This window comes from Nocardioides sp. JCM 18998 (genome assembly GCF_055391535.1).
The window spans coordinates 2207176-2264846 of the sequence record NZ_AP043886.1; the positions used below are offsets into that span (position 1 = coordinate 2207176).

Annotated in this window: 50 protein-coding genes and 1 tRNA gene (2 of these 51 only partly in view); 33 read left to right on the forward strand and 18 right to left on the reverse strand. The window is 70.5% G+C overall.

Annotation, left to right across the window (positions count from 1 at the left end; translation table 11 throughout):
* The 4 genes in view from ACZ5L9_RS10300 to ACZ5L9_RS10315 are tightly spaced (each overlapping or abutting the next) and all read left to right on the forward strand, a layout consistent with a single transcriptional unit that may run on beyond the window.
* On the forward strand, positions 1 to 570 hold the 3' portion of the coding sequence (locus ACZ5L9_RS10300; protein WP_464527329.1) for a glycosyltransferase family 2 protein. It extends 498 nt beyond the left edge of the window; 570 of the gene's 1068 nt are visible here — the last part of the coding sequence; its start codon lies off the left edge, out of view; the stop codon is at positions 568 to 570.
* Complete coding sequence (locus tag ACZ5L9_RS10305; protein WP_464527330.1) at positions 567 to 2018, forward strand: oligosaccharide flippase family protein; 1452 nt, start codon at positions 567 to 569, stop codon at positions 2016 to 2018. The genes ACZ5L9_RS10300 and ACZ5L9_RS10305 overlap by 4 nt, the downstream gene beginning before the upstream one ends.
* A complete protein-coding gene (locus ACZ5L9_RS10310) occupies positions 2015 to 3244 on the forward strand; it encodes a rhamnosyltransferase WsaF family glycosyltransferase (protein ID WP_464527332.1) in 1230 nt (409 codons plus the stop codon). Before ACZ5L9_RS10305 ends, ACZ5L9_RS10310 begins: the two co-directional genes overlap by 4 nt.
* Entirely contained in the window at positions 3241 to 4470 is a 1230-nt protein-coding gene (locus ACZ5L9_RS10315; protein WP_464527334.1) for a glycosyltransferase family 4 protein, read from the forward strand. The genes ACZ5L9_RS10310 and ACZ5L9_RS10315 overlap by 4 nt, the downstream gene beginning before the upstream one ends.
* On the opposite strand, the gene ACZ5L9_RS10320 is transcribed toward ACZ5L9_RS10315, so the two are convergent.
* Positions 4400 to 5299: a glycosyltransferase family 2 protein gene (locus tag ACZ5L9_RS10320; protein ID WP_464527335.1), complete on the reverse strand. Its 900-nt coding sequence runs from the start codon at positions 5297 to 5299 to the stop codon at positions 4400 to 4402. The genes ACZ5L9_RS10315 and ACZ5L9_RS10320 overlap by 71 nt on opposite strands.
* Before the next feature lie 67 nt (positions 5300 to 5366).
* Between ACZ5L9_RS10320 and ACZ5L9_RS10325 the strand changes: the two genes are divergently transcribed.
* Positions 5367 to 6578 carry a glycosyltransferase family 4 protein gene (locus ACZ5L9_RS10325; protein WP_464527337.1) on the forward strand — a complete coding sequence of 404 codons (1212 nt, stop codon included), beginning with the start codon at positions 5367 to 5369 and terminating at the stop codon, positions 6576 to 6578.
* Here the strand turns inward: ACZ5L9_RS10325 and ACZ5L9_RS10330 are convergent.
* From ACZ5L9_RS10330 to ACZ5L9_RS10385, 12 genes are all read right to left on the reverse strand, one after another.
* Entirely contained in the window at positions 6567 to 7304 is a 738-nt protein-coding gene (locus ACZ5L9_RS10330) for a PHP domain-containing protein (protein ID WP_464527339.1), read from the reverse strand. The genes ACZ5L9_RS10325 and ACZ5L9_RS10330 overlap by 12 nt on opposite strands.
* Positions 7301 to 8518, reverse strand: a complete 1218-nt coding sequence (locus ACZ5L9_RS10335; protein ID WP_464527340.1) for a hypothetical protein — start codon at positions 8516 to 8518, stop codon at positions 7301 to 7303. The genes ACZ5L9_RS10330 and ACZ5L9_RS10335 overlap by 4 nt, the downstream gene beginning before the upstream one ends.
* Positions 8515 to 9180: a polysaccharide deacetylase family protein gene (locus ACZ5L9_RS10340; protein ID WP_464527342.1), complete on the reverse strand. Its 666-nt coding sequence runs from the start codon at positions 9178 to 9180 to the stop codon at positions 8515 to 8517. Before ACZ5L9_RS10340 ends, ACZ5L9_RS10335 begins: the two co-directional genes overlap by 4 nt.
* 17 nt (positions 9181 to 9197) lie before the next feature.
* Positions 9198 to 9878 carry a hypothetical protein gene (locus ACZ5L9_RS10345; protein ID WP_464527345.1) on the reverse strand — a complete coding sequence of 227 codons (681 nt, stop codon included), beginning with the start codon at positions 9876 to 9878 and terminating at the stop codon, positions 9198 to 9200.
* A 60-nt stretch (positions 9879 to 9938) separates the two neighbouring features.
* Positions 9939 to 10688, reverse strand: coding sequence for a YveK family protein (locus tag ACZ5L9_RS10350; RefSeq protein WP_464527347.1), 750 nt, complete (start codon positions 10686 to 10688; stop codon positions 9939 to 9941).
* Positions 10675 to 12069 (reverse strand): O-antigen ligase family protein, encoded by a 1395-nt coding sequence (locus ACZ5L9_RS10355; RefSeq protein ID WP_464527349.1) that lies wholly within the window; start codon positions 12067 to 12069, stop codon positions 10675 to 10677. Before ACZ5L9_RS10355 ends, ACZ5L9_RS10350 begins: the two co-directional genes overlap by 14 nt.
* A 161-nt stretch (positions 12070 to 12230) precedes the next feature.
* Entirely contained in the window at positions 12231 to 13430 is a 1200-nt protein-coding gene (locus tag ACZ5L9_RS10360) for a right-handed parallel beta-helix repeat-containing protein (RefSeq protein ID WP_464527351.1), read from the reverse strand.
* 62 nt (positions 13431 to 13492) lie between these two features.
* Positions 13493 to 15142, reverse strand: a complete 1650-nt coding sequence (locus tag ACZ5L9_RS10365; protein ID WP_464527353.1) for a DUF4082 domain-containing protein — start codon at positions 15140 to 15142, stop codon at positions 13493 to 13495.
* A gap of 634 nt (positions 15143 to 15776) precedes the next feature.
* Positions 15777 to 16913: a non-hydrolyzing UDP-N-acetylglucosamine 2-epimerase gene (gene wecB, locus ACZ5L9_RS10370; RefSeq protein WP_464527355.1), complete on the reverse strand. Its 1137-nt coding sequence runs from the start codon at positions 16911 to 16913 to the stop codon at positions 15777 to 15779.
* Entirely contained in the window at positions 16910 to 18166 is a 1257-nt protein-coding gene (wecC, locus tag ACZ5L9_RS10375) for a UDP-N-acetyl-D-mannosamine dehydrogenase (protein ID WP_464527356.1), read from the reverse strand. Before wecC ends, wecB begins: the two co-directional genes overlap by 4 nt.
* Positions 18139 to 18975 (reverse strand): WecB/TagA/CpsF family glycosyltransferase, encoded by an 837-nt coding sequence (locus ACZ5L9_RS10380; RefSeq protein WP_464527358.1) that lies wholly within the window; start codon positions 18973 to 18975, stop codon positions 18139 to 18141. The genes wecC and ACZ5L9_RS10380 overlap by 28 nt, the downstream gene beginning before the upstream one ends.
* Positions 18968 to 20134 carry a hypothetical protein gene (locus ACZ5L9_RS10385; protein WP_464527360.1) on the reverse strand — a complete coding sequence of 389 codons (1167 nt, stop codon included), beginning with the start codon at positions 20132 to 20134 and terminating at the stop codon, positions 18968 to 18970. The genes ACZ5L9_RS10380 and ACZ5L9_RS10385 overlap by 8 nt, the downstream gene beginning before the upstream one ends.
* 79 nt (positions 20135 to 20213) lie before the next feature.
* Here ACZ5L9_RS10385 and ACZ5L9_RS10390 point away from each other — a divergent pair, with 79 nt between their 5' ends.
* From ACZ5L9_RS10390 to ACZ5L9_RS10475, 18 genes are all read left to right on the forward strand, one after another.
* Complete coding sequence (locus ACZ5L9_RS10390) at positions 20214 to 20912, forward strand: class E sortase (protein WP_464527361.1); 699 nt, start codon at positions 20214 to 20216, stop codon at positions 20910 to 20912.
* Between the two features lie 72 nt (positions 20913 to 20984).
* Complete coding sequence (locus tag ACZ5L9_RS10395; RefSeq protein WP_464527363.1) at positions 20985 to 21800, forward strand: 3'(2'),5'-bisphosphate nucleotidase CysQ; 816 nt, start codon at positions 20985 to 20987, stop codon at positions 21798 to 21800.
* The gene (locus ACZ5L9_RS10400) at positions 21797 to 22579 is read left to right on the forward strand and encodes a siderophore-interacting protein (protein WP_464527365.1); all 783 of its coding nucleotides are present in this window, start codon (positions 21797 to 21799) and stop codon (positions 22577 to 22579) included. Before ACZ5L9_RS10395 ends, ACZ5L9_RS10400 begins: the two co-directional genes overlap by 4 nt.
* A gap of 183 nt (positions 22580 to 22762) precedes the next feature.
* Positions 22763 to 23932, forward strand: a complete 1170-nt coding sequence (locus ACZ5L9_RS10405) for a PstC family ABC transporter permease (RefSeq protein ID WP_464527367.1) — start codon at positions 22763 to 22765, stop codon at positions 23930 to 23932.
* A 49-nt stretch (positions 23933 to 23981) separates the two neighbouring features.
* Entirely contained in the window at positions 23982 to 25244 is a 1263-nt protein-coding gene (gene pstA / locus ACZ5L9_RS10410) for a phosphate ABC transporter permease PstA (protein ID WP_464527369.1), read from the forward strand.
* On the forward strand, positions 25241 to 26929 hold the full coding sequence (locus tag ACZ5L9_RS10415; RefSeq protein ID WP_464527371.1) for a substrate-binding domain-containing protein: 1689 nt from the start codon (positions 25241 to 25243) through the stop codon (positions 26927 to 26929). The genes pstA and ACZ5L9_RS10415 overlap by 4 nt, the downstream gene beginning before the upstream one ends.
* Positions 26926 to 29649, forward strand: coding sequence for a hypothetical protein (locus tag ACZ5L9_RS10420; protein ID WP_464527373.1), 2724 nt, complete (start codon positions 26926 to 26928; stop codon positions 29647 to 29649). The genes ACZ5L9_RS10415 and ACZ5L9_RS10420 overlap by 4 nt, the downstream gene beginning before the upstream one ends.
* Entirely contained in the window at positions 29646 to 30578 is a 933-nt protein-coding gene (locus ACZ5L9_RS10425) for a class E sortase (protein WP_464527375.1), read from the forward strand. Before ACZ5L9_RS10420 ends, ACZ5L9_RS10425 begins: the two co-directional genes overlap by 4 nt.
* 43 nt (positions 30579 to 30621) lie before the next feature.
* Entirely contained in the window at positions 30622 to 32124 is a 1503-nt protein-coding gene (locus tag ACZ5L9_RS10430; RefSeq protein ID WP_464527377.1) for a substrate-binding domain-containing protein, read from the forward strand.
* 162 nt (positions 32125 to 32286) lie between these two features.
* Positions 32287 to 33159: a phosphate ABC transporter ATP-binding protein gene (locus ACZ5L9_RS10435; protein WP_464527379.1), complete on the forward strand. Its 873-nt coding sequence runs from the start codon at positions 32287 to 32289 to the stop codon at positions 33157 to 33159.
* 23 nt (positions 33160 to 33182) lie between these two features.
* A complete protein-coding gene (locus ACZ5L9_RS10440; RefSeq protein ID WP_464527381.1) occupies positions 33183 to 33872 on the forward strand; it encodes a lytic transglycosylase domain-containing protein in 690 nt (229 codons plus the stop codon).
* Positions 33873 to 34011: 139 nt separating this feature from the next.
* The gene (gene mfd / locus ACZ5L9_RS10445) at positions 34012 to 37605 is read left to right on the forward strand and encodes a transcription-repair coupling factor (RefSeq protein WP_464527383.1); all 3594 of its coding nucleotides are present in this window, start codon (positions 34012 to 34014) and stop codon (positions 37603 to 37605) included.
* 132 nt (positions 37606 to 37737) lie between these two features.
* Positions 37738 to 39201, forward strand: coding sequence for a basic amino acid/polyamine antiporter (locus ACZ5L9_RS10450; protein WP_464527385.1), 1464 nt, complete (start codon positions 37738 to 37740; stop codon positions 39199 to 39201).
* Positions 39202 to 39255: 54 nt separating this feature from the next.
* A complete protein-coding gene (locus ACZ5L9_RS10455) occupies positions 39256 to 40497 on the forward strand; it encodes an arginine deiminase (RefSeq protein WP_464536842.1) in 1242 nt (413 codons plus the stop codon).
* Between the two features lie 314 nt (positions 40498 to 40811).
* Entirely contained in the window at positions 40812 to 42257 is a 1446-nt protein-coding gene (gene nhaC, locus ACZ5L9_RS10460; protein WP_464536845.1) for a Na+/H+ antiporter NhaC, read from the forward strand.
* Positions 42258 to 42322: 65 nt separating this feature from the next.
* On the forward strand, positions 42323 to 42904 hold the full coding sequence (locus tag ACZ5L9_RS10465) for a DUF4916 domain-containing protein (protein ID WP_464527387.1): 582 nt from the start codon (positions 42323 to 42325) through the stop codon (positions 42902 to 42904).
* Entirely contained in the window at positions 42904 to 43332 is a 429-nt protein-coding gene (locus ACZ5L9_RS10470) for a MazG nucleotide pyrophosphohydrolase domain-containing protein (RefSeq protein WP_464527389.1), read from the forward strand. The genes ACZ5L9_RS10465 and ACZ5L9_RS10470 overlap by 1 nt, the downstream gene beginning before the upstream one ends.
* A gap of 170 nt (positions 43333 to 43502) precedes the next feature.
* A complete protein-coding gene (locus ACZ5L9_RS10475; RefSeq protein WP_464527391.1) occupies positions 43503 to 44450 on the forward strand; it encodes a hypothetical protein in 948 nt (315 codons plus the stop codon).
* A gap of 181 nt (positions 44451 to 44631) precedes the next feature.
* On the opposite strand, the gene ACZ5L9_RS10480 is transcribed toward ACZ5L9_RS10475, so the two are convergent.
* Entirely contained in the window at positions 44632 to 45237 is a 606-nt protein-coding gene (locus ACZ5L9_RS10480) for a malonic semialdehyde reductase (RefSeq protein ID WP_464527393.1), read from the reverse strand.
* Between the two features lie 190 nt (positions 45238 to 45427).
* On the opposite strand from ACZ5L9_RS10480, the gene eno reads away from it, so the two are divergent.
* The 6 genes from eno (at position 45428) to ACZ5L9_RS10510 (ending at position 49234) form a co-directional block, all read left to right on the forward strand.
* A complete protein-coding gene (eno, locus tag ACZ5L9_RS10485) occupies positions 45428 to 46705 on the forward strand; it encodes a phosphopyruvate hydratase (RefSeq protein WP_464527394.1) in 1278 nt (425 codons plus the stop codon).
* 121 nt (positions 46706 to 46826) lie between these two features.
* Positions 46827 to 47411 (forward strand): FtsB family cell division protein, encoded by a 585-nt coding sequence (locus ACZ5L9_RS10490; protein ID WP_464527395.1) that lies wholly within the window; start codon positions 46827 to 46829, stop codon positions 47409 to 47411.
* A 1-nt stretch (position 47412) separates the two neighbouring features.
* Positions 47413 to 47931, forward strand: coding sequence for a DUF501 domain-containing protein (locus tag ACZ5L9_RS10495; RefSeq protein ID WP_464527398.1), 519 nt, complete (start codon positions 47413 to 47415; stop codon positions 47929 to 47931).
* Positions 47932 to 47935: 4 nt separating this feature from the next.
* Positions 47936 to 48892, forward strand: coding sequence for a Ppx/GppA phosphatase family protein (locus ACZ5L9_RS10500; RefSeq protein WP_464527400.1), 957 nt, complete (start codon positions 47936 to 47938; stop codon positions 48890 to 48892).
* Between the two features lie 4 nt (positions 48893 to 48896).
* Positions 48897 to 49058, forward strand: coding sequence for a hypothetical protein (locus ACZ5L9_RS10505; protein WP_464527402.1), 162 nt, complete (start codon positions 48897 to 48899; stop codon positions 49056 to 49058).
* Positions 49059 to 49160: 102 nt separating this feature from the next.
* Positions 49161 to 49234, forward strand: a tRNA-Leu gene (locus tag ACZ5L9_RS10510).
* 7 nt (positions 49235 to 49241) lie between these two features.
* Here ACZ5L9_RS10510 and ACZ5L9_RS10515 read toward each other — a convergent pair.
* From ACZ5L9_RS10515 to ACZ5L9_RS10525, 3 genes are all read right to left on the reverse strand, one after another.
* The gene (locus ACZ5L9_RS10515) at positions 49242 to 49868 is read right to left on the reverse strand and encodes an MBL fold metallo-hydrolase (protein WP_464527404.1); all 627 of its coding nucleotides are present in this window, start codon (positions 49866 to 49868) and stop codon (positions 49242 to 49244) included.
* Between the two features lie 17 nt (positions 49869 to 49885).
* Positions 49886 to 51010: an S-(hydroxymethyl)mycothiol dehydrogenase gene (locus tag ACZ5L9_RS10520; RefSeq protein WP_464527406.1), complete on the reverse strand. Its 1125-nt coding sequence runs from the start codon at positions 51008 to 51010 to the stop codon at positions 49886 to 49888.
* An 82-nt stretch (positions 51011 to 51092) separates the two neighbouring features.
* Positions 51093 to 51938: a TIGR03619 family F420-dependent LLM class oxidoreductase gene (locus ACZ5L9_RS10525; protein ID WP_464527409.1), complete on the reverse strand. Its 846-nt coding sequence runs from the start codon at positions 51936 to 51938 to the stop codon at positions 51093 to 51095.
* A 152-nt stretch (positions 51939 to 52090) separates the two neighbouring features.
* On the opposite strand from ACZ5L9_RS10525, the gene ACZ5L9_RS10530 reads away from it, so the two are divergent.
* A complete protein-coding gene (locus tag ACZ5L9_RS10530; RefSeq protein WP_464527412.1) occupies positions 52091 to 52951 on the forward strand; it encodes a Bax inhibitor-1/YccA family protein in 861 nt (286 codons plus the stop codon).
* 11 nt (positions 52952 to 52962) lie between these two features.
* Here the strand turns inward: ACZ5L9_RS10530 and ACZ5L9_RS10535 are convergent, their stop codons facing one another.
* A complete protein-coding gene (locus ACZ5L9_RS10535) occupies positions 52963 to 53946 on the reverse strand; it encodes an SGNH/GDSL hydrolase family protein (RefSeq protein ID WP_464527415.1) in 984 nt (327 codons plus the stop codon).
* 70 nt (positions 53947 to 54016) lie between these two features.
* Here ACZ5L9_RS10535 and ACZ5L9_RS10540 point away from each other — a divergent pair, with 70 nt between their 5' ends.
* The 3 genes from ACZ5L9_RS10540 to cydB form a co-directional block, all read left to right on the forward strand.
* Entirely contained in the window at positions 54017 to 55534 is a 1518-nt protein-coding gene (locus ACZ5L9_RS10540; protein ID WP_464527418.1) for a cystathionine beta-synthase, read from the forward strand.
* A 138-nt stretch (positions 55535 to 55672) separates the two neighbouring features.
* Complete coding sequence (locus ACZ5L9_RS10545) at positions 55673 to 57163, forward strand: cytochrome ubiquinol oxidase subunit I (RefSeq protein WP_464527420.1); 1491 nt, start codon at positions 55673 to 55675, stop codon at positions 57161 to 57163.
* Positions 57164 to 57183: 20 nt separating this feature from the next.
* Positions 57184 to 57671: the 5' end (the start) of a cytochrome d ubiquinol oxidase subunit II gene (gene cydB, locus ACZ5L9_RS10550; protein WP_464527421.1), read on the forward strand. Its footprint extends 523 nt past the window's final position; the window shows 488 of its 1011 coding nt (coding positions 1–488); it begins with the start codon at positions 57184 to 57186; its stop codon lies beyond the right edge, outside the window.

Sequence of the window (57671 nt, forward strand, 5' to 3'; positions counted from 1 at the left end):
TTCCTCTCGAGCCCGGAGGCCGTGATGCGGCGCGAGGCCCTCGAGCAGACCGACGGGTACGACCCGCGGCTCCCGCACTCGGGCGACTTCGACATGTGGCTGCGCACGGCCGCGCGATGGGACATCGCTCGGGTGAACGGCCCCACGCAGGCCTTCTACCGCGTGCACGCGAGCAACATGCACCTCACGACGTACAACGGCTGGCTCACCGACCTGACCGCACGCCGACTCACCTTCGACATCCTGTTCGACGAGCGCATCCCCCCGAGCGGAGCGGCATTGCGCCGGATGCACCCGCTCGCCCGGCGTGCACTCGCCCGGGAGGCGCTCCGGCGAGGCATGCGAGCGCAGCGGGATTCCGCCGACCCGGCACACGGTCGGGAGGAGCTTGCGGCCTTCCGCGACTTCGCCCTCGAGACCGACCCGACGATCGAGCGGACCTGGTGGTGGCGCGTCGCCGCGCGACCCGCGGTCGGGGCAGCCCCGTTCGGGCGGTCCGGCGCAGGTCGTGTCACGGCGCGTGTGCGCGACCACCTCGAGTGGCGCCGTCGGCGTCGGTACGGAACGTGACCGCCACCGTGACCGAGCAGACCGTCGCTCGGGCCGCCGCCCGCGGCCTGGGTTGGTCGCTGCTCGGCAACCTCGGCGTGCGTCTGCTCAACGTCGCCAGCAGTGTGGTGATGGCCCGCCTGATCGCGCCGCAGGAGTTCGGGGTCTTCGCGGTCGCGCTCACGGTCTGGACGATCGTCGGGACCATCGCCGAGTTCGGTCTCGGCTCCGACCTGGTTCGCACGCCGGACGTCGATCGTCTGATCCCGACCGTCTCGACGCTCTCCGTCGGCTTCTGCGTGGCCCTGGCGGCGGTCATGGCGGCCACGGCGGCGCCGCTGTCCGCGGGGTTCGGCACGACCGACTCCGAGGGCACGATCCGGCTGCTCGCCGTGAGCACCGCGCTGTCCGGGTTCGCCGTGGTGCCGAACGCGCTGCTGCAGCGGGAGTTCCGTCAGCGCGCCATCACGGTGGCGATGGTCGCGTCGACGACGCTCGGCATGGTCGTGATGATCACCGCCGCCAGGGCGGGTGGAGGCGCTGCGGCGCTCGCCTGGGGCCAGATCGTCGGGCAGGTCGCGCTGGTGGGACTCCTCTCCGTCGCGGTGCGGCGCCGGCCCCTCTTCGGATGGAACCCGGCGGTGGCGCGCGGTGCCGTGGCGTTCGGTCTGCCCCTGGCCTCGGCGAACCTCGTCTCCTGGCTGCTCCTCACGGTCGACAACGTCATCGTGGCGCGCCGGCTGGGACCGGTCGAGCTGGGCTTCTACGCACTCGCCTTCAACATCTCATCGTGGCCGATGTCGGCCGTCGGCGTCGCGATCAGGTCCGTGGCGCTGCCGGCGTTCTCGAGGCTGGGAGCTCCGCGCCAGGCGTGCGGAGTCCTCGCCGGCCTGCTCGCCCCTGTCAGCTGTCTGGCCGCGCTGCTGTCCTTGGGGCTGGCCACGCTCGCCGGCCCGTTGGTGGCCCTGCTGTACGGAGCGGACTGGTCGGCGGCAGCGGCACCACTGGTCGGGCTGGCGATCTTCGGCGGTCTGCGGGTGCTCCTCGACCTCACCGCGACCTTCCTCATCGCGCTCGGGCGTACGCGCGACGTGCTCGTCGTCCAGCTCATCTGGCTGGTGGCGATGGTGCCCGCGATGCTCGTCGGTGTCGGTCGCTTCGGTCTCAGCGGCGCCGGCTGGGCGCACGTGGTCGTCGCGGCCGGGGTCGTCGGGCCGGCGTACCTGGTCTGCCTGCGCCGGCTCGGCGGTCGCCCCATCGCGCTCGTGCGCGCCGTCGCCGTGCCGGTGGCAGCGGCCATTCCCGCCATCGCGGTCTGCACGTGGATCGGTGGCCTGAGCGGCCCCCCGGTCCTGCTGATCGGCATCGGCGCCGTCCTGGGCGTCGTGCTGTACGCCGCGCCCACGGTGCCGCTGTGGTGGCGGACCGTGGCGCAGGTGCGATCCCCGGCTGTGGAGGCGGCCGCATGAGGGCCGAGGACGCCCTGCGGATCCCCACCCGTGTCCGGCAGCTCGGCGCTCGGGAGACCGCGCGCCGCGTCGTGCGCCGGCTGGCGAGTCGGATGGAGCTGGAGGAGCTCGCCTTCCCGCTGCTGCCGCAGGATGTGGCCGACTCGACGCTCGTCCGGGCCGGGCGTGACGGGGCCGTGTGGGCGCCTCGCGCCGAGGACGGTCCGCTCACGGTCGGCTGGCTGTGCACGCCGCCGAGCCGAGGCTCGGGCGGTCACACCACGATGTTCCGCATGATCGCGGCGATCGAGCGGGCCGGGCATCGCTGCGTCGTCCTGCTCTACGACCGGCACGGTGGCGATCCCGCTGGCCAGGCCGCGGTGATCCGCGCCGGCTGGCCGTGGATCGAGGCCGAGGTGCGGTCCGTCTCCGCGGGCTTCGACGGGATCGACGTCTGCGTCGCCACCGGCTGGCCGACGGCGCACGTGCTCGCGTCCCGTGCGCCGAGCACCATGTCCTGCGCGTATTTCATCCAGGACTACGAGCCGTTCTTCTACGCTCACGGATCGGAGTACGAACTGGCGGCGGACACCTACCGGTTCGGCTTCACCAACATCGCGCTGGGCGAGATGGTGCGCCGGCGGCTGATGAGCGAGCTCGGCGTCGACGCGCACATGGTCCCGTTCTCGGTCGACACCTCCGTCTACGGGCTGACGAACCGCGGACCGAGATCCGGCGTCGTCCTCTATGCCAAGCCCGACGTCCCGCGCCGCGGCTATCGCCTCGCCGCCCGGGCGCTGGAGGAGTTCCACGCACGCTGCCCGGAGCAGGAGATCCACGTCTACGGCGCCCCGGTACCGGACATCGGCGTCCCGGTGATCCGGCACGGCAGCCTGAGCCCGGCCGAGCTGAACGCGCTCTACAACCGCTGCATCGCGGGCTTCGCGCTGTCGTTCACGAACATCTCGCTCGTCGCCGAGGAGATGCTGGCCGCCGGTTGCCTGCCCGTCGTCAACGACTCGCCCGACTCCCGCGCCGATCTCGATCACCCGTCCGTCGTCTGGGCGCCGCCGACGCCGCACGCGCTGGCCACGGCGCTCGAGCGCGCTGTGAGCAGCGCAGGGCCGGACGACGCGCTGCGCGCCGCGGCCGGGGTGCGCAGCGACGACTGGGAGTCGACCGGACTCCAGGTCGTCGGGCTCCTCCTCGCCGAGCACGGTGCCCGTCTGGGTGCGAGCCCGTCGTGACCGAGCCGGGAGCGGCCCCGCCGCAGGGCCTCGGGGTGAGCCGTCGTCCCCGGGTCCTCGTCCTGAGCATGCAGGACCTCACGGCCTCGCAGGAGCGGGCCGGAGAGCGGGCCGGAGAGCAGGCAGGAGAGCAGCGTGGACCCGGCGGTCCTCTGCCGTACGGGATGGACGGCCTGCGGCGGGACTGCGATCTGGTGTGGACCGATGGCCAGCGACGCGGACTGTGGGCCGGGCCGGTGGGGCACAAGGGTGGTGCGCTCGCCCGTCGGCTGGTCCCGGGTCTGCAGGGCGCGGTCGGGGCCGCCTATGCCCTGCCACAGGCCTCTCGGGTCGACGCGGTGCTGTCGGTGTTCGAGAACGTCGGACTCGGTCTCGGTGTCCTCGGTCGCTTCCTGCCGAGGTCCGTGCGGGTCCCACACGTCCTCATGGCCTGTTGGCTCGCCGAGGACGTGACGACCATGTCGTCCCTGGAGCGCTCGTCGGTGTCGTGGGCGCTCCGCGGGGTGGACCGGGTCCTGGTGTTCTCCTCCAACCAGCGCGCCCTGCTCGCCGAGGGCTTCGGCTATCCCGTCGAGCGGATCCGCGTGGTGCCCTTCGGCGTCGACGTCGACTACTACGACGCCGCCCACGTCGAGGTGCCGGCAGGGGGTGGGGGCGTCGTGGCGGTGGGCAGCGACTCACGGCGCGACTACGCGACGCTGTTCGAGGCGGCGCGCCGTGCCGCGCTGCCGATGACGGTGGCGTGCCACCCCCGCAACGTCGCCGGGCTGAGCGTGCCGCGAGAGGTCACGATCGTCACCGGGGTGTTCGACGACGACTATCGACGACTGCTCCACGGCGCCGATGTCGTGGTCACGCCGACCACTGCTCCGGCCTACCCGAGCGGACAGAGTGTCGTCCTCGAGGCGATGGCCATGGGGCGAGCGACCGTGACCACGGACTCCGCGGCGATGCGTGAGTACGTCCGTCCCGATGTCGACGGGATCCTGGTCCCGCCCGGAGCTCCTGACCTGCTCGCGGCGGCCCTCCAGGGCCTCCTCGGCGACCGCCGTCGCGCGAGCGTGCTCGCGGCGAGCGGGGCGCAGCGTGTCCGCTCGGCGTTCACCTTCGAGCACCTGTGGAGTGCCGTCGCGGAGGCGTTGCCGGCGCCTCGGGCTAGCGCGGGATCAGGTCGGGCGGCAGGCCCAGCTCGGCCGGGCGCGCCGATCGCACCACCAGCGCCTTGATCGAGGCACGCGTGTACGGGTTGCCGCGGATCAGCCAGGAGATCTCGCTGATGATGCTCAACAGGTAGTAGACGGCCGACGGCACCACACCGTGACGACGACGGTAGAGCCGGACCCTGTTGAGGATCTGCATGGCGTGGATGCGAGGACTGCGACCGGACTGTCCGGCGAGATGAGTGGCCTCGGCCGCCGGCTCGTACCGGGTCAGGTAGCCGAGCTCACGGGCTCGGAGGCAGAAGTCGGTCTCCTCGGAGTAGAGGAAGTACGACTCGTCCCACCCGCCGACCGCGTCGTAGCAGGCCCGGGAGACGAGCAGGACCGCCCCGAGCACCCAGTCGCAGGTCTGGGGCTGCTCGTAGGCGGTGGTCTCGGTGACGTACTCGGCGAAGACGGCCAGGCCGGTGCTGCCGAGGCCCAGGTTCCGCGCGAGGGTGGGCTCGCGCCGCATCGAGGGCACCAGCGATCCGTCCTGGGCCAGGACCCGCGGCGCGACCACCCCGGTACCGGGGGTGGTGAGTGCCGCGAGGAGGACCGAGACCGACCGTGCTGCGAGGCGCACGTCGGGGTTGAGGATGAGGATCGGCCCGCGGGCGGTCGATGCCTCGACCCCGCGGTTGATCCCGGCGGCGTACCCGTCGTTCGGTGCCTGGACCAGCCGGCAGTCGGTCCGACGGGCCACGACGGACACGGTGTCGTCGGTGGAGGAGTTGTCGACGACGACGACGTCCGCGGTAGCCCCGTCCAGCGCCGCCGGGAGGGAGTCCAGCAGGTCGTCGATCACGTGCGCGCTGTTGTACGTCACGATCACGACCGCCAGATCCGCATCCACCTCGCGAGTGTATGGTCGGCGCCTCGTTCTGCCAGACGATTCGCCTGCTACGTACTACGGTTCGGGTATGGCGAAGGTGCTGCTGATCGCCCCCGGGGTCGATGGCACCGACGTCGGCGAGGCCTGGGTCGGCTACCAGTGGGCGAAGCGCCTCGGCGCCCGCCACGAGGTCACCCTCCTCACCCACCGGAAGCGTGGACGCCCCTCGGCCGTCCCGCAGCTCCCCGAGGTGGAGGTCGTCGAGTTCGCGGAGCCGGGGTGGCTCGCACGGCCCGAGCGCTTCAGCAGCCTGGTGAAGCCCTGGTACCCGCGGTTCTACCGGAAGAGCCTCGCGTGGGTGCGCGAGGCCCAGCGCGCAGGGCGCCACTTCGACGTCGCGCACCAGCCCACCCCCGTGGCCATGAGGTACCCGTCGCCCCTGGCCCGCACCGGCATCCCGTACGTCATCGGCCCGGTCGGTGGAAGCCTGACGACACCGGCGGGCTTCCGGGCCGAGGAGACGGCGCCGTGGTACGTCGGTCTGCGGCGTCTCGATGCGGTGCGGCTGCGCGCCGATCCCGTGCTGCGGCGCAGCTTCCGTGACGCGGGGCTGGTCCTCGGCATCGCGCCCTACGTCGCGGAGCTGCTCGCCCCCGCCGGGATCCGGCGGTTCGAGGCGATGAACGACACCGGGGTCGACGCGCTGCCGGCTCCTCCCGATCGCGACGACACACCCGGCGTGATCAGGCTCCTCTTCGTCGGGCGGCTGATCCGCACCAAGGGCGTACGGGACGCGATCCGCGCGATGGCGCAGCTCACCGATCTTCCGCTGGAGCTCGACGTCGTCGGGGCAGGCTTCGACGAGACCGAGTGCCGACGGCTCGCGGTCGACCTCGGCGTGGCCGGCCGGGTCACCTTCCACGGGCAGGTGCCGCGCGATGCGGTGGCCGACTTCTATCGGCGTGCCGACGTCTTCGTCTTCCCCAGCTATCGCGAGCCCGGCGGAACCGCGCCGTACGAGGCGCTCTCCTTCGGGCTGCCGGTGATCGCCGCCGACCGGGGTGGGCCGGCCGTCGCCGTCACCCCCGAGTGCGGGATCCTCGTCACGCCTCGGGACCCCGAGCAGTACGCCACCGACCTGGCCGCGGCGGTGCGCAGGCTGGCCGTCGACGACGAGCTCCGCCGGACCCTGGGGCGGGGCGCCCGCGAGCGGGCCGCTGCGGTCGCCGTCTGGGAGCCACGCATCCTGCGGATGGAGCGTCTGTACGCCGAGGTGCTCGGCGTCGACTCACTTCCCTGAGCGCAGCAGCGAGACCGAGCGCGAGGCGGCCCGCCGACCGCGATCGACGGCGGTCAGCGCGACGGCCCGCGGGCCCTGGGCCCAGTGCGACACCGGCGTCCTGAGGAAGGTCGGGGTGACGGCTCCGCTCCTGAGTGCCTCGACCAGGGACTCAGGCGACGGGGAGCCGGCGACGTGCAGGTCCGTGGCCAGGGGTGCGAGCTGGCGACGACGATGGAAGTCGAGTGAGGCGACGCCCGGTACCCGGTACGCGGTCGAGACCCTCTGTCCGGGTTCCGAGGGACGCAGGCCGTCGTACTTGCGGTTCCAGACCTCGACCCCGGAGAGCAGCGGCAGCCACGCCGGGTCGAACACCCGGTCGGCATGTCGCCGTGCCGGATGCGCCCAGATGGCCGCACCGCCGAGGTCGCGGACGGTGCCGAGGAGATCGGGCACGGTCACCGGGTCGCCGAGATGGGGCAGGTCGCCCCACGTCGGCACGTGGATGACGTTGTCCGCGTCGCGGTACTCGAGGCCGGGGACGACGATGAACTCCGGGGAGCTCAGGGTGGCGCACAACGCGCGGTACTCCGCCCACCGGCTCGGATCGAGGCTCTGTGCGTGCTCGGCCGTCAGCATGGCGCCGTAGCCGCGACGGTGCAGCGCCTCGGCGATCTGCCGCAGGGTCCAGGTGCCGTCGAACGACCAGTCGCTGTGGACGTGCAGCGCCGCGCGGACGACACTCACGATCGGGGCCTGCGGGGGACGACGGACATCAGCGTCTGCCAGACGTCGGCGACGAAGACCCGGAGGTGTCCGCGGCGGAGGTTGTAGAACCGCGTCTGCCGGGAGACGCCGAGGACGGCCCGCACGGCCTCCGACGTGGTCGGGTACGCGACCAGGTCCGGCGGGACGGGCTGCCCGAGGCGGGTCCGTCGCCGGATCTCCCGCCGGCCACGGACGACGAAGGCGAGATGGAGGAGCTCACGCCCGACGTGACGTGCCGTGAGGGGAGGAGCGTCGGAGACGTCCGTCGATGCCACGGAGGCACCCGTCGTCGCCTCGACCGCCCAGCCCGGGTAGTGCAGCCCGCGACCCGTGGCGAGCGCCATGCTGCCCCAGGCCCGGCCATTGAGCTCCATGAACCACGGCGTCCCGGCGCCGTCCTCGAGGAGCTCGACCATGAACAGACCCTCCCACGAGCAGTCCTTGAGGAGGCGGAGCACGCCGTCGGCGAGCTCGGGCGCCGGCGTCCGGGAGCGGCAGGCGCTCGAGCCGGATCCGCTCGGGTTCATCATCCGGATCCGTTCGTGGCCGCTCAGCGTGCCGGGCTGGCCGGCGTGTGCGTACCCGAAGACTCCCGTCCCGATTCCCGACAGTGCGGGCTGCACCAGCACGCACTCCGTCCGACGAGCGAGGTCGACACGCAGCTCCTCGCACGAGGTGACGTAGGCGGCCGAGCCCTTCGAGAGACGATCCGAGCCGGTCTCGAGCGCCGTCGCCGGCTTGACGATCCACGGTCCGGGAAACGCCGGCATCGCCTCGGCGCCGACATCGACGACCAGGGTCGGGGGGACCGGGATCCCCGAGCGCTCGGCCAGCTCGATCTGCAGTCGCTTGTCGGTGGCGAGGACGGCGTTGGCGCCGGTCGGTCCGACGACGACCATCTCGGGGTCGTGGGAGGCGACTGCGGCGATCACGACGACGGCGGCGTCATCGAGAGGCATCAGCGGCGGCCGGCCGAGCCTCAGCGCGGCGGCAGCGACGTCGGCGACGCATCCGGTGACGCTCTCCTCCGGCGCTCGCACCTCGATGATCCGCACCCGGCGGTCGTGCCGGATCGGCGGTCGACGGCCCGTGCGGGTGAGCGCATGCACCTCGTAGCCGCGATCGATGAGGTCCCAGATCGTCTCGATCGCGGCCAGCGACTCGGCGAAGCCCACCAGGATCCGTTGCCTCATCGAAGCCGCTTCAGCATCATCCGGGTCTGCGAGAGCAGATCGTCCGAGACGGAGACCGGCGCCAGGAGGGCGGCGACGTCCGCGACCGAGTCGTGGGACCGGACGCTGAAGCGCGGCTGCAGCCAGGCCCGCGGATCGGCGCTCGCCCGATCGCTGGTCATTACCTGCTCGTAGCCACGCTCGCGCAGTCCGCGCAGCACGCGGCGGTCGTAGAGCCCGAGCGGGCACGCGGCGCTGGTGACCGGACCGCCGGACGCCTCGGCGATCACCGACCGGGCTCGGTCGAACTCGTCGTCGGCGACGACCGCTCGCGCCTCACGCCACGAGCGGTGGTGCATGCCGTGCGACCCGATGCTCATCCCGGCGGCGCGCATCTCCCGGAGATCGGGGGAGGACAGGCTTCCCGCCTGGCCGATCCGTCCGGCGATCACGTAGAAGGTGCCCTGGAGATCGCGCTCGCGGAGTGCGGGCAGCCCGATCGCCACGTCGGACAGGTTCCCGTCGTCGAAGCTGAGCCGCACGTCGTCGCGGTCGGCGACGAGGTCGAGGATGGCGAGGAAGGTCGACTCGGTGATCCAGTACTCGTCCTCGCCCGGCTCGAGCAGGCGCTCTGCGGTGCCGATGCCGTGGAAGCACAGGTTCGTGACGCGTCGGGGATGCATGCGGATCTCTCTCTCGATCAGACTGCCGCGAGCCGACGCGATCGCTGTCGCGGCCGCGCCCGCGCGTGGAGTCGTCGCACGAGGCGGTCGAACCCGATGGTGAGCAGGATGCTGAGCCACACCCCGAGCAGCATGGCCACCGCCGCGGCGCGCGTCGGGTTCCCGTCCATCGCGAAGACCTGGGCCGAGTTGGGCGCTGAGAGCGTGGTGATCTGCGACTTCGTCGGGATGCCGTCGGAGTCCTGCGCGACGCGGAGGATGTGGTTGATGGAGGCCACGAGCTCCACCATGCGGCGCCGGGTCTCGTCGGGCGTCGGCGCGACGACCTCGACGTCGAGGACCGGGCGATCGAAGTTGACGGCCCACTGGCCGCCCGAGTTCGGCAGCTGCACCTGGTAGCCGTCACGGACGCCCTGGCCGACCAGTGTCGCGCCGGCGGACGCGGTCAGCGGCGACGGCAGTCCCTTGTTCATCTCCGCGGCGACGTAGCCGGCGATCGAGACCAGGCCACTCGCATTCGCCTCGATCGTGTTCGGCTGGCGCTGGGTCGCCGGCGCTACGAAGACCACGTCGGACTGGGACCAGTAGACGCCCACGTGGTGATGGATCCTGACGGCGACCGTCGCCGTGACGACCAAGCACAACGCCAGGACGTAGCAGCGGCGTCCGAGGACGCGAACCAGATCCGCCGTCGTCACGGCGATCCCACCTGACGCATGACGGCTTTGCGACGCCACGGGTGGCCGACGCCTCGACCCTCAGCGGACATCGGCGCGCGTCTTGCTCGTGGGGACCGTGCTCCTCGCCTGCTGCGCCCGCAGCACCGTCGGATCCTCCTCGTGCGCGGCGACGTCCTTGCTCTTCTTGCGCGCCCGCCCGGACGCGCGCGCTCCCATCGCCCGCGACTCGGAGCGACGGAGCAGCAGCCCGTCGATCGCACCCACCGACGCCATGAGCACGGCGAGCAGCAGGACGCTGGCAGCCACGACGGCACGCATCTGCTTCTTGATCACCCTGGTCGGCTGCTCGCTCGTCGTCAGGTGCACCGCGCTGATCTGGGCGTCGACGTTGATCGCGGCTGCGGACTGCAGGCGGGCAAGGACGTCGGGTACCTGCGCCTCGACGTCGTGGAGCACCGCAGCGGCGCCCTCGGAGGTCGGGCTGGTGGCCGTGATGATCAGGATCGGCGCGTTGGTGGTGTAGTCGGGCACGACGTCGTACGAGCCCCCGCCGGCCAGGTCCGCAGCCACGGCCTGGTGGGTCTCGTCGCCGTTCAGCGCTCGAATGACGACGCCCGACGCCTGACCCAGGTCGCTGAGCATGAGGTAGCGATTCTCGCTCGGGAACTCCGAGCTCTTCGGCGGCAGCAGGACAAGGCTCGACTTGGCCTCGTACTGCGCAGGCACGAGGTGGGCCACCGCGATGCCACCGCAGGCGGTCATCACCAGCGCGAGCAGGGTGAGCGGCCAGCGCCGCACCAGACTCCCCAGGAGATCAAGCAGATACATGGTTGCCGCCCCTTCGCCCCACGATGGGCTCCTTCGATGCGCCGTCGCGTCGGAATACGCGCGTCGTTGTTCGAGTACGTGCCTGGTGTGCGGTGCTGCCCGGGTCCTCGGAGGCCCAGGGTGGTCGTGCCCAGCGTCGTTCGCGTGGCAGGCCGCGCCGGCGTCGCGTCAGCCGCCACTGTGCGCCGGCCAGGCCCAGGATGAGGAAGAGCGTCCCCGCCGCCATCGGGAACCCGAGGCCGTCGTAGAACGCCAGGCCGACCGCCGCGGCGCACACCGATGCGGTCAGGCCCTGGGCCACCATGCGGTCGCTCGCGCTCGTCGCGGTCACCGCGACCACGCGCGAGCAGAGGATGGCGGTGAGCAGGAGCAACAGCATCGCCAGGCATCCAGCCACCCCGACCTCGATGAGCAGGCCCAGGTACTGGTTGTCGAGGATCCGGTACTTCGGCAGGAACGTCGCGAAGCCGCGACCGTAGACCGGTGAGCGCGAGATGAACTCGCCCGCCAGCGCGTACGAGCCGGTTCGCGATGCAGCGCTGCTGTCGTTGCTGATCCCGGTGAAGAGCTGGATGAGCGTCTCGACGAGGCCGGGGATCATGACGTACAGGGCGGTCACCAGCAGCGCCGTGCACGCGAGGGCGATCCGCCTGGTCGCGGAGGTCCAGCCGACCGCGAGGACGATCATCCCGACGGCGGCGCAGATGATGGCGGATCGGGAGATGGAGACGAAGACGGCGACCGACATGGTGGCCACCGGGCCCCACCGGAGCAGCAGGCTCCGGCCCTTGTCGATGATCGCCACGTTGATCGCGATGGGCAGGATCATCGTCAGGACGGCACCGAACTCGATGGGATGGATCGCCGTCCCGGCGGGCCGGTTGAATCCCGCCCGCGTCGCGACCTCGGCGAATGCCTGCGACGCGGTGAGTCCCGGGAACGGGATCATGTTGATCAGGGGGCGCCCGGTCGCGAACTGCGCCAGGCCGAGGAGGCCGAGGAGTCCACCGCCCAGGCAGAGTCGGCGCAGGACGGTGTCCAGGCGGCGCCGTGTCGGGATCCCGTCGTTGGCGACGAAGAGGATGCCGGCCCAGGAGACGAGCTCGACCAGGCCCAGCTGGGCCGTGCTCGACTCCGCCGGATCGATCGCCCGCGTCATCGCCGCGATGTAGCTGATCGCGAACGTGAAGATGAGCACGAGCATGGCCGTCCTCACCGGCTGGTGCCGGAATCCTGACGGTCGCGGTCGTCGGATGTGGAAGTAGGCCCACGCGCAGAACGCGCCGAGGCCGACGACGTCCGCGGGCGACCCCGCACCGCCGAGCGGCGCGAACGTGAGTCGCGACGGGACGGCGAGCAGGGCGACCCCGTAGATCGTCACGACGGTCGCGCCGTCAGGCCGTATCCGCCGCCGCCTCTCGGGCAGCGACGTGACACGGTGACTCACGTCCGATCCAGGCCCCACAGTTCACGGTAAGTGGGTGATTCCGCTGGTGACGCGGTGAGTCTTCGACACGTCCCCCAAGTTGGGTAGGCCGGAGGTCACCGCGACACGAGCGCACCGTCGTCGTCCCAGACGTTGTTGGACCAGGTGTTGCCGCTGCCGGTCTTGTCGAAGGCGGTGACGGGGCCGAAGACGCCGCCGGTGGGGTAGAAGATCCGCGAGAACCGGTTGCCGCTGATGGTGATGTTGTGGCTGATGCCCTTGCTTCCGCCACCGGCGTAGAGGGTGTAGCTGCCGCCTGCGATGAGGTTGTTGGTGACGGTGCGGTTGGCCTCGACGCCGAAGTCCTGGAAGAGGCTGATGGCGTCGGTCTGGTCGATCTGGTCGAGGATCGTGTTGTGGTTGATCGTCAGCGGCATGGTCGATCCGTTGGAGGAGAACCCGTTGACGTGGTCGCCCTCCTTCATCGCCATGTCATGGATGTAGTTGTCCTGGACGAGGCCCTCGTGGACCTGGATGCCGGTGTCGACACCGGAGATGTCGGTGTGCTCGATCCGGGTGCCGCTGGACGATCCGGTGACGTCCTTGATCCCGACCTCGAGCCGTTGGCCACCCGCGCCGCGGCTGATCTGGGTGTGGGCGATGGTCGTGTGCGAGGTGTCGTGGAGGCCGATGCCCCACCAGTCGCCGTTGCTGATCACGTGCACGTTCCTGATGGTCACGTTCGAGGCGTAGACCTCGATCGACCCGAGGACGACCAGGTTCTGCACGACCGCGCCGTTCTGCCGGATCGTCAGGTCGCCCCGGTGGGTCTGGAGGCGCGTGCCCCGGGTGACGCCCGTGGTGGAGGCGTCGGGGAAACCGCAGACCCGCGGCATCCACGAGCAGCCGCGCTTCGCCACGATCGTGCGCTGAGACGCGACGGCCAGGACCCTGGCGCCCCGACGGATCGTCGCGCTCACGTGGTGGGTGCCGGGATCGAGCCGTGGCAGCGTGACGCGCTCGCGGCCGTGGCGGACCGGGGTGCGCAGGACCGCGACGCGGCGGCCGTCGACGCGGACCGAGACCCGTGCGCCTCGGGGGGCGTGGCTCGTCCGGAGCGTCAACGTCGGCGCATGGCTGGACGAGGCCCACTGGGGCGCCTGGATCTTGATGGTGGCGGTGGCTCGGGGTGCCGTACGGGCCGAGGCCGCCTCTTCGCCGGTCCCGGCGGAGAGGGAGACCCCCACCAGTGCTGCGACCGCAGTCATGAGAAGGAGACGAGCGGGCAGCCGGCGGGAGCTGCGCTGGGTGAACATGGTTGCCCTCCTCGGGCGAATGCCGAAGGGGGTGGATCCTCGGATCCACCCCCTTCGAGGGGTCAGGGGTTGACGGGTGCCGACGTGTCGTCCCAGACGTTGTTGGACCAGGTGTTGCCGCTGCCGGTCTTGTCGAAGGCGGTGACGGGGCCGAAGACGCCGCCGGTGGGGTAGAAGATCCGCGAGAACCGGTTGCCGCTGATGGTGATGTTGTGGCTGATGCCCTTGCTTCCGCCACCGGCGTAGAGGGTGTAGCTGCCGCCTGCGATGAGGTTGTTGGTGACGGTGCGGTTGGCCTCGACGCCGAAGTCCTGGAAGAGGCTGATGGCGTCGGTCTGGTCGATCTGGTCGAGGATCGTGTTGTGGTTGATCGTCAGCGGGGTGGTCGATCCGTTGGAGGAGAACCCGTTGACGTGGTCGCCGGAGTTGAGGCGAAGGTCGTGGACGTAGTTGTCCTGGACGAGGCCCTCGTGGACCTGGATGCCGGTGTCGACACCGGAGATGTCGGTGTGCTCGATCCGGGTGCCGCTGGACGATCCGGTGACGTCCTTGATTCCGACCTCGAGGCGGTTCTTCGCCGGGTCGGATGAGATCTGGACGTGGTCGATCGTGGTGTTGGCGCTGCCGTGGAGGCCGATCGCCCACCAGTCGCCGTTGTTGATGACGTGCACGTTCTTGATGGTCACGTTCGAGGCGTAGACCTCGATCGATCCGTGCACGACCAGGTTCTGCAGCACCGCTCCGTTGGTGTTCACGGTGATGTTCTGGTTGGTCCGGTCCCAGGTCCAACCGCTGCCGCTGGTGGCGTTGCCGGGCACGTCGGTGAGCTGGGTGCCCGGCGTGACGCCGGTGTTGGTCGCGTCGGGGTATCCGCACGAGCTCGGAGCCGATGCACAGTTGCGTGCGCCCGCGGGGGCGGCGCTCGAGGTGGCGGTGGGCGTGCTCGGGGCCGTCGTGGCCGGAGCCGAGGTGGCCGGCTTGGACGGCTGCGTGGTGGCGGGGGCCGACGGAGCGGTGGTGGCCGGCGCGGTGCTCGGGGCCGAGCTCGGGGTCGTGCCCGATCCCGACGTCGAGCCGCCCGAGCCGGCGGCGTCGGGGGTGAACAGGACGTCCGCGTAGTAGCTCGCGTTCTGGTACGTCTGGGTGGGGAAGCCGCCCTTGGCGTTGTACACGAAGACGCCCGCCCCGGCGTTCGTGACGATGTGCCCGTGGGTACTGGCGCTCTTGAAGCCGCCGCTCGAGAACGCGTAGCCCGTGCTCGGGGCGAGATAGGAGACCACGTACGCCGTGTTCGCGTTGATGTGCACGGGGCTGCTGAAGGTGACCGTCTGCCAGCCCTTCGCGGTGCTGGTGGCGAAGGTGGCGGTGGCCAGCCGGGTGCCGTTGCCGGACCAGAGGCTGCCGGTGCGCTTGGCGGTCGTGGCCGGTCCGTAGTAGCGCATGCCCGTGACAGTGCCGGCGGTGGTGACGCTGAACCGGGTGCCGAGCTCGACCTGACCGGAGTCGGAGGCGACGGAGGGGGCCGTGCTGGCGGTGTAGATGGTCTCGGTGCCCGCGGCGGTCGAGGCCGAGCTCGACGAGGACGCGGTCGCGGCCGTGGCGGAGCCGTCGGCGATGGCGACGCCGCAGAGTGAGATGAGGGGGAGGCTGGCACCGACGATGTACGCGATTCGTCGGCGCGTGCGATGCGGGGTTGCCTGGCGGGGGAACATAGGGGGATCCAATCGGTCGGAGGCATGGCGGGGCCTCACCGTCTGGGGAGACGGACTTCGTGTGCTTCGAAATTCGGCGGGTGTCGATCGGGGTTGACGGCCTGCGTTGAAATTCGAGCGGATATACCTAATCTTGGGTAGAAGACTTCGGCGTTTCCGCTATCGCAACTTCCGCATCGTGCGGGGGTGGGCAGCTCGCGGATCGTGTCTCTGACGACGGCGTGCGCCGCGGCCGGTGTCGCCGGTCGCGGCGATGGTGCCGGTGCCCCGCACGAAGCTGATTGATGCTCCGATGCGGCGGCCCTGCCACCACGGGTGCAACGCCCTGCGAACGAGAACGACCCGCTGCTGCGCAGTCCTCATGAGAAGTGCGACGGGCTTCTGATCGCTCCCAGTCTCCGGAAGAAGTCCGGCTTGGCAAACTCATCGACCGAATGCGTCACTGACCTTTCGGACGCATTCCAGAGCTCTCGATATACCCAAAATGAGGGAGGGCGGCACGAGAAACTTTGCCTGGGGCCGCGCGTGTGGGAGTGGGCCGGACCCTGAGTGCGCGGTGAGAAATGTGTGATGGATCACATACCCAGCGGGGTATGTGATCCATCAGCGGGCGAGGACGCGGGCGCCCGAGAGGTCAGCAGGACCAGTCGGGCAGCCGCTCACCGACGCCGAAGAACGACTCCACCGCCGCCCGTACGCGCGCAGCGGCGAAGCCGTCGCCGTAGGGGTTCACCGCCTGCGCCATCGCGTCGTAGGCGAGCGGGTCGGTGAGGAGGCGGGCGGTCTCGGCGACGATCAGGTCCTCGTCGGTCCCGACCAGGCGCACCGTCCCGGCGGTGACGGCCTCCGGGCGCTCGGTGGTCTCGCGCAGTACGAGCACCGGCTTGCCGAGACTCGGCGCCTCCTCCTGCACGCCGCCGCTGTCGGTGAGGCAGAGCGTGCTCCGGGCCATCGCGTAGGCGAAGTCGGAGTATGAGAGGGGCGAGGTGACCACGATGTTGTCGAACCCCTCGAGCGGCGGCAGCAGCACCTCCCGTACGACGGGGTTGAGGTGCGCCGGCACCAGGAACCGCACCTCGGGGAACTCCTTGGCCAGCCGCGCGACGGCGTTGGCGCTGCGCGCCATCGGCGCGCCCCACGACTCGCGACGGTGGCTGGTGACCAGCACCCACGGGCCGTGGGCCATCGCGGTGACGGCGGGGTCGTCGAGCGGGAGCCGGCGCTCGACCACGTCGAGCAGCGCGTCGATCACGGTGTTGCCGGTGATGAGCGCGTCCGCCGGCGAGATGCCGTCGCGCATCAGGTTCGCGTGGGCCGACGCGGTGGGGGCCAGGTGCAGGGCGGCCAGCTGGGAGATCAGCCGCCGGTTGATCTCCTCCGGGAACGGGTCGTAGCGCTCCTGGGTGCGCAGCCCGGCCTCGACGTGGAGCACCGGCACCTGCTCGTAGAACGCGGCGAGCGCGGTGACGAAGGCGGTGGTGGTGTCGCCCTGGACGATGACGGCGTCCGGCCGCACCGACCGGATCGCCTCCACCATGCCGGTCAGGATCCGGCCGGTCATCTCGTGCAGCTCCTGCCGCGGCCGGATCACGTCGAGGTCGAGGTCGGGCACGATCCCGAAGAGGCGGTCGACCTGGTCGAGCATCGCGCGGTGCTGCCCGGTGACGCCGACCACCGTCTCGAGGTGGGGCGACTCCTGCAGGGCGCGTACGACGGGCGCGAGCTTGATCGCCTCTGGCCGGGTGCCGTAGACGACCAGGACCCGCTTCATCGCCAGAGCCCCCGGGTGTCGTAGACGACCTTGCCCGCGAGCCGCGAGCGGCTCAGCGAGCGGAAGTGGTCGTGGTCGACCAGCAGCACCACGATGTCGGCCGCGGCGATCGCGTCGCAGGCCGCCTCGAGCCGCACGTTGGGATACGCGGTGAGCTGCTCGGGCAGGGTGTGGATGTGAGGTTCGGCGACCCGGACGTCGAGGTCGGGCTGGTCCTCGGCGATCGCCCGTACGATGTCGATCGCCGGGCTCTCCCGCAGGTCGTCGATGTTGGCCTTGTACGCCAGGCCCAGGCACGCCACGGTCGGGTTGCGGAAGCGCTCGGTCTTGCGCGCCACCTGGGCGGCGACGTGATGCGGCTTGGCGTCGTTGATCATCCGGGCGGTCCGGATCAGCTGTGAGCCCTCGGGGTCCGCGCCGACGATGAACCACGGGTCGACCGCGATGCAGTGCCCGCCGACGCCGGGGCCGGGCGTCAGCACCTCGACGCGCGGGTGGTGGTTGGCGAGCCGGATCACCTCCCACACGTCCAGCTCGAGGTCCTCGCTGATCAGCGAGAGCTCGTTGGCGAAGGCGATGTTGACGTCGCGGTACGCGTTCTCGACGAGCTTGGCCATCTCGGCCGAGGCGGCGTCGGAGGTGACGATCTCGCCCTGGCAGAAGACCCGGTAGATGCTCGCCGCCTTCGCGGTGCAGCGGGGCGTGATGCCGCCGACCACCCGGTCGTTGGTGATCATCTCGATCATGATCCGGCCCGGCAGGACCCGCTCGGGGCAGTGCGCGACGTAGATGTCCGGCACGCCCTCGGAGGCGTGCGGCAGGACCAGGTCGGGCCGCAGGTCGGCGATCCACTCGCTGATCGAGCGGGTGGTGCCCGGGGGAGAGGTCGACTCGAGGATCACGACCTCGCCGCCGCGCAGCTTCGGCGCGATCGCCTCGGTCGCGGCACGGACGTAGTGGAGGTCGGCCTGGTGGTCCTCGGCGAACGGCGTCGGCACCGCGATGATGTAGGCGTCCGCCTCCGGGACCTCGGTGGTGGCCGTGAGGCGGCCCATCGCCACCGCGCCGCTGACCGCGGCGGCCAGGTCGGGCTCGATGAACGGCACCTCGCCGTTGGCGACCGACTTCACCGTCGCCTCGTTGACGTCGACGCCGATCACCTCGACGCCTCGCGTCGCGAGACAGGCGGCGGTGGGCAGGCCGATGTAGCCGAGCCCGATGACGGCTACGCGACCGTCGAACGTGTGATCCATGAGGGTTCCTCCGCGGAATCGGTGAGGGTGCCGGCAGTCGTGATGGCGTCGCACCGCCTGGGGTAGGGGATGCGGGGATGGACGAGCTCGGCGGCTGACATGCCGAGGAAGGCGACGTTGGTGGTGAGGTAGCGACGGCCGAGCCGGCCCGGCTCCTGCAGGACCCGGTAGGCCCACTCCATCCCGGCGCGCTGCCAGGCGGCAGGGGCACGCCGGGTGACGCCGGCGAGGACGTCGAAGGAGCCGCCGACCCCGTGCATGACCGGAACCCCGAGCAGGTCGCCGTACGTGCCGAGGAAGACCTCCTTCTTCGGGGTCGTCATGCCGAGGAAGAGCAGGTCGGCGCGGGACTCGACGATCTCGGCGGCGACCTCCGAGGACTCGTCCTCGGTGAAGTAGCCGTCGCGGCTGCCGACGATCTGTGCCCGGGGCCAGCGCTGCTCGATGGTCTCGTTGACGCGGGCCAGGACATCCGGCTGGGCGCCGAGCAGGTAGACCCGCAGGCCGTGCCGGTCGGCGAGGCCGAGCAGGGCCTCGAAGAGGTCGATCCCGGCGACGCGCTCCGGCAGCGGGCGGCCGAGCAGCCGGCTCGCCCAGACGATCGACTGGCCGTCGGCGAGCAGGACGTCGGCCTCCAGCAGCGAGTCGCGCAGGACGTGGTCCTGGGAGAGCTTCACCACCTTCGCGGCGTTGAGCACCCCGATCAGCAGACGGCTGCGGTCGACCACCGCCTGGTCGGCCAGGTCGACCACCTCGCTCAAGGTCAGGGGCGAGACGTCGAGGCCGTAGAGCCGGCAGCCGTCACTCATCGCCGCCTCCGGCGGGCAACCAGGCGTAGAGCAGCCAGCCGAGCTCGTACGGGCGGCACTCGTGGTCGATGGGCCCGGGCGGCAGCACCCGGTCCAGGCCCGGCACGTGCAGGCCGGGGCGTACGGACGTGGTCAGCGCGCCCGCCGCACGGGCCGCCTTGGGCGGCTCGCGGCGACCGACCTTGCGCCAGATCAGACCGTGCCGGTCGTGGACGAGCTCGTCGAGGGTCTCGGGATGGTTGAGCAGCCAGCTGGTCCCGCGCGCGATCGCCTCGCGGTGGTCGGCGCCGCCGCACTCCCACAGGTCGAAGAGGACCATCGGCGCCATCGCGTGCTGGTGGACGCTGTAGACCGGGTAGCGCTCGACCACGGCGCCGTCGCGGGAGTCGTAGTGCCACCACCACTGACCGGCCTCGCCCTGCGCGCCGACGATCGTCGCCGCGATCCGGTCAGCGCGGGCCAGCTGCGTAGGGTCACCGGTCAGGCGGGAGGCCAGCGCGAGTGCCTGCAGCGGGTAGACCTGGTCGGCGAAGCTGCCGACGTGTGCCCGCCAACGGGATCCGCTCGAGGCGGGCAGCATGTGGGCGAACGCCGGGCCGGCGTTGCGGCTGAGCAGCCCGGCCGTGGCGGTCACCAGGTCATCGGTGTCGCCGAGCGCATTGGCGCGTACCGCCGCGGTCAGCGTCCAGGAGGCGTCCACGGTCGGCAGCGGATGGCCGTCGCCGATCGCGGCCCGCAGCCGTGCGACGAGATGGTGGGCGTACGAGCCGGTCTCCGCGGCGGCCCACACGGCCAGCGCGATCGCGCCGACGTCGTCGGAGCCCTGCGCCCGGCGCACCACCAGCGCGGCGACCTCCGCGGCGGTCAGGCCGCCGAGGACCTCGCGCTGTCGGCCTAGTGGCAGCCGGCTCAGGCCGAGGGCTGCGATCGCGGCGTAGCGCTGGCTGGTGCCCTCGCGCTGGAGGTGCACTCCGGCAGGCTCGCGCACGGCCCGAACCGTCTGCGGAAAGCGGTCTGCGGTGGGGTCGTAGGCGGCGGCCAGGCCACGGGCGGCGAGCCGGCCGAGTTGGCCCATCCACTCGCCGAGGCCCGGCGAGATCTCGTCGATGGCGTCGGTCCGCGAACTGCTGACACGACTCTCAAAGGGAACGGCGACCATGGTGAAAACCTCGCGCGGACCTGAGCGCGACATGAGACGCTGAGGCATGGTTTCCCCGAAATGGGGGACTGCGGTTCGCGTGCCACGTCTCTCGGTCCCCGCCACCGTGTTCATCGCCGCCATCAGCGCCGTGGCCGTGCTGTCACCGCCCGGCGCGCAGGCCGCCTCGGTCCCGCACGCGGCGGCCCAGCAGAGTGGCCGCCCGGCCTGGTTCCCGGGTCCCGCGCACAGCGCCGCGATCGCCAGCGACGGTGGCTCGCGCAACGCCCGCCTGACGATCCCCGCGATCGGGATCCACAGCATGCCGGTGATCGCGTACCGCGGTCGCACCGACGACGGCGCCGGCACCGTCATCCAGAACCGCGGCATCGCAGCCGCCTCGATCGGCCCGGTCGGCCAGGGCGGTGGGGTCGGGCCGGGCGGCATCGGCAACTACATGATCGCCGGCCACCGCAGCTCCCACGGAGCGCCGTTCTGGCGGACGCCGTCGCTGCGTCGCGGCGCCCAGATCATGATCGACGCCGGCAAGTGGCGCTACCTCTACCGCGTGGTCCGGACGCGGTGGGTCGACTTCCGCTCGCCGCACTCGCTGCGGCTGCAGCGCGCCGCCGTGCCCGGCCACCCGGGCGTCCGCCCGCGGCAGGCCTGGCTGACGCTGTCCACCTGCGCCACCCCCGAGGACCACGCCCGCGGCGACTACTGGACCGACGCGCTCGGCAACCCCCAGCACCGGATCGACAAGGTCGCCGTCCTGGTCCACCGCCTCCCGCGCCCCTGACCCGCGCGACGCATCCCGCACCTGCGCGGTCTGGCCCGGGGCCGCGACCGGCGCTCCTTTAGGGTGGGCGCCATGACTGTGCCGACCGCCGAGATCATCGCCGACGACCATCTGCTCGCCGCCTGGCTGGCCGAGCAGGCGGGGGAGAGGCTGCTCGAGGTCCGCACCCAGGGCCTGGAGGGCAAGGAGCTCAAGGACGCCGGCGACCGCGCCGCGCACGAGCTGCTGATGGAGCTGGTCGCGACGTACCGACCCGACGACGCCGTCCTCTCCGAGGAGGGCGCCAACACCGAGGCCGACAAGGTCCGTCGTCTCTCCGCCGAGCGGGTCTGGATCATCGACCCCCTCGACGGCACCCGCGAGTTCTCCGAGCCGCCGCGCGACGACTGGGCGGTGCACGTCGCGCTCTGGTCCGAGGGCGACCTCATCGCCGGTGCCGTGGCGCAGCCGGCCCTGGCCGCCTCCGACGTGCAGAGCACCTTCCACACCGGCAACCCGCCGCAGGTCCCGGGGCTCGACGGTCTCGACCACCGCCGGGGCGAGCGGATCCGGATCGCCGTCAGCCGCAGCCGTCCGCCGGCGTTCGTCGCGGCCCTCGCCGAGGAGCTCGACGCCGAGCTGGTCCCGATGGGGTCGGCCGGCGTGAAGATGATGTCGGTGGTCCGCGACATCTCCGACGCCTACGTCCACGCCGGTGGCCAGTACGAGTGGGACTCGGCCGCCCCGGTCGCGGTGGCCCGTGCCGCCGGCCTGTTCACCAGCCGCGTCGACGGCTCGCCGCTGGAGTACAACCAGGACGACGTCTACCTGCCGGACGTGATCGTCTGCCGCCCGGAGCTCTCCGAGCAGATCCTCGCGTTCATCGCGAAGCACGGGACCGAGGCGTGAGCGCGCAGCGGCCGGAGCGGCCCGGCAAGCAGGAGAAGCCGCACACCGAGCTGATCGTCGTGGACCGCAAGCGGCTCACGCCGGGCATGGTCCGGGTGCACTTCCGCGCCGCCGACCCGCAGGCCTTCGCCGCCGCCTTCGGCGACAGCGCGTTCACCGACCGCTACGTGAAGCTGGTCTTCGACCAGCCCGACGGCAGCACGGTCCTGCGCACCTACACCGCGCTCGAGCCCGACGTCACCACTGGGACGCTCGCGATCGACTTCGTGGTGCACGGCACCGAGGGACTGGCCGGCCCGTGGGCCGCCGAGGCCGAGAGCGGGGACCGGATCCTGGCCCGCGGCCCGGGTGGCGCGTACGCCCCCGATGCGAGCGCCGACTGGCACCTGCTCGCGGCCGACGAGGCGGGTCTGCCCGCCGTCCGCGCCGCGCTCGGCGCCCTCGCCGACGACGCGCGGGGCCACGCCGTCCTGCACGTGCCCGACGAGGAGCACATCCAGGACCTGGCCGGCCCGGCCGGCGTCTCCATCACCTGGATCGTCTCGGCCGAGCCGGATGCGCTCACCCAGGCCGTACGCGAGGTGGAGTGGCTGGCCGGCCGTGTGCAGGCCTTCGTCCACGGCGAGGCCCAGTCGGTCATGCACGGCATCCGCCCCTATCTGCTCAAGGAGCGCGACCTCCCGCGCGTGGACGTGAGCATCTCGGGCTACTGGCGCCGGGGCCGGACCGAGGAGGGCTTCCGGGCCTGGAAGCAGGAGCTCGCGGCCGCGGAGGCCTGAGTCGGCGGAGAGCGCTCTCAGCCTCGCGGGTGTGGCCCGGCGCACACCCTGAATTTGTTGGCCTATAACCGGGTTTGCGTTAACTGGTCGTTCACCAAGTGCGGACCCATTGGTCGGCTGGTGTCCCCAGTATTGCGGCGCATGTGACCGCCGCCTTCGGGCGACGACCTTAAGGCCAACCGCTTGACCACCTTGCCGCTGTCGGACCCCGCGTCCGACGTAAAGCCCCCCGCCACGCCGCGTCGGATCTCCCGCAAGCCGACCGGCGGTGATGCGGTCTTCGCCCATACCTTCCGCGTGATCGGCGCCTCCGTGCTGGCCATCACCGGCGGCATCGGCGTCTTCCTGGCCTACCAGTCGATCCCGACGCTTCGGCACTACGGCCTCAGCTTCTTCACCGAGCACCAGTGGGACATCGGCCACGACGTCCTCGGCATCGCGGCGGTGCTCTCCGGCACGGTCCTGATCGCGCTCGTCGCGCTGACGATCGCCTTCCCGCTCGCGCTCGCCACCGCCATCTTCATCACCGAGTACGCGCCGCCGAGGATGCGCTCGACGCTCGTTGCGGCGATCGACCTGATGGCGGCCATCCCCTCGGTCGTGTACGGCCTGTGGGGCGTCTTCCTCATCCAGCCGCACGCGGCGTACTTCTCGCTCTTCGTCCAGCGCACCTTCCAGCCGCTGCTGGTCCACGGCACCGCCCGCACGATCGTCATCCTGCTGATGGTCATCGGCGTGGTCGCCGGCCTGGGCATGCGCTTCGGCATGCGGATCAAGAACCGCTGGCTGTGGGTGCCCTTCGGCATCGCGATCGCCTCGGCCGTCGCGCTGCTCCCGCTGCTCACCGTCGTCGGGGCCGACCCGAACGCCGCGGTCCCGGACATGACCCGCTACACCGCCAGCGCGTTCATCGCCGGCCTCGTCGTCGCGATGATGGTGATGCCGATGGGGTGCTCGGTCATCCGCCAGGTCTTCAGCCAGACCCCGGAGGGCGAGAAGGAGGGCGCACTCGCGCTCGGTGCCACCAAGTGGGGCATGGTCCGTACGGTCGTCCTGCCGTTCGGCGCCGGCGGCGTCATCGGCGGCACCATGCTCGCCCTGGGTCGTGCGCTCGGCGAGACCATGGCGGTCGTCATGATCGTCAGCCCCGACTACATCATCAAGGGCCGGATCTTCGAGATCGGCAGCCAGTCGGTGGCCTCGCTCATCGCAAGCCAGTTCGCCGAGGCCCAGGGCATCCAGGTCTCCGCGCTGCTGACCGCCGGCTTCGTCCTGTTCGTCCTCACGCTGGTCGTCAACACGCTCGCCGCGATCGTGGTCGGCCGCTCGCGCTCGGGAGCTGAGACCTCATGAGCATCCCCTTCGAATGCTCGCTGCGCTCCGCCTCGAACGGGGACCCCGCATGACGACCACCATCGAGCCCACCACCGGCGCGGTCCTCCCGCAGCGCGTCGCCACGACGCACCTGCCGACGAAGGACGCCGGGGTCCGCCCGGTCCCGCGCGCCAAGCTCGGCGGCCTGCCGCTCGAGAACCACTTCCTCACGTGGGGCGCGCGCCTGGCGGCCGTCGGCATGGCCTGGGTCATCACCCAGCGCCTGTTGCCGTGGCACGGCCTCGGCTGGTTCGTGGTCGTCTTCGCGCTCTGCAACGTGCTGTTCCTCGCGGTCGGCACGGCGACCTTCGACAGCAACGTCGCCGTCTCCGACCGGGTCGCGCAGTGGTTCGTCTCGTCGGCCGCGGTCGTCGTCTTCGTCGCGCTCGGCTCGGTCATCGTCTACGTGCTCCACCGCGGCTGGCCGGCCCTGCACCACCTGAACTTCTTCACCCACGACATGTCCGGCGTCAGCTCCAAGGACCCGCTGACGATGGGCGGCATCAAGCACGCCATCGCCGGCTCGGTGGTCCAGCTCGGCATCGCCGCGGCGATCTCGCTGCCGCTCGGCATCGGCACCGCCGTCTTCATGAACGAGGTCGGTGGCAGCTTCGCCAAGGTCGTCCGTACGGTCGTCGAGGCGATGACCGCGCTGCCCGACATCCTCGCGGGCCTGTTCATCTACACGGTCTGGATCATCGCCTTCGGCCTGCCGAAGTCCGGTCTGGCCGCCGCGCTCGCGATCAGCGTCATGATGCTGCCGATCATCGCGCGCACCTCCGACGTCGTCCTGCGCGTCGTGCCCGGCACGCTGCGCGAGGCCTCGTACGCGCTCGGCGCCAGCCGCTGGTCGACGGTGTGGAACGTCGTGCTTCCGACCGCCCGCTCGGGTCTCGCGACCGCCCTGATCCTCGCGATCGCGCGCGGTATCGGTGAGACCGCCCCGGTGCTCATCACCTCGGGCAACTCGCCGTTCCTCCACCTCAACCCGACCAGCGGCGTGATGACCTCGCTGCCGCTGTTCATCTACGACGGCGCCCGCAGCGGCGAGGAGATCCAGATCACCCGGGCCTTCGGCGCCGCCGCGGTGCTCCTGATCCTGGTCCTCGTCCTCTTCACCACGGCGCGCTACCTGGCCCGCCCCGCGTCCAACAAGCCGTCGCTGCTGAGCAGGATCACGAAGATCCGCTTCCCGCAGATCCGGCCCGGCGTCGACGAGCGCGCCGCGACCCGTCCGTTCGACCTGGGCCTCCCAGCCACTCCGCCTGCTTCTAACGAGGACACCCTGTGAACCGCCTCTTCTCCCGTCGCGCCCGGTGGCGCGTGCTTCTCCTCGCGCTCCTGTCGGGTGCGGTCCTGACGCACACCGTCGGGCCCGCCTCCGCCGAGTACGCCTCGATCGAGGGCTCCGGCTCGACCTGGGCGTACACGATCGTGCAGCAGTGGATCGCCGACGTGTCCAAGAGCGGCATGCAGGTCACGTTCAACAACAACGGCTCCTCGCAGGGTCGTAAGGACTTCTCCGGCTACGTCACCGACTTCGGCGACTCGGACATCCCCTACCAGGGCATCGACCCGGTGACCCACCAGCAGGACAGCTCGACGCGTCCCTACGCCTACCTGCCCGTCGTGGCCGGTGGCACCGCGTTCACGTACCAGATCCTGGTCGCCGGCAAGAAGGTCACCAACCTGCGGCTGTCCGGCGAGACGATCGCGAAGATCTTCACCAACCAGATCACCAACTGGAACGACCCGGCGATCACCAAGGACAACAACGGGCACGCGCTGCCGTCGCTGCCGATCACCCCGGTCGTCCGCTCGGACGGCTCGGGCGCGACCGCCCAGTTCACCCTCTGGATGGACAAGCAGTACCCGTCGGTGTGGCGTGCCTACAACGGCGCCTCCGGCCTGACCTCGCTCTACCCGCGCAAGGGCCGCCAGATCGCTGCCGCCGGTGACGACGGCATCATGAACACCGTCTCCGCGGCGACCGGCAACGGCACGATCGGCTACGCCGAGTACTCCTACCCGCTCAACGCGAACTACCCGGTCGCCTACGTCGAGAACAAGGCCGGCTACTTCGTCCAGCCGACCCAGTACAACGTCGCCGTCGCGCTCACGAAGGCCCGGATCACCGGTTGCGACAGCAACGGCAACTGCAGCCCGGCGGGGCTCCCGGCGAACACGTACCTCAACCAGAACCTCGACGGCGTCTACGCCTCGACCGACCCGCGCACCTACCCGGTCTCGTCGTACTCCTACATGATCATCCCGACGTCGAACACCGATCGCCGGATGACGCCCGCCAAGCGCCAGACGCTGGCCGACTTCCTGACCTACTCGCTGTGCGCGGGCCAGAGCGAGGCGGGCCCGTACGGCTACTCGCCGCTGCCGCTCAATCTGGTCAAGGCCGCCTTCGGGCAGGTCCAGAAGCTCGGTCCGACCGCCGAGGGTGGCGCCGTCTCGGGCGTCACCGTCAAGGACCCGACCGCGAACCTGCAGGGCTGCGACAACCCGACCTTCGTGAAGGGCAACCTCGCCGCCAACCACCTCGCCCAGGTGGCCCCGCAGCCGCTGTCGTGCCAGAAGGCCGGCAACGACCCGTGCGGCACGACCGTCGTCGCCCCGGGCACCACCACACAGGCCGGCAGCAACGACGTCGCCGGCTCCAAGGGCGGTACGACCACCGGCACCGGTGATGCACCCGCGACCGGGAACGGCCCGGCCGCGTCCGGAGGCAATGCTCCGGCAGCCGGGGTCGTCGATCCCGCGACCGGCGCCGTCACGGGTGATGCGACCGCCACGAGCGGCACCGGCGTCACCGCGACCGCCAACGCGATCGAGCTCAGCGCGTCGCACTCCAGCGACAACCGGGTCTTCGGCTGGGTCTCGGTGATCGAGCTCGCCGCCCTGGTGCTCGCTCCGGGTCTCTACGTCGCCTTCCGGCGCCGGCTGAAGGCGGGGGAGAACGCATGACGACGCTGAGGCTGATCGCGGGCGACCACATCGCCCGTCGCCTTGCCGCGCTCGCCGGAGTGCTGGCGCTGCTGCTCGGCGTGCTCGCCGCGCTGCCGGGCCAGGCGAGCGCCGCGAGCGACGCTCCGGCGTACTCGAAGACCCAGAAGCTGACCCGCACGTACTACGTGCCGGGTGCCGCGACCTCGACCCCCACTGACGACGCCAGCGCCGATCCGAGTGCGACCGACTCGCCCAGCCCTGCGCCGCAGGGCGACCTGAAGTCGGTCTCCAACACCGTCACGGTGCGGGCGAACAAGACGACCAACCTGCAGAGCCGCGAGCGGATCAACATCACCTGGTCAGGCGCGCACCCGACCGGTGGCCGGGCGCTCAACCCGTACGGCATCAACGGTGTCGCGCAGGAGTACCCGATGATGATCATGGAGTGCCGCGGTCTCGACGACGCGTCGCTCCCGGCAGCGCAGCAGCTCTCACCGGACACCTGCTGGACCAGCACCTGGAACCAGCGCACGACCCAGGCGGACCCGGCGCACGCGACCTGGCTCTTCGACGCCCAGGGCGACGACCCGGTGACGGATCCGAGCACGGCGACGCCCGGGATCTCCGGCGTCGACCCGTCGACGCTGAGCGCCGACTGCCAGCCCTCGGCCAGCTACGCCTACCACATCACGCCGTTCGTCTCGGCGCCCACGTCGGCGGACAAGAGCACCAAGTCCTACGACGAGTGCAACGACTCGACGATGCCGCCGTCCGCGTCCAACAACGCCGGCGAGCCGACCAACGAGATCTACGCCTACACCGCGCCGAACGGCTCCGGGTCTGCGGAGTTCGAGGTCCGCACCAAGATCGAGAACGAGGCGCTCGGCTGCTCGCAGACGGTGCCGTGCTCCGTCGTCGTCATCCCGATGATGGGCGTCGACTGCGCCTCGCTCGCCGACCCGTGCAACGGCACCGGCAACTTCGAGCCGGGCTCGCTCAACACCGACAGCTCCTCGCCCGACGACGCGCTCTCGCCGCTCTACTGGTGGTCGCCGTCCAACTGGGACCGTCGCTTCACCATCCCGCTGACGTTCGCGCCGCCGCCGGACACCTGCTCGATCAACGGCACGGGCTCGCCGGTGCCGTTCTACGGCTCCGAGCTGCTCAGCCAGGCGGCGCTGCAGTGGGCCCCGGCGTACTGCCTCAACAAGCAGCGCTTCAACTGGCAGGCCGACTCCATGCCGGATGACGCCGCCACCAAGCTGGTGCTGAGCGGCCAGGCGATCGCCTCGCAGCCCGCCGGCCGCAGCGAGGGCGACGAGGGGCTGGCGTACGCGCCGACGGCGGTCAGCGGCTGGGGGATCGCGTTCAACGTGGACCGTCCCAACGGGAGTCTGGTCACGTCGCTCAAGCTCAACGCGACCCTGCTCGCGAAGCTGCTGACCGAGTCCTACCCCGGCAACAACTTCACCAAGCGTGCTCACATCGGCGCCAACGGGAAGGCCGATCTGGCGGACAACCCGCTCTCGATCAACCTGGACCCGCAGTTCCAGGCGCTCAACCCGGGCCTCAACCAGATCTCCTTCACCGAGGCCGCTTCGACGCTGCTCTCGATCAACACGCCGTCGGCGGTGATCCAGTCGCTGACCTCCTACATCGAGTCCGACCCGGCCGCGATGGCCTGGCTCAAGGGCAAGCCCGACCAGTGGGGGATGAGGGTCAACTCGTACTACAAGGGCATGCAGCTCCCGGTCAGCACCTGGCCGCTGCTCGACCAGTGGGTCCCGACCAAGACGGGCAACGCCTGCCTCGACGCCAACCCGGCGCCGTACATGTCGAAGATCGCCTCGCCGGTGAGCAGCTTCTCGCTGATCGCCCGCTCGATGCTGCTGAGCTGGCCCAACGTGGCCACCCTCTGCACGCTCGACTCGACGTCCAACACCTGGACCATGGGCCGCATCGGCCAGGAGGGCATCGGCCGCCGCCTCGAGCTCGGCCTGGTCACGCTCGGTGACGCCGCCCGCTATGGCCTGAGCGTCGCCGGCCTGCAGGCCTCCCCGAACCACTACGTGGCCGCCGACCAGAGCGGCATCGACGCCGCGGTGAAGCTGATGAAGCAGCCGAAGGCGGACAAGCCGTTCGCCCTGACCCAGGAGACGGTGCGCAAGAGCAAGTCCGCCTACCCGGGCACGCTGGTCGTGTACACGGCCGCCAAGGCGCGCGGGCTGGCCAAGGCCGACGCGGGCCACGTCGCCCAGTTCATCCAGGTGTCGAGCTCCGAGGGCCAGGTCCAGGGCCGGGGCAACGGCCAGCTGCCGGCTGGCTACGTCCCGATCACCAAGTCGGGCACGACCGCCAAGCTCTACGCCGCGGCCCAGGTCGCCGGCAAGGCGATCCTCGCCCAGAAGGGCGTTCCCGGCGACGGCGGTGGCGGGGGCACCGGCACCACTGACACCCCGAGCGGTGGCAGTGATGGAGGCACCGCGATCGGCGGTGGCACTACCCCGGGGGTCGCGCCGCCGGCCGTCGCGCCCGCGCCGACCGACGTCGTCGGTGGTCCCTCCACGACGACCACCGACGGCACCACGACCACCGCGGGCGCCCCGGTCGTGAAGACCACGCTGGTCAGCTCGAAGGTGGGCGGGAGTGCGCTGCCGCTGCTGCTCGCCGGCGGTCTCGCGGCCCTCGTCATCTCGCTCGTGCTGCGCGTCGCGCTGCTGGTTCGGAGCGTCAAGTGAGCGCCACGACCGCCCCCGTCTCGGGCGCTCGCAAGAAGAGCTCGATCCTGACCCAGGAGCGGCGTGCTGTTCGCCCCGGCGAGACCGAGGAGGCCTTCGAGGTCGCCTCGTCGGCGCTGACCATCGTCGCGATCGTCTGCGTCTGGATGGTGCTGCAGCTCCTGGTCCTCGGCGGCCTGAGCCAGCTGCGCAGCCAGCACCTGCTCTACGACCAGTTCCGCGGCGAGCTCGCGGCGGCGACGGCGCCGACCGGTGCCCTCGACTACAACGGTGACGTCGTGGAGCGCGGCGCCCCGGTCGCGATGCTCGCCATCCCCTCGCTCGACCTCGAGCAGGTCGTCGTCCAGGGCTCGACGTCGCGCGACCTGATGGCCGGGCCGGGCCACCTGCCCTCCACCGTCCTTCCGGGGCAGCAGGGCGTCTCGGTCGTGATGGGCCGCGCCAGCACGTACGGCGCACCGTTCCGCAATATCGGCAGCCTGCGGGCCGGGGACCAGATCGTGGTCCAGAACGCCCAGGCGTCGGTGACGTACAAGGTCGAGGACGTCCGCCACGCCGGCGATCCCGTGCCGCCGGCGCTGACCGGAACGGAGAGCCGGCTCACCCTGGTCTCTGCCGACAGCACCGGCTTCCTCTCCGCTCTGCGCCCGCGCGACGCGATCTACGTCGACGCGCTCGCCGAGAAGGGCACCGGCGCGGGCTACACCGCCGGCGCCGCCTCGGCCGACGCGGTGATGGCGCACGACACCAGCGTGCTGCCGCTGCTGTCCCTCTGTCTCGCGCTGCTGATCGCCCTGGTATTGGGCGTGAGTGTGGCGCGACGCCACGTGCGGGTGTCGCTGGTGTGGCTCGTCGCCGCGCCGGTGGCGATCGCGCTGGCCTGGGTGACCACCGACCAGGTGGTCGCCCTCCTACCGAACTTGATGTGAACCCACATCAGGACGTCATAGAACAAGAATCAGGGAGCAACTGATGTTCGTTCGCAAGAACACCGCGAAGCTGGCTGTGGCCGGTCTGGCGACCAGCGCGGTCGCCTTCGTCGCTCTGTCGTCGGCCGGTGCCGCGACCGCGCTCAACACCAACCTGAACCAGGGTGCGACCGCCACCTCGACGCCGGTCGCCTCGACCGTCGACGGCAAGGGCAGCATCGTGTTCGCCGGTTCCGACACCATCCAGTACGTCGTCGCCGACCTGGCCGACGAGTGGAACAAGAACCACGCCTCCGACAAGCTCGGCGGCAAGACGTACAATATGCTGAGCTACAACGCTCTCGCCAACGACGGTGGCGCTGTCGCCAACCTGACCGGCTGGAACGGCGTCAACGGCGACACCAACGCAAACATCACCACCCCGAACGGCTCGGGCGGCGGCCTGAAGCTGCTCGGCGCCTCCGAGGCCAACGGTGGCTCGGTCATCTCCTACGCCCGCTCGTCCTCGGCCCCGGACGCCTCTGACCTGCTGAAGAACGGCAAGACCAGCGACGCGACCGGCTACCCGTTCGCCGTCGACACCGTCGTCCTCGCCGTCTCGGCGAAGAACACGGCCGCTCCGGAGTCGCTGAACGACCAGCAGGTCCTCTCGATCTTCAACGGCACCGACACCAACTGGTCGCAGGTGGGTGGCAAGGACGGCAAGATCGACGCCTACGTCCCGAAGTCGGGCTCCGGCACCGCCAAGTTCTTCGGCTCCTCGATCGACTCGATCAACGTCGCCGCCGGTGGCGCGAAGCTCTCCGACGGCAACGGTGGCCTCCCGGGCATCCCGAACACCTACGTCCCGAGCGCCGGCGCGGCCGCCGTCAACGTCCCGGAGCACTCCGGTGCCCCGCTGGCCGCCGACACCAACGGCGTCGTCCCGATCTCGCTGGGCCGCGCCAAGCTGTGGAACCTCACCGCTCCGGCCGACCAGAAGCTCCGCATCATCAAGGGCTTCAAGGAGCAGCGCGCGCTGTGGCTGTTCGCCCGTAACAGCGCGAACAGTGCTCAGCAGAATGACCAGCACGCGTTCGACCAGGGCACCCTCGCAGGTGGCGCCGTCACCAACGGGCTCTTCGGCGCCAACGGCACCGTCGGCTTCTTCTGCACCCCGGCCGCCCAGGCCATCGTCGCGGCCGACGGGTTCTTCCCGCTGACCTCGAAGTACTGCGGTGTCTCGAAGCAGACCACCGGTGACATCATCTCCGCGAACGCCACCGGCGACCACATCGCTCCGGCCGACATGATCGTCGCGAACCCGCTGCTCGACCTCGAGGCCGCCTCGACGCCGACCACCGGCACGTCGACCCACTCGGACCCGAACGCGGCCGCGCTCAAGGTCGCCAAGGCCAAGCTCGCCAAGGACCAGAAGGCCCTCAAGGCTGCCAAGAAGCAGCTCAAGAAGGCCAAGGGCCACAAGAAGGTCGTCCTGAAGAAGAAGATCGCCAAGATCAACAAGTCGATCAAGGCTGACAAGAAGAAGGTCGCCTCGCTCGCCTGATCCCGCCGCAGCCGAGGCTGTACGGATCACAGCGACACTCCGTGCCGGCTCGGGGCTCTGCCCCGGGCCGGCACCACCCCGAAGCACCACCCCGAAGCACCACCGAAAAGCATCACCCCTCGGAAATAGAACTTTCCCGAGCAATCAGAGAGACTTTGAGCCATGACCACCGCCGAGCCCACCCAGGTGATCCCCACCGTCGACTCGGACCGACGCGACGTACCGACGCCCGGGGCAGCGTCGTGCGGCCCGAAGGGGCCGCTGGCCACTATCGAGGCCCGCGACGTCTCCTGCTGGTTCGGTGACCGGCTCGTCCTCGACCGCGTCTCGCTGACCATGCAGGCCGGCGAGATCACCGCGCTCATCGGCCCCTCCGGCTGTGGCAAGTCCACCTTCCTGCGCACGCTGAACCGCATGCATGAGCTCGTGCCCTCCGCCAAGCTCGGCGGCCAGGTGCTGCTCGACGGCGAGGACATCTACGCCGCGGAGAAGAAGCTGACCGACGCCCGCCGCGACATCGGCATGGTCTTCCAGCGCCCCAACCCGTTCCCGGCGATGTCCATCCGCGACAACGTCCTGGCCGGCCTCAAGCTCACCGGCGCCAAGGCGTCCAAGTCCGAGCGCGAGGAGCTCGTCGAGCGCTGCCTCAAGCTCGGTGGACTCTGGAACGAGGTCAAGGACCGCCTCGACGCGCCCGGCGGCGGCCTCTCCGGCGGTCAGCAGCAGCGCCTGTGCATCGCCCGCTCGATGGCGATCAAGCCGCGCGTGCTGCTGATGGACGAGCCCTGCTCGGCGCTCGACCCGACCTCCACCCGCGTGATCGAGGAGTCGATGAAGGAGCTGGCCGAGGAGGTCACCATCGTCATCGTCACCCACAACATGCAGCAGGCCGCCCGCGTCTCCGACAAGACGGCCTTCTTCCTCGCAGCCCAGGGCACCCCCGGCGGCATCGTCGAGCACGGCGACACCGAGGCGATGTTCAGCAACCCGCAGGACCCGCGCACGGCCGACTACGTCAACGGCCGCTTCGGGTGAGTCGTCTCCACCGTTGGCTTCCGGTGGCGGCGGGCATCCTCGTCGTCACCGTCCTCGGGTACGTCGCGTGGGCCTTCGCGTCCTCGTCCGATGCCCAGCCGATGGCCTACGCCGAGGCTCCGGTCTCGGCGGCCGGGGCTGGGGACCCGCGTGTCGCGGCCCCGAGCAAGCCGGTCGAGTCGGCCCCCGCTCCGGCGGCGGCCGCTGCCTCCGGCATCAAGAACCCCGATCCGGCCTGGGTGGCGCGGACCGCAGCCGCCGCCGGGATCCCGGTCCCGGCGATGCGCGCGTACGCCCGCGCCCAGCTCGCCCGCCCCGCCGGCTGCGCGATCGGCTGGACCACCCTCGCCGGCGTCGGCTGGATCGAGTCCCAGCACGGCACCCTCGGCGGTCGCACCCTCGGCGACGACGGCCTGTCCTCGACGCCGATCGTCGGCCCCGCCCTCGGCGCCCTCGACCACGCCTACGGCCCGATGCAGTTCATCCCCGACACGTGGGAGCGCTGGGCGGCCGACGGGGACGGCGACGGCCTGGCCGACATCAACGACATCGACGACGCCGCGATGACGGCGATGCGCTACCTCTGCGGCGCCGGCTTCGACATGGCGACCGGTCAGGGCTGGTCGCAGGCGATCTTCGCCTACAACCACTCGCAGGAGTACGTCGACAACGTCTACGCCGCCGCGCAGACATACGCCCAGCGCACCAGCTGACCGACTCGGCCGTCCGGCACCGCCGACTCGGCCCTCCGGCACCGCCGACTCGGCCCTCCGGCACGCTGGTGTGCCGTCGTGACGTCACCGCTCGTCCCGCGGGTCATCCCTGACACCAGCCGCCGTAGACTCGGCCCACGTGACCCTCTCTCCGCTCGCCGGTCAGCTCCTCGCCAGCCCGCACCTCGCCGAGGTGCTCGAGGAGGCCCAGGGCGGGAGGGTGCTCGCGCTCGACGTCACCGGCCCCGAGGCACTGCGCCCGTTCCTCGTCACCGGCCTGGTCCGGGCCGGCCGGACCGTGCTGGCCGTGACCGCGACCAGTCGCGAGGCCGAGGACCTGGTCAGCGACCTCGGCGACCTGATCGGCGCCGAGCGGGTCGCCTACTTCCCGAGCTGGGAGACGCTGCCGCACGAGCGGCTCAGCCCCCGCTCGGACACCGTCGGTCGCCGCCTCGCGGTGCTGCGCCGGCTGGTCCACCCGGAGAGCGCGGGCGAGACGTACGGGCCGCTCAAGGTGGTCGTCGCGCCGGTCCGCTCCGTGCTGCAGCCGCAGGTCAAGGGGCTCGGCGACCTCGCGCCGGTCGAGATCAGAAGCGGTGCGACAGCGGCGATCGACGACGTGGTGAAGAGCCTCGTCGACGCTGCGTACAGCCGCGTCGACCTGGTCGAGAAGCGCGGTGAGTTCGCCGTCCGCGGTGGCATCGTCGACGTCTTCCCGCCGACCGAGGAGCACCCGCTCCGCGTGGAGTTCTGGGGCGACGAGGTCGAGGAGATCCGCTCCTTCGCCGTCGCCGACCAGCGCACCGTGGAGAAGAAGGAGCGGGTCTGGGCGCCGCCGTGCCGCGAGCTGCTGCTGACCGACGAGGTCCGCGCCCGGGCGAAGGCGCTCGGCGAGGCACACCCGACCCTCATCGAGCTCACCGACAAGATCAGCCAGGGCATCGCCGTCGACGGGATGGAGTCGCTCGCCCCGGTCCTGGTCGATGACATGGAGCTCCTGGTCGACCTGCTCCCGCCTGACGCCAGCATCCTGGTCTGCGACCCCGAGCGGGTGCGCCGTCGCGCTCACGACCTGGTCGCCACCGCCGAGGAGTTCCTCGGCGCGAGCTGGGCGGCCGCGGCCAGCGGCGGCACCGCCCCGATCGACCTGTCCCAGGCCTCCTACCAGGAGCTCGGCGACGTCCGCGCCCACGCGATCGCCTCGGGGCTGCCGTGGTGGTCGGTCAGCCCGTTCGGCCTGGGGGAGGTCTCGACAGGCTCGACCTCCGGGGACTCGACCTCCGGGGCCTCGACCTCCGACGGGATCGACGCCGCGACTGTCGGCGTCCCCTCGCGTGCCCTCCCGGTGAAGGCCGCCGAGAGCTACCGCGGTGACCTTCCCGCCGCCATCCGCGACCTGGCCCGGTGGCGCGAGGAAGGCTACCGCGTCGTCGTCGTCCAGCCCGGCCACGGCCTCGCCCAGCGCACCGTCGAGCAGCTCGGCGAGCACGACGTACCCGCCCGGCTGGCCACCGACGCCGAGACCAGCAAGCCGCGGGTCAACGTCGTCACGGTCATCCAGGGCACCCTGCAGCACGGCTTCATCGACGACGAGCTCAAGCTCGCCGTCCTCACCGGCGAGGACATCTCCGGGCAGAAGTCCTCGACGCGCGACATGCAGAAGATGCCGACGCGGCGCAAGAAGCAGATCGACCCGCTCGAGCTCAAGCCCGGCGACTACGTCGTGCACGAGCAGCACGGCGTCGGCCGCTTCGTGGAGATGAAGCAGCGCGAGGTCGGGGGAGCGGTCCGCGAGTACCTCGTCCTCGAGTACGGCGCCTCCAAGAAGGCCGGCCCGCCGGACCGGCTCTATGTTCCGGCGGACGCCCTGGACCAGGTCACCCGCTACGTCGGCGGCGAGGCCCCCAGCCTCGACCGCCTCGGCGGCGCCGACTGGCAGAAGCGCAAGGCCAAGGCGAAGAAGGCGGTCAAGGAGATCGCCGGCGAGCTGATCAAGCTCTACGCCGCCCGTCAGGCGACCAAGGGCCACGCGTTCGGCGCCGACACCCCCTGGCAGCGCGAGATGGAGGACGCGTTCCCCTTCCAGGAGACCGCCGACCAGCTCTCCGTCGTCGACGAGGTCAAGGCCGACATGATGCGGCCGATCCCGATGGACCGACTCGTCTGCGGCGACGTCGGCTACGGCAAGACCGAGATCGCCGTACGGGCGGCCTTCAAGGCGGTCCAGGACGGCAAGCAGGTCGCCGTCCTGGTGCCGACGACGCTGCTGGTCAACCAGCACCTCTCGACGTTCGTCGAGCGGATGTCGGGCTTCCCGGTCAACCTCCGAGGGCTCAGCCGCTTCCAGACCGACAAGGAGGCCAAGGAGGTCATCGCCGGCCTGGCCGACGGAACGGTCGACATCGTGGTCGGCACCCACCGGCTCTTCAACAAGGACATCCGGTTCAAGGACCTCGGCCTGATCATCGTCGATGAGGAGCAGCGCTTCGGCGTCGAGCACAAGGAGGAGATGAAGCGGCTGCGGACCAGTGTCGACTTCCTCGCCATGTCCGCGACGCCGATCCCGCGCACGCTCGAGATGTCGATCACCGGCATCCGCGAGATGTCGACGATCACCACCCCGCCCGAGGAGCGCCACCCGGTGCTCACCTACGTCGGCGGCTACGAGGACCGGCAGGTGGTCGCGGCCGTACGCCGGGAGCTGCTCCGCGACGGCCAGGTCTTCTACATCCACAACCGGGTCGACTCGATCGACAAGGCCGCCCAGCGGATCCGCGACCTCGTCCCCGAGGCGCGGGTCGCGGTGGCGCACGGCCAGATGAACGAGAAGCAGCTCGAGCAGGTGATGCTCGACTTCTGGGAGAAGACCTTCGACGTGCTGGTCTGCACCACGCTGGTCGAGTCCGGCCTCGACGTGTCCAACGCCAACACCATGATCATCGAGCGCGCCGACGCGCTGGGCCTCAGCCAGCTGCACCAGCTGCGCGGCCGCGTCGGGCGCAGCCGCGAGCGCGCGTACGCGTACTTCCTCTACCCGAGTGAGAAGCCGCTCACCGAGACCGCCCACGAGCGGCTCGCCACCCTCGCGCAGCACTCCGACCTCGGCGGCGGCATGGCGATCGCGATGAAGGACCTCGAGATCCGCGGCGCGGGCAACCTGCTCGGCGGTCAGCAGTCCGGTCACATCGCCGATGTCGGCTTCGACCTCTACGTCCGCCTGGTCGGCGAGGCGGTCAGCGACTACAAGGGCACCACCGAGGAGCAGTACGAGGAGGTCCGCATCGAGCTCCCGGTCGATGCGCACCTGCCGCACACGTACATCCCCTCGGAGCGGCTGCGTCTGGAGATGTACAAGCGCCTCGCCGAGGTGCGCGCGGACGAGGACGTCGACGCCGTGGAGTCCGAGCTCAAGGACCGCTACGGCGAGCCGCCGGTCGAGGTGATCTCGCTGCTCCTGGTGGCGCGCTTCCGCGCCCGTGCGCGGCAGGCCGGCGTGACCGAGGTGACGCTCGCGGGCAAGAACGTCCGCTTCGCCCCGGTCTCGCTGCCCGAGTCGCGCCAGGTCCGGCTCCAGCGGATGTACCCGAAGTCCCTGGTCAAGGCGCAGTCCGACACCATCTTGGTGCCGCGGCCGGTCTCGACGGGCTTCCCGGCCAAGCCGCTCGACGGGATCGCGCTGCTGGAGTGGGCCCGGGTGGTCATCGACGCGGTCATCGACCCGCAGGAGGGCTGAGTCGACGAGCCAGGTCGGCGTGACCTGCCCTCGCGAAACAGCCACTATCGAAACGGACGGTCCCTCGCTAGGTTGAGGCTGGCCAGGGGCTCCGCTTCAGGAGCCGTGCGACTCGGCCCTGAGGGGGCTTCGATGAGCAGTGCTGCGATCGACGATGCGGCGGCGACGGTGGAGCCGACCGCGAAGATGAGCGTGCCGACGCTGACGATGATGGTGATCGGCAGCATGGTCGGCGCAGGGGTGTTCTCGCTGCCCGCGCGCTTCGGGGTGGCGACCGGCATCCTCGGCTCGCTGATCGCGTGGGCCGTCGCGGGTGCGGGCATGTTGATGCTGGCATTCGTCTTCCAGAACCTGGCGATCCGCAAGCCCGAGCTCGACTCCGGGGTCTTCATCTACGCGAAGGCTGGATTCGGCGACTACGTCGGGTTCAACTCCGCGATCGGGTTCTGGGCCAGCGCGATCGCAGGCAACACCTTCTACTGGGTGTTCATCGGGGCCACGATGAGCACCTGGGTCGACGGGTTCGGTGACGGCGACACGGTTCTGGCTGTCGCATTGGGAACCGTCGGGGTCTGGTCCTTCCACTACCTGATCGCTCGTGGTGTGCGTGACGCCGCGGTCATCAATCGGATCGTGACGATCTGCAAGATCGTCCCGATCCTGGTGTTCATCGTGGTGCTGCTGTTCTCGCTCGACACCGGCGTCTTCGCCGACAACTGGATCGCCACCGGGTACGGAGACTTGGGCAACCTCGGCGAGCAGGTCCGCAGCACCATGATCATCACGACCTTCGTCTTCCTCGGGATCGAGGGTGCCACCGTCTACTCCCGCTACGCCAAGAAGCGCGAGGATGTCGGCAAGGCCACGGTGCTCGGCTTCCTGAGCGTGCTGTCGGTCTTCGCGCTGGTGACGCTGTCCTCCTACTCGGTGGCGACCCAGCCCGAGATCGCCGCCACCCGCCAGCCGTCGATGGTCGGCATCTTCGAGGGCGTCGTGGGCAGCTGGGGCAGCCATTTCATCAGCATCGCGGTGATCATCTCGGTGCTCGGGGCGTACCTCGCCTGGACGCTGATGGCCGCCGAGGTGATGTACATCCCGGCGCGACAGGACGACTTCCCCGAGTTCCTGGGTCGCGAGAACGCCAACGGCACGCCGATCACCGCACTCGTGGTGTCCTCCCTGGCGGTCCAGGGCCTGCTGGCAGCGACCCTGGTGCTCACCGACGCGCTCAACTTCATGCTCGACCTGTGCACGAGCCTGGCCCTGATCCCCTACTTCCTGGCCGCGGCCTACGCGCTCAAGATCGGCCTGACCGGCGAATCGTACGAGAATGCGTCCCCGTCGGTCAGGCGCAAGGAGACGATCGTCGCCGGCATCGCGGTGGCCTACACGATGTTTCTCTTCGATGCCGCCGGGCTGAAGTTCCTGCTGCTGTGCACCGTCATCCTGGCGCCGGCCACCCTGCTCTACGTCAAGGCCCGCAGCGAGCACGGTCGTCGCCTGTTCAGCCCGACCGAGATTGCGCTGTGCGCGATCGTCGTCGGTGCCGCCATCGTGGGCGCCGTGGGGCTGTGGACCGGCCGCATCACCATCTGATTCGTCGTTCCAGTCGTCCTCGTACCCCTGAAAGGCAAGGCCATGACCGAGTCCGTGTCCGCGACGTACGGTGTCCACTCCGAGGTCGGCAAGCTGCGCAAGGTGCTGGTCTGCCGGCCCGGGCTGGCCCATCGTCGGCTCACCCCGAGCAACAACGACGAGCTGCTCTTCGACGACGTGCTGTGGGTGGAGAACGCCCAGCGCGACCACGCCGACTTCGTCAACAAGATGGTCCAGCGCGGCGTCGAGGTGGTCGAGCTGCACGACCTGCTCGCCGAGACCCTCGACGTGCCCGGGGCCCGCGACTGGGTGCTGGACCGCAAGGTCGAGCCCAACCACGTCGGCCTCGGCCTGGTCGAGGGCACTCGCGCCTACCTCGAGTCGCTGCCCGCCAAGCAGCTCGCCGAGCTGTTGATCGGTGGGATGGCGGTCAACGACCTGCCCGAGGACTTCCGTACGGACTACGTCAGCCTCGCGCGCGAGTCGACCGGCGTACGGGAGTACCTCATGTCGCCGCTGCCCAACACGCTCTACACCCGCGACACCACCTGTTGGCTCTACGGCGGGCTGACCATGAACCCGCTCTACTGGCCGGCCCGGCAGGACGAGACGCTGCTCTACAAGGCGATCTACGCGCACCATCCGGACTACGTCGGCTCCCAGGTCTGGTGGGGCGATCCGGAGCAGTCGTGGGGGAGCGCCACCTTCGAGGGCGGCGACATCATGCCGGTGGGCAACGGCGTGGTCCTGATGGGTATGAGCGAGCGCACCTCGCGCCAGGCCATCACCCAGGTGGCCGCCTCGTTGTTCGAGCAGGGAGCGGCGACCAAGGTGGTCGTGGCCGGGATGCCGAAGCTGCGCGCGGCCATGCATCTCGACACCGTGATGACCTTCGCCGATCGCGACATCGTCACGATCTACCCGAGCATCGTCGACCACGTCCACGCCTTCACGCTGCTGCCCTCCGACAAGGCACCGGGTATCGAGGTGATCGACCACGGCAGCGAGCGGTTCGTCGACGTGGTGGCGACCTCGCTGGGCCTGCCGAGCCTCAACGTGATCGAGATCGGCGGCGACGTCTACGCCTCCGAACGCCAGCAGTGGGACAGCGGCAACAACGCCGTCGCGCTGGAGCCCGGAGTCGTCATCACGTACGACCGCAACACCGTCGCCAACACCGCGCTGCGCAAGGCCGGCGTCGAGGTGATCACGATCGTGGGCGCCGAGCTCGGCCGCGGCCGCGGCGGTGGGCACTGCATGACCTGCCCGATCGTCCGCGACCCGGTCCAGTTCTGACGCCCCACACACCCCCGGGCCTGAACCCGGTACCGGAGGTGACGAGGGTCAGATTCGTACCATCCGGAGGCAGTGGCGACTGGAACGATCGCAGCCATGGATGCGCGTGAGGTCAACCTGACGCTCGACCTCCGCCTCGCATCGGCGAGACCCGGCGCCGCCAGCGACCGCAACCCGGCTGGTCTGGGTCTGGCTGACGCCGCCCGCCCTCATGACCTATCCAGCGGCCGCCCTGGCGAGTAGGTTGACGACGATTGCGGATCGCGGCTCTTGACCGGGGGTTTGCTGTGTCGAATCATCGCGACGTCGGCACAGTGCGAGCGCCGTCCCTGGTCGACGCACTGGTTCCTCTGGGCGCCTTGGCGGTCCTGATCGCGGGCTCCCTGACCCTCTTCGGGCTCGATGCCCTCGACGGTCCGATCCAGGTGGCGCTCCTTCTGGCGTGTGCGGTCGCCGCCCTGGTGGCGATGAAGAACGGACATCACTTCGATGCTGTGCGCGAGGCGGGCATGGGTGCGATCTCGTCGGTGACCAGCGCGATCTTCATCCTGTTGGCCGTGGGCGCGCTGATCGGGGTATGGAACCTGAGCGGGACGATCCCGACACTGGTCTTCTACGGCATCAAGATCCTCTCCCCAGGGTGGTTCTACCCCGCCACCGCGATCATCTGCGGCATCGTCGCGCTCAGCATCGGCAGCTCGTGGACCACCTCGGCGACCATCGGTGTGGGCCTGGTCGGTATCGCTCACCTGATCGGCGTCTCGCCGGCGATCACGGCCGGTGCCGTCATCTCTGGGGCCTATCTGGGCGACAAGACCTCACCACTGTCGGAGACCACGATCCTGACCGCCCAGCTCGCCGACGTCGAGGTGCACGAGCACATCAAACGCCAGGTGTGGACCTCGGTGCCCGCCTTCGCGGTCGCGGTCATCGTCTTTACGATCTTCGGGGTGGCCGGTCCAGAGCCTGCTGTGGTGGACACGAAGTCCGAGCTCGCCGACCTCGACAAGATCTTCTGGATCACTCCGCTGGCTCTGCTGCCGCTCGTGTTGCTGGCGGTGTTCTCGGTGCGCAAGGTGCCTGCTTCTCTGGCGCTGTTGGCCTCCACGCTGTTCGCCGGCATCCTCGGCGCGTTCCTGCAGCCGCACGTCTACACCGATTTCGTCGCCGGCCCCGGCAACAGCGTGGTGGAGTCGATCAAGGCTGTCTGGCTCGCAATGAGCAACGGGTTCTCCATCGACTCCGGCATCACCGAGGTCGACCGGCTGCTCTCGCGAGGCGGGATCGACAGCATGCTGCTGACGATCGCCTTGATCTTCACCGCCGTCACCTTCGGCGCACTGCTCGAGGAGTTCGGCCTGATCGCGCGCCTGGTCGACCCGATGATCGCGGCCGCTCGGAGCACCGGACGCCTCTTCGTGGCCGTCTTCGTGTGCGGTTTCGGACTCAACCTGATCGCCGGCGACCAGTACATCGCACTGGTTCTTCCGGGCCGGATCTTCAAAGCCGAGTTCGCCCGGCGCAATCTCGCCGCGACCAACCTGTCTCGACTGGCCGCCGACAGCGCCACCGTCACCTCGCCGCTGGTGCCGTGGAACTCGTGCGGCGCCTTCATGGGCGCCACCCTCGGCGTCTCGACGCTGCTGTACCTGCCCTACGCCATCTTCTGCTACGTCAGTCCCGCGCTCAGCGTGCTGTACGGATTCACCGGCTTCCGCATCGAGAAGACGGTCGACGAGCCGGCGGCCCGGAGTGCATGACAGCCGGCGGTGCTCGACCGGCCGGTCGGATCTGCGCGCGTGGTGAGGTCTGGCAGGATCACGCCATGACCATGGAGGCGTTCGGCGAGCAGAACTTCCCTGAGGAGCCGGGGTGGTCCGACCCCCTGGAGAAGCAGCAGGGCTGGCTGTCGGAGGAGGAGCTCGCCGAGTCCCGTGGTCGCGTCCCGATCCTGTACGTCGAGGCGCTCCCGGTGCGGGTCGGCCACGACGGACGGGTGCTGGAGGTGGGGCTGCTGCTGCGCGGCTCGCCCGTGACCGGCACGATCAACCGGACCCTGGTCTCGGGGCGGGTGCTGCACGGCGAGCGGGTCCGCGACGCGCTGATCCGGCACCTGGAGAAGGACCTCGGCCCGACCGCATTCCCGGCCCTGCCGCCCTCGATCGTCCCCGCAGCGGTGGCGGAGTACTTCCCCTGGCCCGGCGAGCGGCTCAGCGACCCGCGCCAGCACGCCGTCGCGCTGGCGTACGTCGTGCCGGTGACCGGCGAGTGCCAGCCGCGCCAGGACGCGCTCGAGCTGACCTGGCTCACGCCCGAGGAGGCGGCGGAGGAGTCGGTCGGCGCGGACCTCGAGGGTGGCCGCGGCGCGCTGCTGCGTCAGCTGTTGCACCACGCCGGCGCTCTGTGATGGCGGAGGTCGAGCCCGTCGAGAACCAGGCAAGCGGGCAGGCGAGCGGGCAGGGGCTCATCGACTTCCTGGCCACGATGAGGCTGATGCGTGAGCGCTGCGCCTGGAAGGCCTCGCAGACCCACGACTCGCTCGCGCGCTTCCTCGAGGAGGAGTCGGCGGAGGTCCTCGAGGCGATCGAGGAGGGCGACCCGCAACACCTGTGCGAGGAGCTCGGCGACCTGCTGCTGCAGATCTACTTCCATGCCGCGATCGCTGAGGAGCGCGGCGACTTCACCATGGACGACGTGATCGCCGGGCTGCACGCCAAGATGGTCCGCCGCAACCCGCACGTCTTCGACCCGGCGGTGGCCGCCGGCGGCCCGTACACACTCGAGGAGATCGAGGAGCAGTGGCAGGCGGCGAAGCGGGCTGAGCGGGACGGGTGAGGCCCAAAGTGTCACGGTGATAGTTCGCAACTGTCACGGTGATACTTCGCGCCTGGAGTGACACTTTGAACTGTCACGAATGCCGCAAAGTGTCACCGTGACACTTTGGGTTTTCCACAGCCTCGAGACTGCCAGGAGTAGACCGGTCGAAGTCTGCCCATGCTGATGGCATGACCGATCCCGTTGATCCGCGCGAACTGCTCGTCTCGACCCGCCTGCGCCGTCTGGAGGGCGGCGAGCCTCCGCATCGCGATCCGGATCTCGCTCGGATCCGCCGCGGCTACTTCAAGCCGCGAGCAGCCGAGCTTTCGGCATCCGACGATCACCGGCTGCGGATCCTGGCCACGGCCGAGGCCCGGCGCGGGACGCTGACCTTCTCGCACACCTCGGCGGCCGTGCTCTGGGGCTGTCCCGTGATGCGGCCCCAGATCGAGTACGTCCACGCCACCCAACCCGGTGTCGCGCGCCGTACCACCGCGGGCACGAGGATCCACCGCAGCGTGATTCCCGCGGGCCACATCCGCGAGCTCCCGAACGGGCTCAGCGTCACCTCGCGGGAGTGGACGGCCGTCGACCTGGCAGCGACCGGCGAGCTGCCGTACGCGCTCCTTCCGCTCGACCACCTGCTCTCCGCGATCGCCCGCGAGCAGCAGATGGCGCTGGATGACGTGCAGTCGGAGCTGATCGCCCTCGTCCCGAAGTCGATGAAGGGGCGCCAGCGTGCGGATCGGCTGCTGCGGCTCGCCGACGGCCGCTCGGGCTCCGCCGGCGAGTCGCTCAGCCGCGGTCAGATGGTGCTGCTCGGCGTCCCGATGCCGGAGCTCCAGGTGGCCTTCTCGCGTGGCGATCAGCCGGGCGACGACATCGTCGACTTCGATTGGCCGGAGCTGGGGAGGTTCGGGGAGTTCGATGGTGAGGGGAAGTACTTCCGGCGGGAGTACGCCGGCGACCGTACGCCCGCACAAGTCCTCTGGGACGAGAAGGGCCGCGAGGACCGGATCCGCCGCCATCGCCCGCACGGAGTGCGCTGGGGGTGGCGGGATGCGGTGGCGCGGGAGCGGCTCGGTCGGATCCTCGCCCGGGCCGGGATCCGGGCCGCCGCGTCAGTGTCACCGTGACAGTTGCGAACTATCACCGAGACAGTTCGGGGCAGAAGTGACAGTTCAAGGTGTCACTTCTGCCGCGAAGTATCACGGTGACACTTTGCGAAACGGCAACCGCGCACCTGGGCCCCGCGGTGTCGGGGTCAGGTGCGCGGTCGTGGTGAGCGCCTTGTGGGCGCTCAGGTCGCAGAGCCGATCAGGCCCAGGCGACGGCCTTGTCGGCGTCGACGCGCGGCAGGCGGTCGAACCACGGGTTCTCGCCCGGGTGACCGATGTTGACGACCATCACGGTCGTCCAGTCGCCCTCGGGGAAGAACTCCTTGTCGATGCCGTCCTTGTCGTAGCCGGCGATCGGGCCGGCGGCGAGGCCGGCGGCACGGGTCGCCAGGATGAAGGCACCCTCCTGCAGGGCGGCCGAGTGGTAGCCGGCGCCGTGGCGGGCGTCCTCGTCGGCGGCGAAGTAGTCCTTCATCTCCGGGCGGATCGGGAAGACGTTCGGGATCTCCTCGTGCCAGTTCTTGTCGTACGCCAGGATCGCGGTGACCGGAGCGGCGGTCGTCTTGGCGACGTTGCCCTCGGCGATGTGGCCCAGGAGGCGCTCCTTGCCCTCGGCGGTGCGCACGAAGACGACGCGCAGCGGCTGGGTGTTCGCCATGGTCGGCGTGAACCGGGTGAGCTCCCAGATGTCGCGGAGCTCGTCGTCGGTGACCGGGGTGTCGGCGAAGGAGTTGGAGGTCCGGGCGCCGGTGAAGACGATCGCGCGGCCGGCCTCGTCGAGCTTCTGAAGGGTCGTGGAAGTCATGCCGCATTCAACTAACTCCGCCGCGAGCCTATTCCGCCCTGAGCGGAAATGCGTGGAGAGGCCTGGGTCACACCGGCTCCGACCGCCCCGTCGCCCAGGGCGCGGGGCCGCACGTCGGGCGGTACCTGCCGGTAGGAATCGGGCCGACTAGGCTTCTGTCGCATCTTCCACAGACTTACAGGAGTACACCGTGGCAGCCATCGAAGCAGTCGGAGCACGCGAGATCCTCGATTCCCGAGGCAACCCGACCGTCGAGGTCGAGGTCCTCCTCGAGGACGGTACGTTCGCCCGCGCCGCCGTCCCGTCCGGCGCCTCCACCGGCGCCTTCGAGGCTGTCGAGCTCCGTGACGGCGGCGACCGCTACCTCGGCAAGGGCGTCCAGAAGGCCGTCGTGAACGTGATCGAGACCCTCGCGGACGCGATCGTCGGCCTCGACGCCTCCGACCAGCGCGAGATCGACCAGGCGATGCTCGCCGCCGACGGCACCCCGAACAAGGCCAACATGGGCGCGAACGCCATCCTCGGCGTCTCGCTGGCCGTGGCCCGCGCCGCCGCCGACAGCGCCGGCCTCCCGCTCTACAAGTACGTCGGCGGCAACAACGCCCACGTCCTGCCCGTCCCGATGATGAACATCCTCAACGGCGGCGCGCACGCCGACTCCAACGTCGACGTCCAGGAGTTCATGATCGCCCCGATCGGCGCGCCGACGTTCGCCGAGGCGCTGCGGATGGGCGCCGAGGTCTACCACGCGCTCAAGTCGGTGCTGAAGGAGAAGGGCCTCTCGACCGGTCTCGGCGACGAGGGCGGCTTCGCCCCCAACCTCGAGTCCAACCGCGCCGCGCTCGACCTCATCGGCGAGGCGGTGGCCAAGGCCGGCTACACGCTCGGCACCGACATCGCGCTGGCGATGGACGTCGCCGCCTCCGAGTTCTGCAAGGACGGCGTCTACACATTCGAGGGCCAGCAGAAGACCAGTGCCGAGATGACGGCCTACTACGCCGACCTCGTCGCCAACTACCCGATCGTCTCGATCGAGGACCCGCTCGACGAGGACGACTGGGAGGGCTGGAAGACCATCACCGACGAGCTCGGCGGCAAGGTCCAGCTCGTCGGCGACGACCTGTTCGTCACCAACGTGGAGCGCCTGCAGCGCGGCATCGCCGGCGGCCAGGCCAACGCGATGCTCGTCAAGGTCAACCAGATCGGCTCCCTGACCGAGACGCTCGACGCGGTCGAGCTCGCGCACCGCAGCGGCTTCACCAACATGATGTCGCACCGCTCCGGCGAGACCGAGGACACCACCATCGCCGACCTCGCCGTGGCCACCAACTGCGGCCAGATCAAGACCGGCGCCCCGGCCCGCTCGGACCGCGTCGCGAAGTACAACCAGCTCCTCCGCATCGAGGACGAGCTCGGCGATGCCGCCCGCTACGCCGGCGCCGCGGCGTTCCCGCGCTACAACGCCTGATCCCAGCGCGTACGACGAACCGCCCCCGGCCGATCCGGCCGGGGGCGGTTCTGTCTCCGGGCCGACGCGACCCTCGGCGGGGGAGACCCGGAATCGGCCACTCGGTTGGCACAATGACGCCGTGGCACAGCAGCGATCGGGCAAGCGCGGACCCAAGGGGCGGACCGGCCCCGGACGAGCCTCCGCGCCGCGCACCGGCCGCCCGCTCGGACCGGGTGGCGACACCGGCTCCCAGCCGCGCACCGAACCCGCCGCCCGTACGGGCAGGGCAGCGGCCCGGCCGCGGGTGACGGGCCGGATGGGCGTCTTCATCCTGGTGCTGCTGGTGCTGGTCGTCTCGTACGCCTCCTCGCTCAAGGCCTATCTGCAGCAGCGTCACCAGATCGACACCCTCACCTCGCAGATCGCCGAGCGGGAGAAGGCGATCGCCGACCTGCAGGACCAGAAGAGCCGCTGGAACGACCCGGCCTACCTGGAGCAGCAGGCGCGGGAGAAGTTCGGCTACGTGATGCCGGGGCAGACCGCGTACGTTGCTCTCGACGCGAACGGCGACCCGATCAAGCCGTCGGGCAAGCTCAGCTCACCCGGCTCGGTCGGCAAGCCGCAGGTGCCCACGGCCTGGTGGAGCCAGGTGTGGAGCAGCGACCTCATCGCCGGCAACCCGCCCGCCACCGGCACACCCCCAGCAACGAAGATCGGACAGTGAAGTGAGCATCGACCCTCGCGACGAGGCGGCCATCGGCGCCCAGCTCGGCCGGGTGCCGCGCGGGATCCACGAGATCGGCCACCGTTGCCCGTGCTCGCTGCCCGACGTGGTGACCACCGAGCCGAGGCTGCCGGACGGCACTCCGTTCCCGACGACCTACTACCTGACCTGCCCCCGTGCCGCGTCGCGGATCGGGCGGCTCGAGGGCGACGGCGTGATGAAGGAGATGGAGGCCCGGCTCGCCTCCGACCCCGAGCTCAAGGCAGCCTACGAGCGCGCCCACGAGGCCTACCTCGCCGCTCGCGGCGAGATCGGCCGCGGCGCGGGCCTGGACGTCCCCGAGATCGAGGGCATCTCCGCTGGCGGCATGCCCGAGCGGGTCAAGTGCCTGCACGTCCTCGCCGGCCAGTCGCTGGCCCAGGGGCCGGGAGCGAACCCGCTCGGCGACGAGGTCCTCGCGACGCTCGGCGACTGGTGGGCGTCGGGCCCCTGCGTGGATCTCCCCGCCGACGAGGCGTGAGGTGGTGCCGGAACCCGCGGGCCGTACGGTCGCCGCGATCGACTGCGGCACCAACACGATCAAGCTGCTCATCGCCCGCTCTCGGACGGACGGCGGCGGCAGGCGCGACCTCGCCGACCTTGTCAGGGAGATGCGGATGGTCCGGCTCGGTCAGGGCGTCGACGCCACCGGCGAGCTGCACCCCGACGCGCTCGAGCGGACGTTCGCCGCGATCGACGAGTACGCCGCGCTGATCCGCGAGCACGACGTCACCCCCGAGCGGATCCGCTTCGTCGCCACCTCGGCCAGCCGCGACGCCCGCAATGCGTCCGTCTTCGTCGACGGCGTCCGCGAGCGGCTCGGCGTCGAGCCGGAGGTCGTCCCGGGTAAGGAGGAGGCGGCGCTCGCGTACGACGGTTGCATCCGCAACCTGCGTGAGGAGCCGGCGCTGCCGGTCGTCGTGATCGACATCGGCGGCGGCTCGACCGAGCTCATCCTGGGCGAGTCGATCGAGGGCGGCCCGGCGGATGCCTTCTCGATGCAGATCGGCTCGGTGCGCCTCCAGGAGCGCCACCTGCACAGCGACCCGCCGAGCGAGACGGAGATCGCCGCCTGCGTTGCCGACGTCGAGGCCGCCCTCGACGCCTGCCCGGTCGACCCCGCGCGGGCCGCCACCGCGGTCGGCGTCGCCGGCACGATCACCCAGCTCGCGGTCGGCCACCTCGACCTGGCCGAGTACGACCGCGGCGCCACCGACCAGCTCCACATCCCGGTCGCCGAGCTCGACGCCCTGGTGCGGCGGCTGCTGGCCATGACGGTCGAGGAGCGCAGGGCGCTGCGCTGGATGCACCCGGGTCGTGCCGACGTGATCGCGGCCGGAGGTCTCATCCTCAGTGCCGTGCTGCGCCGTACGGGAGTCGAGGAGCTGATCGTCTCGGAGTCCGACATCCTCGACGGGATCGCCTGGTCCATCACAGACTGAGCAGGTGAAGAAGCTCATCGTGCTCGCGGCCGTGGTCGCCGGCGTCGCCTATGCGGTCAAGTTCAAGCCCGAGCAGCTCAAGGCGCTCGGAGCCCGGATCACCAGCGATCCGCGGGTCCAGTCCGCGCTCGCCACCGCCACCGAGAGGACCGGTCGGCGGCACTGAGACGGAGGGCGCGAGAATACGGACAAGGGGCGCGGCAAGCCGCGCCCCTTGACTCGCGGGTACCGGTCGAGATTCAGCGCTGATCGCGACGGGCACCCGCGAGCCCCTGTATCCCAATCGGCAGAGGAAGCCGCCTTAAAAGCGGTTCAGTGTGGGTTCGACCCCCACCGGGGGCACTTCTCTTTACTTTTCGTCGGTGTCGTCAGGGCTGTTGGCGCCGATCCGGTCGCGCTCGGCGCCGATGGTGGTGTCCTCGCCGTGGCCGGTGTGGACGACCGTCTCCTCGGGGAGGGCGAAGAGCCGCGCCCGGATCGAGTCGACGATCAGGTCGGCGTCGCTGTACGAGCGCCCGGTCGCACCCGGGCCTCCGTGGAACAGGGTGTCCCCGGTGAACACGCAGCCCAGCTCGGGTGCGTAGAGGCAGATGGCGCCCGGGGCGTGGCCCGGGGTGTGGATGACCTCGAGGGTGGTCCCGCCGACCTGGATGACCTGCCCGTCGGTCAGGATGCCGTCCCAGGCACGGTCGCCGTGGGTGAGCCGCCACAGCGGCTCGTCGTCGGGGTGGAGCAGGATCGGGGCGCCGGTGCGCTCGCTCAGCTCGGGCGCCACCCGGACGTGGTCGTCGTGGGCGTGGGTGCACACGATCGCGGTGACCGTACGGCCCGCGACGACGTCAAGGATGCCCTCGACCGAGTGCGGCGCGTCGATGACGACGCACTCGGCGTCGTCGCCGACGACCCAGAGGTTGTTGTCCACCTCGAAGGTCTCACCGTCCAGGCTGAACGTGCCGGACGTGACTCCGTGGTCCACGCGAGCGGTCGACGCCGTCACAGGATCACGACCGAGCGCAGCACGCTGTGGCCTTCGGGGGCGTGGTGCATCTTCGCGAAGGCGGCCTCGATGTCGCCGATGCCGATCTCCTCGGTGACGAAGGCGTCCAGGTCGAGCCGGCCCTGCTGGTAGAGGTCGACCAGCATCGGGAAGTCTCGACTCGGCAGGCAGTCGCCGTACCAGCTGGACTTGAGCGCGCCGCCGCGGCCGAAGACGTCGATCAGGGGCAGGTCGGGCAGCTTCATGTCCGGGGTCGGGACGCCGACCAGGACCACGGTGCCGGCCAGGTCGCGGGCGTAGAACGCCTGCTTCCAGGTCTCGGGGCGACCGACCGCCTCGATCACGACGTCGGCGCCCTCGGCACCCTCGTAGACGTTCGCGCAGATCTCCTTGATCGCCGCCACGGCGTCGACCTGCGAGGAGTCGACCGTGTGGGTCGCACCCAGCGCCTTGGCCTGCTCGAGCTTCTTCGCATCGATGTCGACGGCGATGATCGGGTTCGCCCCGGCCAGCGCGGAGCCGGCGATGGCGGCCACGCCGACGCCGCCGCAGCCGATCACGGCGATGGACCTGCCGCGGGTGATCGCGCCGGTGTTGAGGGCGGCTCCGATGCCCGCCATCACGCCGCAGCCCAGCAGGCCGACCGCCGCCGGACGCGCCGAGGGATCGACCTTGGTGCACTGCCCGGCCGCTACCAGCGTCTTCTCCGCGAAGGCGCCGATGCCGAGCGCGGGGGAGAGCTCCGTGCCGGCATCCGGTCCTTCGGCGAGGGTCATCCGCTGCTTCGCGTTGTGCGTGTTGAAGCAGTAGTGCGCCTCGCCGCGCTTGCAGGCGCGGCACTCGCCGCAGACCGCGCGCCAGTTGAGGATCACGAAGTCGCCCGGCGCCACCTCGGTGACGCCCTCGCCTACCGCCTCGACGACCCCGGAGGCCTCATGGCCGAGCAGGAACGGGAACTCGTCGTTGATCCCGCCCTCGCGGTAGTGCAGGTCGGTGTGGCAGACCCCGCAGGCCTGCACCTTGACCACCGCCTCGCCCGGACCCGGGTCGGGAATGTTGATCGTGACGAGCTCGACCGGCTCGCCCTTCGCCTTCGCGACGATGGCCTTGACCTGCTGCATGGGGCACCCCTTCTCACGTTCGCCTGTGCTGCGCTGGCAGCGTATCCGGCGGGGATCGGGCGGCTCCCGCGAGGCGATGGAGTCAGGGCGCGGAGAGCCCGAGCCGGGCGGCGAGCCTGTCGAGATGGGCGAGGACGGTGTCGGGCTCGGCGTCCGGGACCCCCCAGATGAGCTCGTCGGCGACGGCCCACTCCGCCATGTCCTCCGGGGTGGGCCGGCGGGCGACGAGGATGCGGATGTCGGGCTTGCCCTCCCGTCCCGCGGCCTCCCACTCGCCCTGCAGCTGTTTGACCTTGTCGCCGATGCCCGCCTCGGTGGGCGTCGTCATCCAGCCGTCCGCATGCCGGGCGATCCAGCGCATCGTCTGCGGGCCGCCGCCCGCGCCGACGATCGTCGGGATCCGGCCCTGGGGCGGCTTGGGGTAGGCCCAGGACGGACCGAACCGGACGAACTCCCCCGCGTAGGCGGCCTCCTCCTCGGTCCACAGCGCCCGCATCGACTCCAGGTACTCGCGCAGCGCGGTGCGGCGCCGATCGCCCGGCACGTGGTGATCGGCGAGCTCGTCGGTGTTCCAGCCGAAGCCGACGCCCAGGGTGACCCGGCCGCCGGAGAGGTGATCGAGGGTGGCCAGCGTCTTGGCCAGCGTGATCGGGTCGGACTCGACCGGCAGCGCGACGGCGGTGGCCAGTCGGATCCGGGTCGTCACCGCGGCGCAGGTGGCCAGCGACACCCACGGATCGAGGGTCCGCAGGTAGCGGTCGTCGGGCAGGTCGGCGCCGCCGGTGGGGTGCAGCGCATCGCGCCGTACGGGGATGTGGGTGTGCTCTGGCACGTAGAACGTGTCGAACCCGCGCTCCTCGGCCGCCCGGGCCAGCGCGGCCGGGGTGATGCCGCGATCGGAGGTGAAGAGGACGAGTCCGTTGCGCATGGGCTCACGGTAGAACACGTTCTACCTTCCGGGAAGGGCTGCCGGGAACGCACCGGGCCCGTCGCTCGTTCGACCGGGTAAGACATCCCTAGGATGGGGGTGTCAGGTTGCCGTCAGGGTGACGCAGCCACAACGGGCTCCAAGGAGAGACCATGCCTAGCAACAACCCGGTGTTCCGCAACTCGGACGAGTTCAAGGCGGGCTACAACGCGTACGGCAACGCCACGTACGCGGGCAACGGCTCGGCCCACGCCGGCTACGGCAACGACCCGTCCACCTGGAGCGTCGGCACCCCGGGTGGTCCGAGCGCACCGGCGCGCACCACCGGACCGATGACGATCGACTCGGTCGTGCAGCGCACCACGATCACCCTGGTGGTCGTCATCGCGGCGGCCATCGCAACCTGGGCGATGACGCCTGCGATCACCGCGGAGAACCTCGACAAGCTCGGCCCGCTGTACTCCGCCGCCACGATCGGCGCCCTCGGGGCGTTCGTGCTGTCGCTGGTGAACTCGTTCAAGAAGGTCATCAGCCCGGCTCTGGTGCTCGTCTTCGCCGCCTTCGAGGGTGTCGCCCTGGGCGCGCTCAGCAAGATCTTCGACGCCCAGTTCGGCAGCAGCGTGGTCACCGGCGCGGTGCTCGGCACCTTCGCCGCGTTCGCCGGCACCCTGGCGGCGTACAAGTACTTCGACATCCAGGTCGGCAACAAGTTCCGCACGATGGTGATCGGCGCGGTCCTCGGCATGGTCGGGCTCTCGCTGCTCGAGCTGGTCCTCGGGATCTTCGGCGGCGGCCTCGGCCTCTTCGGCTTCGGTGCGCTCGGCCTGCTCACCTCGGTGATCGGCCTGGCCCTCGGCGTCTTCATGCTGGTGATGGACTTCGACTTCGTCGAGCAGGGCGTCCGCAACGGGCTGCCGGAGGGTGAGTCCTGGCGAGCGGCCTTCGCGATCACCGTCAGCCTGGTGTGGGTCTACACCAACCTGCTGCGCCTCCTCGCGATCCTCCGCAACTGACGGAGCAGAGCTCAGGAGCGGCGGGCGCGAGTCCGCCGCGCCACCCGAGGCCGCTTGGCGACGCGCACCCAGATGCGTCCCAGGCGGCCTCGCGGCTTTGCGATCGGACCCAGCTCCGTACCCGGGGTGTTGACCGCGCGCAGTGCGGCGGCCGCGATCGGCAGGGCCGGCTCGCCGCGGTAGGTGGCCAGCTCGGCCTGCTCGTCGCCGAGGAGGCCGAGCGCCGCGAGCGCCGAGGGGAGCAGGACCTCGGCGAGCGCGGCGTATCCCGCGGTCGAGGGGTGGAACTTGTCCGGCCCGAACAGGAAGTCGCGGTTGGCGGTGAACTCCGGGCCGAGGATGTCGGCCAGCGACACCGTCCGGGCGCCCGCGCGCACCGAGCGGATCGTCTGCTCGGCCGCGATGCGGCGCGACCAGGCGCGGGCGAGGTGGCGCAGCGGGGGCAGCACCGGCTTGATCGACCCGAGGTCGGGCACGGTGCCGACCAGGACGGCGACCCCGCCCTCGCGCAGCTTCTCCACCGCCCGGGCCAGATGGCTCGAGGAGACGCTCGGGCGCACCAGGTGGGTGACGTCGTTGGCGCCGACCAGGATCACCGCGACGTCGGGCCGGTAGGCCAGCGCTCGCTCGACCTGGATGTCGAGATCGGAGGAGAGCGCCCCGACGACGGCCAGGTCGCGCAGGTTCACGCGGCGACCGGACCAGTCCGCCACGCCCTGTCCCAGGAGGGCGCCGGGCGTCTCGGGGGCGTCGACCAGGCCGTAGCCGGCGGCGCTCGAGTCGCCGAGCAGCGCGACCGTGATCGGGGGCTCGTCGGCCCGCGGTCCGTCGGTGCCGTACATGCCGGTCGGGTCCGGGGGAGGGATCAGGTCGACGGCGTTGATCGTCGCGTATGCGAACTGCGCCTCGGCGAAGAGCACGGCGAAGGCGGCGCCGCCGAGGGCAGCGGCGATGCCGCCCGCCCGCAGCACGCGGCGTCGCTTCGACCTGCTCACGCCCCAACCCTACGAAACCCCTGTCGCACGTCGCGCGCGGCTCCCTCGGTCCGTCCCGTACGGTGCAGGCATGGAGTACGTGGACTCGGTCCTGGACCTGATCGGCGACACCCCGCTGGTGCGGCTGCGGCGCACCCTGGACCAGGGGGTCTCGACAGGCTCGACCTCCGTTGGCGTCTCGACAGGCTCGACCTCCTCTGGCGTCTCGACAGGCTCGACCTCCGTTGGCGTCTCGACAGGCTCGACCTCCTCCGGGGTCTCGACTGCCGACGGGCCGCTGGTGTTGGCGAAGGTGGAGTACCTCAACCCGGGCGGCTCGGTGAAGGACCGGATCGCGACCCGGATGATCGAGGCCGCCGAGGCGTCCGGCGCCCTTCAGCCCGGCGGCACGATCGTCGAGCCGACCTCGGGCAACACCGGCGTCGGGCTCGCGATGGTCGCCCAGGAGAAGGGCTACAAGTGCGTCTTCGTCTGTCCCGACAAGGTGTCGGAGGACAAGCGCAACGTGCTGAAGGCCTACGGCGCCGAGGTGGTGGTCTGCCCCACCGCCGTGCCACCGGAGCACCCGGACTCCTACTACAACGTCAGCGACCGGCTCGCCGGCCAGCCGGGCGCGTGGAAGCCCGACCAGTACTCCAACCCGCACAATCCGCGCTCGCACTACGAGACCACCGGCCCGGAGATCTGGGCGCAGACCGAGGGCCGGATCACGCACTTCGTCGCGGGCGTCGGCACCGGCGGCACGATCTCGGGCATCGGGCGCTACCTCAAGGAGCAGAACCCGGCCATCCAGGTGATCGGCGCCGACCCGGCGGGCTCGGTCTACTCCGGAGGCACCGGGCGCCCCTACCTCGTCGAGGGCGTCGGGGAGGACTTCTGGCCCGAGACGTACGACCGCGAGATCGCCGACCGGATCATCGAGGTCTCCGACGCCGACTCCTTCGCCTTCACCCGCAGGCTGGCCCGCGAGGAGGCGCTGCTGGTCGGCGGATCATCCGGGATGGCCGCGTTCGCGGCACGCCAGCTCGCAGCCGAGCTGGCCGCCGGGGGCCGTACGGATGCGGTGATCGTCGTCCTGCTGCCCGACTCCGGGCGCGGCTACCTCACCAAGGTCTTCAACGACGCCTGGCTGTCGCAGTACGGCTTCCCGACCGGCACCGCGCAGCCGACCCAGACCGTCGGCGACATCCTGCGCGGCAAGTCCGCCGAGAACGGGCAGAGCCTGCCGGCGCTGGTCCACACCCACCCGAGCGAGACCGTCGCGGAGGCGATCCACATCCTGCGCGAGTACGGCGTCAGCCAGATGCCGGTCGTGCGCGCGGAGCCGCCGATCGTCGCCGCCGAGGTGGCCGGATCGGTCTCCGAGCGGACCCTGCTGGACGCGCTCTTCGCCGGGGAGGCACACCTGACCGACCCGGTCGAGCAGCACATGTCGGAACCGCTGCCCACCATCGGCACCACCGAGGACGCCAAGGCCGCGGTCTCCCTGCTCGAGTCGTCGGACGCGGTCCTCGTGCACGAGGACGGCAAGCCGGTCGGCGTGCTCACCCGCGGCGACCTGCTCGGGCACCTGACGGGCACGGCCTGAGGGCTGGACGGGGAGTGGCACAGGCCACGTATGGACTTTAGGCCTCTGGGGTCCCGGATCAGGCCGGTCGGCCAACCGCGAGGAGTAGCGTCCCCAGCAGGCAGCTGAACCCAGCGCCATCCGCTCACGGAGGCCTGCATGAACGCCCTTGAGATCACCGATATCGCCCGGTGGCAGTTCGGCATCATCACCGTCTACCACTTCCTCTTCGTCCCACTGACGATCGGTCTGAGCGCGCTCGTGGCGCTGATGCAGACGATCTGGCTGAAGACGAAGAACGACGACTGGCTGCGACTGACGAAGTTCATCGGGAAGCTCTTCCTGATCAACATCGCGATGGGCGTGGTGACCGGCATCGTGCAGGAGTTCCAGTTCGGAATGAACTGGTCGACGTACTCCCGCTTCGTCGGCGACATCTTCGGTGCCCCGCTCGCCATCGAGGCCCTGCTCGCGTTCTTCATGGAGTCGACGTTCATCGGGCTGTGGATCTTCGGCTGGGACCGCGTGCCGCGCAAGATCCACGTCGTCTTCATCTGGCTGGTGCATATCGGCACGCTGGCCTCGTCGTGGTTCATCCTGGCGGCCAACTCCTGGATGCAGCACCCCGTCGGCTACACGTACAACAAGGTGACCGGGCGCGCGGAGCTGACCGACTTCTGGGCTGTCATGTTCAACAAGGTGCAGCTGGGCACCTTCCCGCACGTCATCGCGGCCTCCTACATGACAGCGGCGGTCTTCCTCGTCGCCGTGTGCGGATTCCTGTACGGCAAGCGGGCCAAGGAGGCCGCTGTCCTGCGGGAGCCCGCAGACGATGCCGAGTCCGACGCCGTGCGCAACAGCAGGGACCGCCAGATGTACGCCCGCGGCATCCGGCTCGGCGCCGCGATCTCGGTGATCGCCTTCCTCGGCGTCGCGTTCAGCGGCGACGTGCAGGGCAAGATCATGACCGACGTGCAGCCGATGAAGATGGCGGCCGCCGAGGCGCTGTGGGACACCTCCGACACCTGTGCGCCGTTCTCGGTGTTCACGATCGGCACCCGCGACGGCACCTCGAAGAAGTTCGCCGTCGAGGTGCCCTGCCTGCTCTCCTTCCTCGCGACCGGTCACTTCGACAAGAAGGTCGAAGGCATCAACGACCTCCAGGCGCAGTACGAGCAGAAGTTCGGGCCCGGCAACTACAAGCCGATCATCCCGGTCACGTACTGGTCCTTCCGCTGGATGATGGGGCTCGGCGCCACCGGCGTGGCCGGAGCGGTGCTGCTCGCGTGGCTGACCCGCAAGGGCCGCACCCCGACCTGGCGTTGGTACAACTGGGTCGTCGTGCTGGCGCCGCTGTGGGCGCTGCTCGGCAACAGCGTCGGGTGGGTCTTCACCGAGATGGGCCGCCAGCCGTGGGTCGTCTTCGGATTGATGCAGACCGCCGATGCCGCCTCACCCAACGTCAGCACCACCGAGGCGTGGATCTCGATCACCGCGCTGGCGGCGCTCTACGCCGTGCTCGCCGTGATCGAGGTCGGGCTGCTGGTCAGGTTCATCAGGAAGGGCGCCGACCCGTACGTCGAGCCGCCTGACCTGACGTGGAAGGACCTGAAGAACGACGACGACCAGCCGCTGACCTTCGCGTACTGACGAGCCAAGGGGATAAGACCATGGAGCTCACCACCATCTGGTTCTGCCTGATCGCCATCCTGTGGATCGGCTACTTCGTCCTCGAGGGGTTCGACTTCGGGGTGGGCATGCTGCTGCCCTTCCTCGCGCGCGGCGACCGTGAGCGGCGGCTGATGATCAACACGATCGGCCCGCTGTGGGACGGCAACGAGGTGTGGGTCCTGACCGCTGGCGGCGCGACCTTCGCGGCCTTCCCGGAGTGGTACGCCACCCTGTTCTCCGGGTTCTACCTGCCGCTGCTGCTGATCCTGCTGGCCCTGATCGTGCGTGGCGTCGCGTTCGAGTTCCGCCACCAGCGCCCCGAGGCCTCCTGGCAGCGGCGCTGGGACTGGGCGATCGTGGCCGGCTCGTTCATCCCGGCGTTCCTGTGGGGCGTCGCCTTCGCCAACATCGTGCGCGGTGTGCCGATCGACGCGGACAAGAACTTCCAGGGCACCATCTTCACCCTCCTCAACCCGGTGGGAATCCT

Bases quoted from the DNA above. Each gene is read 5' to 3' on its own strand.
- ACZ5L9_RS10310 (WP_464527332.1), top strand. From the start codon at position 2,015: ATGAGGGCCGAGGACGCCCTGCGGATCCCCACCCGTGTCCGGCAGCTC.
- ACZ5L9_RS10325 (WP_464527337.1), top strand. From the start codon at position 5,367: ATGGCGAAGGTGCTGCTGATCGCCCCCGGGGTCGATGGCACCGACGTC.
- ACZ5L9_RS10335 (WP_464527340.1), bottom strand. From the start codon at position 8,518: ATGAGGCAACGGATCCTGGTGGGCTTCGCCGAGTCGCTGGCCGCGATC.
- ACZ5L9_RS10340 (WP_464527342.1), bottom strand. From the start codon at position 9,180: ATGCATCCCCGACGCGTCACGAACCTGTGCTTCCACGGCATCGGCACC.
- ACZ5L9_RS10350 (WP_464527347.1), bottom strand. From the start codon at position 10,688: ATGTATCTGCTTGATCTCCTGGGGAGTCTGGTGCGGCGCTGGCCGCTC.
- ACZ5L9_RS10360 (WP_464527351.1), bottom strand. From the start codon at position 13,430: ATGTTCACCCAGCGCAGCTCCCGCCGGCTGCCCGCTCGTCTCCTTCTC.
- ACZ5L9_RS10365 (WP_464527353.1), bottom strand. From the start codon at position 15,142: ATGTTCCCCCGCCAGGCAACCCCGCATCGCACGCGCCGACGAATCGCG.
- wecB (WP_464527355.1), bottom strand. From the start codon at position 16,913: ATGAAGCGGGTCCTGGTCGTCTACGGCACCCGGCCAGAGGCGATCAAG.
- wecC (WP_464527356.1), bottom strand. From the start codon at position 18,166: ATGGATCACACGTTCGACGGTCGCGTAGCCGTCATCGGGCTCGGCTAC.
- ACZ5L9_RS10380 (WP_464527358.1), bottom strand. From the start codon at position 18,975: ATGAGTGACGGCTGCCGGCTCTACGGCCTCGACGTCTCGCCCCTGACC.
- ACZ5L9_RS10385 (WP_464527360.1), bottom strand. From the start codon at position 20,134: ATGGTCGCCGTTCCCTTTGAGAGTCGTGTCAGCAGTTCGCGGACCGAC.
- ACZ5L9_RS10395 (WP_464527363.1), top strand. From the start codon at position 20,985: ATGACTGTGCCGACCGCCGAGATCATCGCCGACGACCATCTGCTCGCC.
- pstA (WP_464527369.1), top strand. From the start codon at position 23,982: ATGACGACCACCATCGAGCCCACCACCGGCGCGGTCCTCCCGCAGCGC.
- ACZ5L9_RS10420 (WP_464527373.1), top strand. From the start codon at position 26,926: ATGACGACGCTGAGGCTGATCGCGGGCGACCACATCGCCCGTCGCCTT.
- ACZ5L9_RS10430 (WP_464527377.1), top strand. From the start codon at position 30,622: ATGTTCGTTCGCAAGAACACCGCGAAGCTGGCTGTGGCCGGTCTGGCG.
- ACZ5L9_RS10435 (WP_464527379.1), top strand. From the start codon at position 32,287: ATGACCACCGCCGAGCCCACCCAGGTGATCCCCACCGTCGACTCGGAC.
- ACZ5L9_RS10450 (WP_464527385.1), top strand. From the start codon at position 37,738: ATGAGCAGTGCTGCGATCGACGATGCGGCGGCGACGGTGGAGCCGACC.
- ACZ5L9_RS10465 (WP_464527387.1), top strand. From the start codon at position 42,323: ATGACCATGGAGGCGTTCGGCGAGCAGAACTTCCCTGAGGAGCCGGGG.
- ACZ5L9_RS10470 (WP_464527389.1), top strand. From the start codon at position 42,904: ATGGCGGAGGTCGAGCCCGTCGAGAACCAGGCAAGCGGGCAGGCGAGC.
- ACZ5L9_RS10475 (WP_464527391.1), top strand. From the start codon at position 43,503: ATGACCGATCCCGTTGATCCGCGCGAACTGCTCGTCTCGACCCGCCTG.
- ACZ5L9_RS10480 (WP_464527393.1), bottom strand. From the start codon at position 45,237: ATGACTTCCACGACCCTTCAGAAGCTCGACGAGGCCGGCCGCGCGATC.
- ACZ5L9_RS10520 (WP_464527406.1), bottom strand. From the start codon at position 51,010: ATGCAGCAGGTCAAGGCCATCGTCGCGAAGGCGAAGGGCGAGCCGGTC.
- ACZ5L9_RS10525 (WP_464527409.1), bottom strand. From the start codon at position 51,938: ATGCGCAACGGACTCGTCCTCTTCACCTCCGATCGCGGCATCACCCCG.
- ACZ5L9_RS10530 (WP_464527412.1), top strand. From the start codon at position 52,091: ATGCCTAGCAACAACCCGGTGTTCCGCAACTCGGACGAGTTCAAGGCG.
- ACZ5L9_RS10540 (WP_464527418.1), top strand. From the start codon at position 54,017: ATGGAGTACGTGGACTCGGTCCTGGACCTGATCGGCGACACCCCGCTG.
- ACZ5L9_RS10545 (WP_464527420.1), top strand. From the start codon at position 55,673: ATGAACGCCCTTGAGATCACCGATATCGCCCGGTGGCAGTTCGGCATC.